The sequence below is a fragment of the Nostoc sp. genome (assembly GCF_036917975.1).
Taxonomy (GTDB): domain Bacteria; phylum Cyanobacteriota; class Cyanobacteriia; order Cyanobacteriales; family Nostocaceae; genus Nostoc.
This window is the reverse complement of the sequence record NZ_JBALEJ010000039.1, coordinates 1-57,671: the sequence shown is the minus strand read 5'-3', so window position 1 is coordinate 57,671 and position 57,671 is coordinate 1. Positions and strand designations below refer to the sequence as shown.

Genomic DNA, 57,671 nt, shown 5'->3' with positions numbered 1-57,671 from the left:
CATTACTATTGCGCTGTCGTGCTGCCTTCACCTCTGGGTTCTCCTCAGCACTAATTACCTTTTCCCCATCTAACCAAATCTCGTAATAAGCGCCTGTTTGTGGTGACAGCAAGTCGGCAATATTCTGAGCATACTCCCAAGCATACTGATACTCTGGGCGATTCTTAAAAGGGGCTGGTGGTGCCATCACGTTGCGGTTGATGTCGCCGCAAGCTCCTAAAGTTGAACCCAGATTATTTACAATTGTAGCGATCGCTGTCTTCAGATTCTTCTTTAAAATACCGTGCAGTTGGAAACCTTGACGGGTAGTTGCTCGTAAGGTGTGGTTGCCATACTCATCAGCTAGTTTATCTAAAGCCAGATATAGTTCTGGCGGTACTAAACCACCCGGATTTTTTGTCCGCAGCATAAACTGGTAATCTTTTTCCTGTCCCTTGGTGCGGTTGTCGCGGTTATCCTGCTGATAAGAGCCGTGAAACTTCAAAAGCTGCACCGCATTTTCGGTAAAATGAGTAGTGTCTTGAAGGATCTCAGTTGCTACAGGTTCACGTAAAAAATTACTATTTTCCTTGATTCCTTCGACTTTAGAAGGCTTACGGCTAGCGATTGGGGAAGGAGCAGATTTAACCATTAGACTTGTATAGTATTCTCAATAAAATTAGTAGAGGCCGAATCAGCACCCTTCGGCTACTCGATCCCCGGTAATCCGGCCGGAATAATGAGGAATATTTTAATTTTACCACGGCGAAAACCGACTTTATCAGTGATTTAACAGTTAACAAAACCGTTTGCAAGTCCTAAGATTAAATTGTGTCGTAGATAGCATCATCTTCGCTGTAGCTTTTTAGTAATTGCTCGGCTGCAATCCGCTGCCAGTATCAGTAGTTTGACACTATAGTAAAAGCTTAATTTCGGCAGATTCTCCTAATGCTTCATTGACTACGATTAATTTACCCTGTTCATCAGCGCCTAATTGCTGGTTAGCATTGAGCAATTCAATTCCATAAATTGTGCCATCAGGAGCAATATCTACATTCATTTCTTCACTGACTTGAATTATTTCTACTTGTGCTGTTTTTTCTTGGAGACAGATATAAGCTATGTTGTACCTTGGATCGTAAGTAATTTTCATTGTCAGGCTGTTGTTTTTTCAACATTTGTCATGTTTTCACTAGTAACTGACAAACCTATTCCTTCAATAATTACTTGGCGGAGAGTTTCTTGTCCGCCAAATCGTTTGACAGCATCTAATATCTCGATACCAGCTAATTGTCCTTCTGCATCATAATTGGCGGCGATTCCTTCAGCTAAATGTTGCGTTGTTACAGTGGTTTCGCGGAAAGTGATACTGAGAGCATCAACTTCGGCATCATAGCTAATTTTCATAGAAATATCTCTGTTTAGAAGTAATTTGACTGCTGATTAATGAATTCTTCAAACAGAGTCATCTTCGAGCATTTCTTTGCCAAATATTTCAATGTAGCAGCGAATAGCTGACTTGATATCGGCTAAGGCTTCTTCATAGGTGTCACCTTGACCAACGATCGCCCCTTTTATACCCAGAGGATAGGCAACATAACCGTCAGAATGTTTTTCTACAATAATTTTGATTTGTTTCATCACTAGGGCTTTGGCAAGGGAGATTTTAGGCGATTCTGATGGAGCCTACAATAAGGAGTATATTCAATCGTAATCAATTTATGGCGATCGCAGTAGTTAAACCTTCATCTTGGCTAACGAATGGTATCCGAGTCGAAAAAGTCAATAATCTTAATTTGTTTAAATTTACAGACGAATTGGGTTTGCGGATGCAAGAACTGCTAGATAGAAAAAAAGCTGATTCTTTGACACCAGAAGAAGCTGCTGAACTGGAGGCGATTGGGGAATTAGATGAGATTTTCAGCTATATAAACGCAATGATTGCATCTCAGGTATGACAATTCCTAATCATATCCAAGAGTTGGTTCGTAAACGTTCTGGTTTTCGATGTGAATACTGCCATTATCCTGAATCATTAAGCACGTCTCCTCTGACAATTGATCATATTTACCTACAATCTTTAGGTGGCTCTGATGATGTGGATAATTTAGCTCTAGCTTGTCGTCGATGTAACGAGCGTCATTATAATTTTACGGTGGGAATTGACCCAGAAACTAAGCAAGAAGTAGCCTTATTTAATGCCCGTCAGCAACAGTGGTCTGAACACTTTGTTTGGTCAGCAGATGCTACAAAAATTATTGATATCACACCCACAGGTCGGGCAACTTGTAATAGATTAGATTTAAACGATCAACGCCGTAGCGATCGCTTCATTCAAAAATCCCGGCAACTTTGGATAAAAGGAGGTTTTCATCCTCCCTTTGAAGATCCACGACAGGAAAAGTAGAGACTTGGCGGTATCCAGAACCCCGACTTTTAACAAAAGTCGGGGTTCTAAGTTAGATAGGGGTTATTGCATTAAAATTTGACGGCTTAAAATACTCATTACTTCACCTGGGTTGGCGGTTGGTAACAGGGGACTCCAATCTCCTACACTGGCATAGCCAATTACCTGCAAGTAGTGAATTGTACTGCTAACGGCTTTGGGAGAACCAATCAGTAGATGCTTAATCGGTTCTCTGTTGGGAAATGGCTGTGCAGTTGATTCCTTGCGGGTGGGTGTATCTTTTTCACCCAGGTATTGCTTTAACTCTGATTGGGCAGACTTTTGTAATTGTGCCATCATTGTATTTATCTCCTGATAAGGGGGACAGATAACGGCGATCGCATTCTTCTTCGCGGGATTAGGCGATCGCCTTTATCATGTCTTTATATTAAGGTATAAAATTATACTTATCAACTATAAAACTTGAAAATTATTAATAATAATTTTCAAGTTTTAACGGGAATAAATTAGCATTAGCTTTGGTAGTATTAGGAAGCCATAATTAACAAAAATACTCTCAATTTTTGGCTTTAATTAGTATTATTTAAAATTTCATCTTTCTAAAAAAAAATGCTAGATTTAGCAAATTTTTCGCTAATCTAGCAAACCTAAATTATTTACAGGAAGTCTAATCTTCTGGCTCAATTCCCGCCGCCCGCAATTGTGCTGCTAGTCGTTCAGCACGTTGGCGTTCTTGTTCAGCGCGTTGGCGTTCTTGTTCAGTGCGTTGGCGTTCTTGTTCAGCTAATTCTGTTCCCCAAGGTAGAAGGTTTCCTTGTTCATCCCACCACCGTAACCACTTTCCTGTGCGGTTTTCACGAGTACCTTGGGACACTCCAAGGTAAAGATTTATTTCGGCTATCCAGTAGCGTTGATTTTCATCAGGCTCTTGCAAAATGTACTGTTCTGTGGTTAAGCGATACATCTCTAAACTGCCGCTATCTGGCTCAAAGATAATGTAGTTTGGTACTTTTAAAATACGCTCGTAAAAAAACCATTTTCCTGGGGGATATGTTGCTTTGATAGAATACTCTGTCTCCTGTGTATCAGAAACAAATTCCATCACAATTACGGGAATGTCACCCTGTAGTTGAGGGGTGTAACTGCGTGTTACTTCTTCTCTACTAACATTAATTTTGGCAATGAAAGCCCAATCAGGGGCTTTAATGACCATTTTGTTGTTTAAAGTGGCACAGATGCCGTAATTAGTTGTTGTTAGAGCGTTAGCTGAAATTTTTCCGGCTAATTGTAGGCTTTCTGTGAGTGCAGCAGCTAAAGCTGGTTGGTTGATGTTGTCCACTGGATCATCTGGAAGTTTGTAATCATCGGGTAGTTTTTCCCAAGTGATTTGGTAGTCTTGGGTGAGGGTTGTCATGGTGGGTTTTCCTTTAGGATTGGGCATTGGGGATTGGGGATTGGGGATTGGGCATTAATTATTCTTTCCTCACTCCCTCACTCCCTCCCCAGTAGTTACTCATCTTCATCGGGTTCTAAATCGTCGGCTGTCAGTTCTTGATGGGGAATGGCGGCGATAATTGCATCTATGACTTTAGAGACTGGTAATATCTCAATATTCAAGTCGGGAAACTTTGTGCCTTTTGGGACGATCGCTCTTTTAAATCCCAACTTAGCAGCTTCTTTTAACCGCAGTTCCATTTGGGAAACCGATCGCACTTGTCCACCTAACCCAACTTCACCGATTAATACTGTACCGGGATCGACGATGCGATCGCGGAAACTGGCAACAATTGCGATCGCTATTCCCAAATCTACTGCTGGTTCTTCCACATTCAACCCACCCGCAGAAGCAACATAAGAATCCAATTTCGACATCGGAATTCCCACCCGTTTTTCTAAGACGGCGAGAATTTGCACTAGGCGGTTGTAGTCTACACCAGTTCCAGCCCGACGAGGTGAAGGGTAACTGGTGGGACTCACTAAAGCTTGCAATTCCACAACAATCGGGCGAGTACCTTCGCAAGCCACCACAATGGCCGTACCAGGTGCGGGATCGTCACGGTTGCCTAAAAATAGCTCTGAGGGATTGGAGACTTCTCGCAATCCATCTGTCACCATTTCAAAGATGCCGATTTCGTGGGTTGCGCCGAAGCGATTTTTTACTGTCCGTAATAACCGATGAGAGGCAAAGCGATCGCCTTCAAAATACAATACTGTATCGACCAAATGTTCTAAAACTTTTGGCCCGGCGATCGCTCCTTCTTTGGTGACATGTCCCACAATCAGCATGGTGACATCTTCGTGCTTCGCCACCTTCATCAATGCTGCTGTACATTCCCGTACCTGGGCTACTGAACCTGGTGCAGAAGTCAGCGCCGGAAAAAACACCGTTTGGATACTATCAATCACCGCCACGTTTGGCTTGAGAGAGTCTATTTCCCGTAAAATTTCTTCTAAATCTGTTTCTGGCAGTACGTATAAATCTGCACCAATACTGTCAGGGTCTATGGGAAGTGCCGGATCTACTACTACCTTAACATCCTCTTCATTAACCACACTTAGGGGTTTTGATACTCCCAAGCGGGAAGCTCGTAACTTTACCTGCTGTCCCGATTCTTCACCAGTTACGTAAAGGATGCGATATTTCTGTGCTAATTGATTTGATACTTGCAACAATAAAGTTGATTTACCAATACCTGGATCGCCACCAATCAGCACCATAGAACCAGGGACAACCCCACCTCCAAGCACTCGATCTAATTCTCCATAACCAGATTCCCATCGGGCAATTTGGCGATCGGTAATTTGATCGAATGTTAAAGAGGCTCGCGCTTTAGCTGGTTTAGCATGAGATTTGCCATTGCCTTGAGCCGATTGCCAACTGCTTACTCCCCCCCGACTGGGTACATCTACTGAGGATTGGATAGAAATTTGTTCTTCTAGGGAGTTGTAAGTGCCGCAAGCTGGACACTTACCAAACCACTGGGGCGATTCTGCTCCACATTCGTTACAAGTGAAAAAGGTTTTTGGCTTTGCCATTCTTAAATCTTATTAAATAATCTTAATATTTACTTAATTCTTGAAAAAAACTAAAAACTAATAATAGTAGTAGTATTTAGAGCTTTTTCCAAATCAATTCATGGAATGATATCTTAATATTATGGTATTAAAAATTAATCATGTAAATTTTTAGTTAAGGAGCCTAGAGAAACTTGGAAAGCCATAAAGAAAAAATCTTGGTGGTAGACGACGAAGCCAGCATTCGCCGGATTTTGGAAACGCGCCTTTCCATGATTGGCTACGATGTAGTGACAGCTGGCGACGGGGAAGAAGCTTTGGAAACTTTTCGCAAAACTGAGCCTGACCTGGTAGTTTTAGATGTAATGATGCCAAAGCTAGACGGCTATGGTGTATGTCAAGAATTACGAAAAGAATCAGATGTCCCCATTATTATGCTAACAGCCTTGGGTGATGTCGCCGATCGCATCACCGGCTTAGAATTGGGTGCTGATGACTATGTAGTTAAACCATTTTCCCCCAAGGAGCTAGAAGCCCGGATTCGCTCGGTGCTACGGCGGGTAGATAAAAACGGTGCTTCTGGTATTCCCAGTTCTGGGGTAATCCATGTCGCTAATATTAAAATCGATACGAATAAGCGACAAGTCTACAAAGGCGATGAGCGGATTCGATTGACGGGTATGGAGTTCAGCTTGTTAGAGTTGCTAGTCAGTCGCTCTGGAGAAGCCTTTTCTCGTTCGGAAATTTTGCAGGAAGTATGGGGTTATACACCAGAACGTCATGTGGATACCCGCGTAGTAGATGTGCATATATCCCGTTTGCGGGCAAAGTTAGAAGATGATCCTAGCAACCCAGAATTGATTCTCACCGCGCGGGGTACTGGTTATCTTTTCCAGCGAATTATTGAACCAGGGGAGGAGTGAGGAGATGAGGGAGTGGGGGAAAGAGAGCAGGGGAAGCAGGGGAGGTAGGGGGAGCAGAGGGAGAAGAACTATTAATTATTGCCCAATGCCCAATGACTAAACCTGATCCTAATCGAGTTTTGCGGCGTCTACCTATTGTCGTGGGTGGGCTAGGCGCTGTACTTTTATTGATTAACCGTTTATTGACACCGGAACTAACCCAGTCTCAATCGCGTGGTGATGTGGTAGGCGTGATTTTGAGTGCGGTGTTAATTTTGACGGGTTTAATTTGGCAGCAAGTTCAGCCGCGATCGCCTGATATTGTAGAACTAACTGGAGAAGAAGGTTTTGTACTCGCAGCAGATTTGCCCGAAGCTGTAAAAACAGAGCTAGCCTGGGCATCTCATTTATTGTTGACTAATACAGTAACGCGATCGCTTGTGGTTTTTTATCAAGGTAAAGTTTTGTTGCGTCGTGGCATTCTGGGTACGAAATCTGAGGTTGTACCAGGGGTAATCTTAAAACAAGTACTCGAAAAACAAAAACCGATTTATCTAGTTGCTCTCAAAATATATCCAGGTAGGCTTGAATTTGATTATTTACCAGAGAATACTCAAGGTGTAATTTGTCAACCTATTGGTAATCAAGGTGCGTTAATTTTGGCAGCAAACGCCCCTCGCAGTTATACCAAACAAGATGAAAACTGGATTGCGGGAATTGCTGATAAATTAGCCGTTACTCTTAGTACTTAGGTTGTTCGATAGTTTAAAAAGAATGAAAAATCAAGGATTTTTAACCCACGGAGGTGGGTTTTGTCTGTGTAGCCGCGATTTCTAATCGCCAAGGCTATTTAATCTAAAATCGGGCAATCCAAAATCCAAAATCCAAAATCCAAAATTCCATCACCAAGAAGTCAAAAAATTCCACCCTTCTTTTTCCTCTGGTGTCTTTTCTTCTTTTGCTTCCGGTTCTTCTGGTGTCTTTAAATTTATCTGTTGAATTAAATTATCATATTCTCCTGAATCAACCCATTTCAATAACTCACCCGCCCGCATAACCACCCAGGAAAGCTCTGATTCTGTATAGCTTAATATTTTTGTTACCTTATCCACACTATCTAAGTTATTAGATGCAAACTCACGGGCTTGGACGAGAAAATCTTCGATTACAGCAGTAGTCAAGTACTCATCTGGTAAACCCGCAAGTTTCATTAGTGTAGTAGTTGCTACATCAATATCCTGACAAGCAAGCATTGCAGCCCGATCGGCGGTGAACCTAGCCATCATCCGCCAATTATACAAACCTAATTCCATGCCACCAGCTACTAAGCCACCGACTCCCAGTGTGGTACTACTCAACAAATTTTTCAAAGTTGGCATAACAATTGCCATTTGGTGATAAATCATGTGCTGACTCTTAATGCGAGCGATTTCATGTCCGAAAACGTAAAGCAACTCATTTGCATTAAGCCACTCCATTGCATCTAAATTGATACCAACAAGGGGTTTTTCTACCCCAACAATATAGGTTTTAATGTGACCAGTGCCTCGAAACAGATACAATTCAGGAAGTGGAGCAACATCAAGAATTTGGCAAGTTTCCACAAATGTTTGATGTACTTCGGGAAAATTACGGGGCGAAATTCTGATTTCACTACCAAGGCTTTGCAATCTAAGTAAGCGATCAATGCCGTATTCGTTAACTTTTTTGAGTAGTAAAGAGACACCAGGCATCTTTTGCAAAGAAGCCAAGGCTTTGCGATCAAAAGGGTGTTCGTAAGTTTCAGAACTTAGTCCAGCTAATATTTTTCTCGTCATAGGTTTTGAGCTTTTAAATATAGCGGTTCTCAGTTGAGTGAAATACAAAATGTGGGAGGATAAAGAAAATTAACCGCAAAGTGCATCTTCCATGAAAGCATACTCCATTGACCTACGCAAAAAAATAATTGATGCGTACAATAATCGAGAAGACTCCCAACGAAAAACTGGCAAAAAGATTTAGCGTGAGTTTAACTTTTATCCAGAAGCTACTAAAGCGATATCGAAACAACGGAACAGTCGAACCAAAGGCGCATGGTGGGGGTAATACAGGTAAGCTAAGTAGTGAACAGATGGCAATAGTTGTCACCTTAGTGGAGGAAGACAACGATGCAATTTTGGTTGAGTTGTGTTCTCGATTAGAGGAACGAACGGGGGTTCTAGTCAGCAAAGCGACAATGGGAAGAATCACTCAAAAACTGAACCTAACGCGCAAAAAAAACATTACACGCGAGCAAAAAATACATAGAACGAGTTCAAAAACTAAGAGCAGAGTATTGGACAACCATTGGCTCAGTCAGGCTAAAGGACTTGATATTTATCGATGAGGCTGGAGTTAACATCGCCATGACTAGACGCTTTGCCCGTTCGCCTCAAGGTAGTCGCGCTTATGGTGATCGTCCTGACTGACGGACGGGGAAAAAATGTCACGATGATTAGGGCTATGTCCTTAGAAGGAATCATTGCCTCTATGACTTTTACTGGTGCTACTAATGCATCAGCGTTTGAAACTTACGTCACTCAAGTTTTAGTTCCAAATCTTTGGCCAGGTGCAACTATTGTCATGGACAACTTTAGCTCTCATAAGGTTACTGGTATCCGTGAAGCTGTTGGGGCCAAATTAATTTATTTGTCTCCTTATTCTCCTGATTTTTCGCCAATTGAAAATTGTTGGTCGAAAGGTAAAAGAATTTTTGCGTAGGCGTAGCCCGCCGCAGGCATCGCAAGCTGCCAGAACTTATGAAGAATTAGATCAAGCGATCACAAATGCTCTAAATGCAGTGACTAAAAAAGACATTATTGGATGGTTCACTCACTGTTGTTACTATTTTGCACCCAACTGAGAACCGCTATAGTAGTTTAGAAGTATTAGGCAAACTTCCACCACAGTGTAGTAGGCATTTGTCATCATCCATAGGTGTCAACTTAACGTGAAAGCAAGTCTAGAACTAGCTTTTAGATTGCCTCGTTCCTAGTCTCCGACTGGGAATGCTTGTCTTTGGGGCTGCCGCCTCTCTTTACTGGCGGCAGAGCCACTTTTGAGTTGCATTTCCAACCTCCGGCTGGAAACGAGGTTTTAAAGGAGTTTCAAGCCTTAGAAAAAAAGCTGGTGCGGGGCTGTATCTGTGAAATTGAACTACCTCCTGGGGGAACTTTAGTAACGGGTAAACCCCGTGAAGAGTTAGGTCAATTAGAGGGACGAGCTTACAAGCCTTCAACTCCCATTAGACGGCACAGCGATCCTACCAAGGATCGGGCGAAGGTGGAATGGGTGGTGCGTGTGCCTCAAGGTAGCACAGTTAAACTGCTAGCCCGTCATGAACGTGCTGGAGTTGTTCGCACTGAATTGACATTGCCATGATTTTGACATTTGTAGGACTTACGCAATAACTCTCTAAAACTCAATACGGTTCAGTTAAGGCTAGCACTCTTTGTCAAAGTCATTTTTTATTTTAACGAACCACAGAGGCGCAGAGGACACAGAGAGAGGAAAAAATTGCTTAACTCAACTGTATTGCTCTAAAACTCTTATTCCTTTGCGTACTTTGCGTACTTTGCGGTTCGTTTTTTATTATTTTGCATAAGGGAACTCCAAGAAATAAATTATCCAATATTGTGGGGTGGGCAACATGAGCGCCCAGTTCATAGGGCGGGCGAGACGCCCACCCCACAAGAAGTAATTGGATATTTTTTTATTTGGAAGTCCCTAAGTCCTGATTTGAAATTTTCAAACATACTTCCTGGCGTAATTACCTTAATACAGTTTTGTCTAAACCTATAATTACCGTTCGCCTGATTACGCGTGACGAACTTCCTCAACTTCTGGCGTTGTATCACCACCTAAACCCCATCGATGCCCCTCTACCTGCTGATGATATTTTACAATCCATTTGGGATGCGATTTTACACGATCCCCGTTTGTATTACATTGTGGCTGATGTTGATAATCAGTTAGTCGCAACGTGTAACTTAACTATTGTTCCCAACTTGACCCGTGGCGCACGTTCATACGGGATTATTGAAAATGTAGTCACTCACCCCGATTATCGACGACAGGGATTAGGTACGCAAGTACTACATTATGCCTTAACTTTGGCATGGCAGAAACAGTGTTATAAAGTGATGCTTCTGAGTGGCTCAAAACGCGAGGAGACTTTGCACTTCTATGAAAAAGCAGGGTTCAAGCGTGGAGTCAAAACCGGATTTGTTGCCCTAGCTCCAGAGGAGTTGTGAGCCAGATTGATACAGACAAGACATCTTTTCCAAATCCTAGTTTATCTTTGGATTCCTTTTCATAAAATCGTCTTTTGCAAACAACTTAATTCTTAGCCAAAGAATTTAGCACGATCAGGCTCGAAATTTTTGATTGCGATCGCTAATTTCTAGTCTAGATTTGGCAAATTTTTCGTCAGCGACAACTATCTAAAGAGTGAAAGTTTTTCCTCAAAGTCTAGTCTTGAGTTAGTTGTATACTATCGAACAAAGACTAATAATAAATTATATTACCAAGACACATTTTATTTCTTAAATCTTGCTAAAGATCATGATGCATTGAGCTTGCGAAACGGGTTTCATATCGAGGCAAACCAAATAATCATCTGGATATTTGTATTTACTTAACCCTGAATCCAGTATTTTCCAATAGTCAACCGAAGAAATTAAAAAGAGGGTATTTCCATGTCTAGTTTGTTTCGTTGGTCATCAACAAAAGTTGCTTTCCTACTTCTGGGAATGACAGCTGCGACAGTAACTCCCATTGTAATTTCTACTCCAGCTTTATCTCAAACTACTGTTCCATCTACACCATCAGGTACACCAGCACCAACTTCAACAGTTAATTTGTCTGATGTTTCCTCAGATTATTGGGCGCGTCCCTTCATTCAAGCCCTAGCCGACAATAACGTAATTGCTGGCTTTCCTGATGGTACTTTTAGACCGAATCAACCTGTGACTCGTGCTGAATTTGCCGCCTTGATTCAAAAAGCTTTCAGTAACCAAAATCGAGTTCGGCAATTAAGTTCTGGTGGATTTAGTGATGTTCCTGCTAACTACTGGGCGGCTTCTGCAATTCAAAACGCCTACGAAACTGGATTTTTGGCAGGCTATCCTGGCAACGTGTTTAAACCAAATCAAGAAATTCCTAGAGTGCAGGGGATTGTTTCTTTAAGTAGTGGCTTGGGTTTGTCTGGTGGCGATGCTAATACTCTCAGTAGTTACTACAACGACGCTTCAGCTATCCCCAACTATGCTGTTAATAGTGTGGCAGCAGCGACACTAGGTAATATTGTTGTGAATTACCCGGATGTGAAACAACTCAATCCGCAACAGTCTTTAACTCGTGCTGAAGCTGCGGCATTATTATATCAAGCTTTAGTTAAGCAAGGAAAGCTGCAACCCATTGCTAGCAATCTTCCAGCTAGTCAGTATGTTGTCGCTGGGACTCCAACCAGTACCGATATTGTTACTCTTGCTGCATCCAGTAGTTCTTTTACAACTCTGACTTCTTTATTAAAGACATCAGGTTTAGCAGATGTTCTTCAACAGGCTGGGCCTTATACAGTTTTCGCTCCCACCGATCAAGCATTTGCGGCTTTGCCTACTGCTACTTTACAAGAGTTACAGCAGCCAGAGAACAGAGAAGCATTAATTAAGATTTTGAGATATCATGTGGTTCCCGGTGCGGTAACTGCGAGTCAACTCTCGCCTGGGAAACTGGAAACCGTTGAAGAAAGACCTGTAAATATTCAAATCGATCGCGCTAACAATCAAGTCGAGGTGAATAATGCCAGAGTTATCCAGGCAGATGTTAAAGCTAGCAATGGTATTATCCATGCAATTAACCAAGTCCTGATCCCGCCTGATGTTAACATCAGTAAGTTAAATCAACCGCCAACAGGAAATAATGGTACGCCTGACGTGACAGTAGGTAGAGCTACTCGTGGTGGCAGAAGCTATATCGGGGTTGCTGGTAACATTGGTTTGACCGGAGACAGTACAGCTCTAGGCGAGGGTAACTTTGCAGTGATTAGCAAACTTGGTCTGACACGCAATATATCAGTGCGACCATCGGTAATATTTGGGGATAATACACTGTATCTGGTTCCCGTTACTTTGGATTGGTCTCCTAGCACAGCAGGTTCAGTGGGTAAGGAAACGTTCTCTATATCTCCTTACATCGGTGCTGGTGTAGCTATTGCCGCTAATAATAATACTGATTTTGGATTACTGCTAACTGGTGGTGTAGATATTCCTCTCGGTTCTAAATTTACGCTAACGGGTAGTGCAAATGCTGCTTTTGTCGATAATACTGATGTAGGAATACTATTAGGAATTGGCTACAACTTCTAAATAGAACCACAACAATACAGTAGTATAGCGGTTCTCGTTTGGATACAGGGCACAGCAATGCTGTGCCCTTACAAATTAGCTTATCTGTTGGCTTCCATGCCCGCCAGGGAATAAATTCCTGGGCTTTTAGCTTAAGTCTACTGAAGTAGACTGGAGATTTTTGGCGATATTTTAGTCATCTTCAGATGACTTTAGCTATGAGGCGGGAATTGAAATTCTCGGCGGACGAGCGGTTTCGCGTTAAGTTGACACCAATAAACATGTTGTGCGCCTACGGGTCTACCTCACGCTTGTCAATAAACCCTATAATTAACCACCATTCATCACTTCTAGTAGTTCACTAGGCCGCTCAATTAAATAATCTGGATTTTGCTTGGCGAGTACTTCTGCTGAGTTAAAGCCCCAAGTTACTGCAATCACTTGGATATTTGCTTTCTTTGATGCTTCTATATCTCTGGTTTCATCTCCAACATAAATAACTTCTTGTGGTTTGAGTTGCTTTTGCCGCAATACATTATTAATAATCGTTGTTTTGCCAAAAATTGTAATTCCTGAGTAGATAAAATCAAATAGATGATTTAAATCATTGATTGTGAGGAATTGCGTAACATTTTCTTTAGAATTAGAAGTTATAATACCTAGTTTATATCCTTGATTTTGGAGTTCTATTAATGCTTCTTTAATTCCTGGAATTGGCTTTAATTCGGGGATTTTGTTTTTTAATTCCCCTTTAACTTTTTTAACTAGAAAAGGTATTTTAAATAGAGAAACTCCAGAGTACTTAATAATTTCCCTAGATGTTAAGTTCTTGAGAAAGGCTAATTGTTCTGGATGTATATGTCTATAACCAAAGTCTAAAGCTAGACGATTAGCAATACTTACAAGGGCATCTACTGTATCAGCAATAGTGCCATCAAAATCAAAAATAATTACTTTCGGGGTCATTCTTTGTCTGGATGCGTCAAGATTAGCTAGGGCGTTGCGTCGTAACATTTCTGGCTTAATCCGCCGCAAGGCAGATGCTGGAAATTGTTTATCCCACTCCTGATCTGAGATTTGGGCTAATTCTAGCAGCTTGGGAGCAATATTCCCAGGATAGGGCTGAAACTCTGCAATATCAGTTGTTTGGGCAAAACGTTGATTCCAAGGACAAACATCTTGGCAAATATCACAGCCAGCAACCCAGCCTTGCAAATGAGGTGTGATTGTCTCTGGTAATTCCTCGGCGCGATTTTCAATGGTATGATAGGCAATGCAGCGATTAGCATCTACAACAAAAGGCTGAGTAATTGCACCTGTAGGACAAGCCTGAAGACAACGAGTACAGCTACCACAGTGTTCTGTATGCGGGCGATCGCTCTCTAATTCCAAGTTGGTCAATACTTCTCCCAAAAATACCCAAGAGCCATATTGCCGTGTAATCACATTACCATTCTTGGCAATCCAACCAATTCCAGCAAGTTGAGCCAATACTTTATCTTGCACTGGGCCGGTATCTGCATAATAAATAGCTCTTATGCCGCCATCAAGAGATTCTAGCCACATAGATAACTGCTTGAGTTTTTTATGCATCACCTTATGGTAATCTCTTCCCCAACCATAACGAGAAATTTTGCCGTATTCCTCACTTTCAGGACGTTGATGTGGTGTATAGTAATTCAGCGCTACACATACTAGCGATCGCACTTCTGGCATCACTAAGCGAATATCCTGACGCTTTGGGTTAGCCATCCATTTCATATCGGCGTGATAACCCAGTTCAATCCATGCTTGTAACCTCTGCGCTTCTGTGGCATCTACCCTACCTACAGCAGTAATTCCAACTTTATGAAAGCCCAACTCGCTGGCTTTTTCTTTCACCAGACTGCTGCTTGTTACGGAATCGTGATTCATTTTTTTATTTGGATTTTGCCTAACCAAAGGCGACTTTAGTCTACATTATGTAGTCAATACTTTTGATTAAGATTTATTACTCACTTTACATATAGCCACTCTTAAGACTTCCATCGTGGGGAAGATTTACCAATATATAGCAATCTATCTCAATGGCGGCTTTCTTTTGACATATTTTTGTACTGAAATTAATATTCAGCTAACATAATACAGGTAATTTTATGACTTCTGCTGAATTTATATCCCCAGCGCAGCTGAAAGCTGAATTCCAGATTGAGGGAATTACAGAAGCAACTGTACTGCGTTATTTTGAAACCTTAAATGCAGGCGAATTTGAAGCAACTGCTGCCTTATTTGCCGTAGATGGTGTGATGCGTCCACCATTTGAATCTGATATTGTGGGGGCAGATGCGATCGCAGCCTACTTAAAACAAGAAGGTCAAGGCATTAAAGCTTACCCCAACTCAGGAATAGCCGAGACTTTAGAAAATGGTGACATCCAAATCCAGATCAGAGGTAAAGCACAAACTTCGTGGTGTAGTGTGAATGTCTTGTGGCTATTTATCCTCAACCAACAACGCCAAATTTCATATACTAGAATCAAACTTTTAGCTTCCCCCAAAGAGTTGCTTTCTTTACGTCGTGAAAAATAGCAAATAAGCTGGGCGGGCAAGATGCCATTGGTGTTAACTTAGGGAACTCCAAGAGATAAATTATCCAATTCTGTGGGGTGGGCAACATGAGCGCCCAGTTCATAGGGCAGGCGAGACGCCCACCCCACAAGAGTTAATTGGATATTTTTTATTTGGAAGTCCCTTATTCAGACTCCTGAATTCTGAATTCTGAATTCAGGAGTCTGAATTCAGAAATAACATGACTTGAAAAATAGTAACTTTCGTTTATTGGACTAATTCAGGTAAAGTAGCTTCTAATTTGAGACAGTTAGCACCATTAATCTGCAACTTGTAATCGACTTTATCCATAAGACGATTCATAATCAGCCAACCATAACCACCTTCTTGTTTTTCTATCGGATTTGGAGCGTAGTAGTTAGACATATCAAAACCTTCGCCGTAGTCCCAAATTTCTAGGGCAAGATCCCGATCTTGCACTTCCAAACGTAGTAAAATCGGTAAATTTGGTTTATCCCTGTGAGCATGACGGACTGCATTTGAATAGGCTTCCACTAAAGCCAGTCTCAAACGACTTGATTGCCGCGACCAATCTACAGATTCTCCTAGCTGAATTTTCAAGCATCCCAGCAACCAGTTTTCGACAATATTCAGAAAATTCAAGTCACTTGGGACATGAAGCTCACTTTTCATGACTTACAAAATCTCCAGCGAAAGTATAGTTTGATCATCTTCTTGAACGTGATTATCTGCCTGGATGCGAGCTAGTAAATGGTTAAGAGAAAGTGGTTGTTGCTCTTCTTGTAGGAGTTGCCAAAGACCATCTTGATTCAGCATCGAACGGTTCTCTGGTTCAACCCCAGGCACAGTTTTTACTGATGAATCAGGACTACTTGATACCATTGCTTCTGTAATTCCATCGCTTGCTAGTAACAATATGTCTCCAGTAGCGAGAACCAAGCGACCAGATTGTGCCTGCCACTTCGGCAAGATCCCTAAAGGAACGCTACGGACTTTGAGGTAATTGGGATTGTCAGCTAAAGTCGAACCGCGTGACCATAATAGTGGATAGATATGACCGGCATTAGTGTAGACGAGTTCCTTAGTGCTAGGGGTATAACAAGCTAACACAAGAGTGATAAAATAATTGTTGCTAATTAAATCTTCACTGAGAGCGTGGTTGAGGTTCTGCATAACCACATTCGGCTCTGCTGGCGTTTCTTGAGATAATTCTCGGCGCAAAACTGAAATAATACTAGCCATAAATAAAGCAGCTGGGACGCCCTTGCCAGAAACGTCACCCACCGCCAACCACAAATCGCCTTTGGGATGGACAAACACTTCAAAAAAATCGCCTCCTACTTCCCGCGCCGGATAGCAACAGGCTTGCACCTTCACCCCTTTGATGTCAGGTAAAGTTTGGCGTAGCAAATTGTATTGAATTTGGCGAGCCACTTCTAACTCAGTGTGAATCTGCTGTTGTTTTTCTTGGAGGCGCTGGTAGAGTTTTGCTTGAGAAAGGGCCAAGGCTGCTTGTTCAGCAACACCTGCAATCAGTTGGATGTCTTCATCTTCCCAAGGGCGATCGCGTCCCCATTGGTGCAGGGCCAGCACAGCTAATAGATGCTGCTGATAGCTAAGTGGTACAACTAGATGGTGACAAGGATTACCATCATAGACATCTTGAGAAAGTTGATAATGACGAGTTTCCAGGACTTTTTCGATTAAAATACTGGGGTCAAACAAACAATCAGATACAGGAGATTTAGGATCGTGGTAGAAGAACTTGTCTTGTATCAGGCGATCGCCCTCGACTGGTCTGAGTAAGCAACTGGTAGCCTCAAATGTTTCTCCAATAGTTGCGACAATTTTTTGTAGCATACTGTCGTAGTCTAAAGACTCCCGAATTGCCGTTGTCACCGCATTAACCAAAGATTCTCGCCGTAGGGCCCGACGCAACTCTTGGGTACGCTTCTTAACTAAGCGATATGTATCAGTAGCTTGCTCAACTAAGCCTCGAAGCCGTTCAGGATTCCAGGGTTTGGTAATGTACTTGAATACCTGACCAGAGTTAATCGCATCGACCAAATCTTCGACATCAGTAAAACCAGTTAACAAAATCCGAATCGTGTCTGGAAAGCGTTCTACGGTGCGACTAAAAAATTCAGTCCCATTCATTTCTGGCATTCTTTGGTCAGAAATAATCACCGCCATTTCGCCAAACTGATCTAAGATTTCCATAGCGCCAAAGGCATGATTGGCTTTATATACTTGAAAATCTCGCCTAAAAGTGCGGTAGAGTAGATCTAAGTTATCCGGCTCATCATCTACCACCATGAGCTTAAGTTTTTCCGCCCCATTCTCAGCCATATTTGACTTTTTTTTCACATATTTGAATGGCGAGATAGTATGATGTTTATCTCACCTGATAAATAACAGAAAATCAGAGAAGCCATTCACTTTGAAAATATAACTTTCTCAAAGTTTTAAGTTTCTCTCGATCGTCCTCAATTGTTCCACACCAAAATTAAATTTATCCAACTAACCCAGAACGCAAGGCGCGGACTGCTGCTTGGGTACGGTCATCGGCACATAGCTTATTCAAAATATTGCGAACGTGAGTTTTAACAGTGCCAACTGTGATGTAAAGTCTTTCCGCAATTACTGCATTACTACAACCTTCGACAATCAACTGTAACACTTCCAATTCCCTTTCTGTCAGGGTGTAAGGTTGAATTCCTTCCAGATTCTCAAGAGAATCTGGGTTAGGGGCAATAGTTTTAGTACCGACAAAAGCCGATTCCAACTTTTGGGGATTTTGTTGCGCTTGTTGTAATACAATCCGAGCGATCGCTGGATCGATCCAGGCGTTGCCATTGTAAGTTACTCGCACTGCTTCCAGCAAATTATCAAATTTGATATCCTTCATACAGTAAGAGTCTGCACCAGCAGCAAAAGCTGCTAACACCGCTTCTTTGTTATCCCGCAGCGTCAAAATTAACACTTTTGTAAGTAGCTGCTGCCCATTAGTACTAGATTTCACCTCCCGTGTTAACTCAATGCCATCCTTATCTGGTAAACCAATATCTACAATGGCAATATCTGGTCGTACCATTTTTAACATCTTTAGCCCCTCAACAGCATTGGCAGCTTCACCTACAACTTCAATTTCATCCTTTTGCTGTAGTGCTGTCCGAATACCTACACGAGTTAGGTCATGATCTTCAATTAAAGCGATACGAATTTTACTCATAGCCAACTTCAGCCCGTTACACTACCTTAACCATAAAGTCGAGTTTCGTGACATACTCCCACACTAACCGCAAGTAGTATAGTGGGGGCTTCTGTTCCCGGAACCAGAGTTGTGAGTTGAGCGTTTTATACTGAGTGAATATTAAACTTTAACAATAAAAGTTGGACTGGTTCAGCCCAAGTACAAGCGCCCAATACTAATTAGTTTAATTATGCTTTCTATTCTTGCAGGACAATGGGGAGTCTTTCCTGTCAAAGTTCTAATATAAAAAATTTGATAAACTTAACATTCATGCAAAACCTGGTGTGAGGATTACTCAAGAATAGGCTATGTCTAACGGCAATCAAGCATTTTCAGTGTTGGGGATACCAGTTCATGTGATGGCTAACTATCCAGGCTGGTTGTTAGAATGCCTGCACGCAGGCAAAGGAACTCATGTAGTAACGCTCAATGCAGAAATGACTATGCAGGCAGAGCGAAATCAATTATTAGCTCAGGTTATTAAAAATGCTGAACTCGTGATTCCAGATGGAGCCGGGGTTGTTCTGTATTTACGCTGGCTGTTATGGCAAAAAGTGCAGCGTTTTCCAGGGATTGAATTAGCAGAAAAACTTTTGCAAGAACTTGGGCAACAGAAGACAGGAACAAAGATATTTTTCTATGGAGGAGCGCCTGGAGTCGCTGCAAAAACGGCAGATTTTTGGCAGCAGCAAATTCCAGATATAAGTATAGTAGGCACTCACTCAGGCTACCATTCCCCAGAAGAAGAAGTGCAATTACGACAAACTCTTGCTCAATTGCAGCCACAAGTGATTTTTGTCGGTTTGGGAGTGCCACGTCAAGAGTTATGGATTGCCGAAAACCGCCATTTGTGTCCTCAAGCAATTTGGATTGGTGTTGGTGGCAGTTTTGATATTTGGTCGGGAACTAAAACTCGCGCTCCCGCCTGGTTAGGAAATAATAATTTGGAATGGTTATATCGGCTTTATCAAGAACCTTGGCGCTGGCGGCGGATGTTGGCTTTGCCAGCCTTTGCGGTGAAAGCGTTTGTTTATCGTTTGACAGCAAGGGGTGCAATTAGTTAAGAGTGCTGAGTGCTGAGTTCTGAGTGCTGAGTTCTGAATTCTGGGTTCTGAATTCTGAGTTCTGAGTTCTGAGTGTTATTACTTAGTTAGTATTAAAGCCTTCAAAAAGTTTTAAATTTTCTTTGTTGAATTTAAATTCCCAGGCGAAACCTGGGAATCCTTATTTTTGAGGGGAACGTCACATCTGAGACACCAAGCTGTTCGGTTGTGGGTATGAGGAAAATTTAACAATGCCAGTATTAACAACTCAAGTTAAGACAGATAAATCTGTTCATAGAAAGGATAGTGAAACTCAACAGCGCGGTAGCAATACTACTGCAAAGGTGCTATTGCAATCTGTAACCAAGACTTATGCTAACGGCTGTCATGCCTTGTTGAATGCGAATCTTGAGGTGAAAAAGGGAGAATTTCTGTTTATCACAGGGCCAAGTGGTTCTGGTAAATCAACGCTCTTGAAACTGCTCTATGGCCAGGAGTTGCCTACACAGGGAGAAGTAATTGTTGATGAATGTAATGTAGCGGATTTGCAGGGCGATCGCTTGTCATTATTGCGGCGACGGATTGGTATTGTGTTTCAAGACTACAAACTCATTAGCCAGCGAACAGTAGCAGAAAATGTCACTTTTGTGCTGCAAGCTCAAGGATATACCCGTAAAGAAATTCAACGGCGCTTGGAACCAACCTTAAAGCTAGTAGGTTTACTGAGTAAAGCTGACTGCTTTCCAGATCAGTTGTCTGGGGGAGAGCAACAACGGGTAAGTATTGCCCGTGCGATCGTTGGTACACCACCCTTGCTGTTAGCGGATGAGCCTACTGGAAATCTCGATCCAGATAATTCCTGGCAAGTGATCCAGATTCTCCAAAAGTTAAATTCCTTTGGGGCTACAGTAATCGTCACCACCCACGATGAACAATTAGTACGGCGGTGCAATCATCCGATAGTGCAAGTCCGCAATGGAAGGCTATCTCGAAAATAAGGACTGGGGACTGGGGATTGGGTACTGGGGATTGGGGGCTGGGGATTGGGGATTGGGTATTAATTAGGACTTATCATTTAACTAATGACCAATGACCAATGACTAATGAAACCAATTCGCAATTCGCAATTGAATCAAGACAGACACTTCGGGGTGGGGTTTCAACAACCCTTGGGATACAAGGACTGTTTCGCCCACAAGGGGCGAGGTTTTAAACCTTCACTTTTTTCATAAACTTTGACCGAAAACGACTCATGATACAAGCCCCTAAAATTTATTTATGGGGATCATTAAAACAATTCGCAATTCGCAATGACGCTCGTTCGCCCTTGGCGTCTCCCCTTGGGAGAAGACTCGCTAACGCTGCGCTAACGCAATTCGCAATTACGTTTTGGGTCGGGGATTTAGACCCCGACCCAAAACGGGCTGCCTGTAGAGGTAGGGGACTTAAACCCCCAAAGTTGGTTAATTTTGAATTTTGAATTTTGAATTTTTAATTCGGAGCGATACAGGTGTGAAAGTTGTTGCTGTTTTGGGGGATAAAACTTGTAGGCGATGGTCTCCGACCGACCGGAGGTCATCGCAAGCTTGTAAACTCTTAAAAGCTGCATCTCGAACTACAACTTCTTCCTCTCGACTCAGTAGGAGTTGCAAGCATTCGACAATATCTTGTTGCACTGAAGAATCAACTCGCTTACGGCTGATCAATTTAGTTAGTTGACGTAGGGCAATCAACCGCTTCAATGGATCTTTTTCTGTTAAATTGACCAATAACTGATCTAGGTGGTCTTCTTCGCGATTTTCATAGAAGTTGACAATTTGCCATACCAATAAAACTAAAGTTAACAGGGTTCCTACACCTTGCGCGATCGCACCAGCAGCAATCCAGTGACTATGAGAGTCAACCCATATTGCCGCTGCCATGTAAGTGCTGACAGTAGCAATACCACCACTGATGACTGCTAAGGCCAAGCGACGATTTGAACTGTTTAAGAAATTACGTATTTTAGACCAGCGTAACTGCCAATCCCACTCCTGCATTGAGTAAACCAATACCATTACCCCAATGCCGATTAAGAGAGCCAATAGGAGTTTCCAGTTCCACAACAACATGGCGATGACGATTGTCAAGAACCCAAGAAAGCCCCCAGGCCCAGAGAAGCGCCTAAATGTTTGCTGCTTTATGGCTCCCTTTGTCTTGAATTTTGTCAGCGACCAGTTCCAGTCGGGGATCTGGTTGATCAATTGCTGCCAAGAAGACGAAGCCTGTGCCACAGTGTTTACCTAATTGATTACGAAATTACTTATTGTATAAGTTTTACTATGGATGAAGAAAGAATGAAGGTTCAAACCGCAAAATGTCTGGTTTGATAGACGGATAGTAGACTAGTACAGCACAGCGCAAATTAAGATACCATTTTCAACGGCTCAGAGCAAGGGCATCTTGTACGTAAGTCTTAATTAAAGACAAAAACGAAAATTATCAAGGGTGAATTGTCCATCAAAAGCACAGAAGGTAACGCTGTAGATGTTATTCACATTGATAGATAATAAGGTATTAGGGGAAATTACTGAGTCTGAGTTGGCAAGATTAGAGGCTGGTAGTACAGTTTGACCAAGCAGTTGCCGATCGCGATCGTAGGCGGAAAGCACTAGCCGTTGCGAACTAGTGACAAAGGCGCTAACCGAATTAACCGGACGCAAAAAAGTAGCTTCTAAAAATCCGCTTTTGGGCGCTCCCATTAAAACTGTTAGCCCTGAATAGGTTGGAAACGCTGGATTTGATGGCTGTATTGCTAGAGAATTATGAAAAATGACTCCCCAACGTTCATATTGCCGCTCTACTGCTTCAAAACACTTCAAGTCTTCTAAGTCTAAAGAAATACAAGTAGGTACAGTAAATCTGGCAGCATCAATAGCTGGCTCGACCTGACCCCGCCAAACTGAAGCTTTAATCTCGTTTTGTATACTAAAGTTGTCAAGTGCAAATTTAGCGTCTTCAATCGTTAGTAGTTTATTTGATTGAAGAGTAGCCTGCTTTACCATGACATCCCGCCTTACCATTACTTAGATAATAATCAGATTACTTATACATTAAATACTATTTTTCCACATCATATAGAAGTAGGATTAATAGCTTACTAAAACAAGCGTTTTCACTATATGTTAACGCTCAAAATTATTTATCGGTTTTTTGATAGATTACCATAAAAACTTATGCTGAATTCAGGCTTGAGTGATACTCGCTACCATGAAAAATCCTTATAAAACAGTATTTTCAACGTTAATTTACTTTTCATCATGAAAAAAAATCACCAAATCTTTACAAGTAATCTAGTAATTTTATATCTACTTAATCTGACTGTGGCAAGAAGTCTTAGGTGATTGGTTCGTGGATAATAACAATGACCACGAAGTTTGAACTAAACACGTAAACATCTAAAGTGACTAAAGAAGAGACGGAGGAGGAAAGATGCGTAGACGTGGAGAAATAATCAAATACTTTCTTTGTATCCCTGCATCCCAAGTTTCTTTTTTCACTCATGCCAACTAATCACTACAGTTAACAAAAAATACTTATGTTTCAACCACTGGGATTTGAACAACGCTCCATAAATACCTCACTAGGTAGGATTGTATATTATACTGCTGCTGGAGCGCCTTGGGAGGGCGATGTGACTGCCAAAGACGATCGAGAAACTTTGGTATTTCTGCACGGCTTTGGTGGTGGATCTTCTGCTTATGAGTGGTCGAAAGTTTATCCAGCTTTTGCTGCTGAATATCGGGTGATTGCGCCGGATTTGCTCGGTTGGGGTAGGTCTGAGCATCCGCCACGGAGTTATAAAATTGAAGATTATTTGACGACGATTCGGGAATTTTTCGAGCAGACTTGTACAGGGCCAGTAACAGCGATCGCTTCTTCTTTGACCGCAGCATTTACAATTCGAGTAGCAGCAGATCATCCTGATTTATTCAAGTCTTTAATTCTTACCACCCCCGCCGGACTTTCGGACTTTGGTGAAGACTACTCCCGGAGCTTTTTTGCCCAGTTAGTTAGCGTTCCCGTTGTTGATCGTTTACTTTACAGCACTGGAATTGCTACTAGTGGTGGTATTCGCGGTTTCTTAGAGCAACGGCAATTTGCTAAATCTAATCGAGTCTACCAGGAAATTGTAGATGCTTATCTACAATCTGCCCAACAGCCTAATGCTGAGTATGCAGCACTATCCTTTGTACGTGGCGATTTATGCTTTGACTTATCCCTTTACATTCAACAGTTGACGACTCCCACTGCCATTATTTGGGGAAAACAGTCAGAGTTTACAGGGCCTTCAATTGGTCGCCGCCTTGCCGAAATCAATCCCCAAGCAATCCGATTTTTTCAACAGTTGGAAGATGTCGGATTAACACCACAGTTAGAATTACCAGCAGTGACAATCGGTTTAATTCGCAAATTTTTGCCTCTGCTTAATTAGGGACTTCCAAATAAAAAAATATCCAACTATTTATTGTGGGGTGGGCGTCTCGCCCGCCCAGCAACCAAAGGCGGGCAAGATGCCCACCCCACAAGATTGGATAATTTATTTCTTGGAAGTCCCTTAACAGGATCAAAACTCCCCTCGTGGTTTCAGGCTATATATAGCAATCCTGAATTATTGGTGATAAATCAGATCCCCGACTTCTTAAAGAAGTCGGGGATCTGCTGGTTTTAATTCTCACGAATCAAATAGGATTACTAGAGAAAATAGTATGAACAAAAGTGAGAATACTATTTGTCTTTCAATCTAATATCAATGACAGTTGCATTGAAGTTGTAATTAAAGCCTTCTAACTCAAATGGCATTCCAATTTTTACTTTACTGTTACCCAAAACTGGCCCACTTTCAGTAACTTGGGCTTTGCCGTCTAAAGTCAAAAGAAAATCTGTACTATAATTGTTAGTCTTGGGATCTGGAAGTTCTTTGACAGTGCCATCAGGTTGGAAAACATTGACTGTTCTAGGTAGCTGTTGAATAGATTTGATCTCAATTTGTCCGTAGGGTTGATTGCGGATAATTACATTAGTTTTTTCGCCTTTTTTTAACCCGTTATCGATTAATTTTTCCGGGTCACGTACATTCAAACCACGAACTACTAAGTCTACTTCGATGGGTACTGTTTTCGCACCGACTTGGGCAACAGAACCAGAAGTTCCAGGAAAGACAAAGATGCCAAATATAACTAGCATAATTACCAGTGCAGCACCTAAATCTAGGAGATTTATTTTTCCAAACAAGCGACCTTTTGAATCTAAAATAGCCATAAAAACTTTTCCGAGGTAATAGCGAAGTAATTGATTGTAGCAAGAAGGTTTTCGATGGGAACGGCAATTTTCCCTATTTGGTAATAACTCAAAGCATCCGGGGATTGCGGTTATGCGACAGTTTATCACGAGTTTGTAAGTTCAATAAGCAGCAGCTAACCCTAAAACTTTTACTTGTTAAGACTGACGCAGCTAGAAAGTAAAATCTAGTGTTTAAACTTATCTCTAGAGAGAATCCCTAGTTTCCCGCATCTCGGTAGATTTGCCTAAGAATTATCTATATAACAACTCCTTTGGGCTGAAGTTAAGAATGCAACTTAGAATACTTTAAATCCGTCTCATAATTTGTCCCATTATTTTATGTTCTCCCGAAATAATCTTCAGAGCGTATTATGTTCAACTGGAAAGGTTTTGTTACAAATTACCATAAGTGGCGGCGTAGCTGGTTTTATCCCCTAATTTCGGTGGTAGTTGCTCTGAGTCTGTGCCTAAGTACACCCTTGCCTGGAAGAACTTTAGATTTCTTGCCTCTTCTACTCCAAGGATTTCAGGCATTTCAGCTTTCTAATATATCTCCTAATCAAGAAGTTGATCTTGGTAAGCAGATTAATCAGGAATTAGTCAGCAGTCAAGTCCGGCTTTACCGCAATCCCGAAGTTAATCGTTATGTAGAACAAGTTGGTCGGCGTTTAGCAGCGAATAGCGATCGCCCCGATCTCCCCTATACTTTCCAGATAGTTCAGGATGACTCTATTAACGCCTTTGCGACCTTGGGCGGCTATGTATATGTCCACACAGGTTTGCTGAAAACCGCAGACAATGAAGCGGAACTAGCAAGCGTACTCGCCCATGAAATTGGTCACATTGGCGGAAAACACGTAGTCAAGCAGATGCAGCAAAAAGCCCTTGAAAGTGGTCTATTAACAGCCGCCGGCTTAGATCGGAATTCAGCAGTGCAAATTGGCGTACAGTTAGCGCGAGACTTGCCACGCAGTCGTCAAAATGAATTTGAGGCTGATCAAAGAGGACTGCGAACTTTGACACGTACTGGTTATTCCCAGTCTGCAATGGTTTCTTTTATGCAAAAGCTGCTGAAAAAAGGTGGTTCTGCGCCGACATTTTTGAGTACACACCCTGGAACTAGCGATCGCATTGATGCCCTCAGACGTGCAATTAACTCTCAACCTAGTAATGAAAAATATGGCTTGGATAATGCTAGTTATAAAGCTAATGTTCGAGCATTAGTGAGGTCTTGACAAGATTGGGCATTGGGCATAAAAGTAAAAAGAACCAAGTGAAAAGTAAAAAGAAAGATAAAACAGGAGTCAGAATTCAGAATTCAGAATTCAGAATTGGTGAATACTCTACCCATAAAGGGATAGAGTTTTAAGGCGAGAATATTTTAATTTGTTTCGCCCACCATTCCACTCGCTTTTAACCAATATTCATTACCGACTCGTACAGAATTCATACGCTCATTCTGACCGGAGCAACGGAAACGTCTCCGGCTCCGCTCCTGAGTTCTGAATTCTTCTTATAAATTCAATATTTCTTTTAACTTTTAACTTTTAACTTTTAACTTGTTTCTTTTCCCCTGCTCCCTGATCTCCCCACTCTCAATTCTGATTGCGGCGAGCAACTTTGATTTTAGCTGGATCAACGGTAATTACAACCTCTTCTAAAGGCAGGGTACGAACATAGTTTTTAAAGATATTAACTTGATAAACCAAGTGATTTGTGACATCCAGTCCAGTCAACCAACCACTCCGGGGATGATAAGCGCCAGTATCTATGTCTAGCCATCCCCTCCCTTGTGCTAGTTTCCCAGGGGAAACACCAGGTAGGGTAAAGGTAATAGTGTGACCGATAATAATTTGCTTATCTGGGAAGTAGGGTTTTTCAATGCTGTGAAATTCCTCTCGTATCCAGCACAGTTCATCGGCTGTTTGTTCTGTCACCGACTTGGAAGGGTCAACACCAGCATGAGTTAACCAAATATCCCCCAAGTCAAGGTATGTAGGCAAAGCTTTTAACCAATCCAGATGGTCGTCAGGAATTGGAGCTTCTTTATAACTGGCTACAGTAGCTTGCCCTCCACCATACAGCCATGCCTGCATCGTTGAAGAAGAAGTTTTTTCATTGGTCAGAATGTTTAATAACATCTGCTCGTGATTTCCCAGTAAACATGGGTAGTTATTTCGTTTGACAAAATTAACTACTTGTGCGCTATGAGGCCCGCGATCGATTAAGTCTCCCAGAAAATAGACTTGATCCTCTGACGTGGGGGCGATCGCCTCCAACAATGTCATTAAACCTTCATAGTGTCCATGCACATCCCCAATTACAATTCGTCTGGGGCTAATTTCGCTCATTGTCTCTTAGCTGCAATAGTTTGGCTAATACTTCTGCTACAGTTTACGCTGTCTGCTTTCCGCAATAGAAGGTAAAAATACTGGATAATGTTTATTTTATTTTAATTCTTGTACCAGTAATAAACTTAACTTATCAAATATATACAAGGGCAGTTGTTTTTCAGATATCACTTATAATGACGATGGCTGAAGACTAGCTTTTTCTGCTAATTTGAACTACTGAGCCGAGAATTTAGGCTCTTGCCATATTCATCACTTTCAACTTCACAATGTCTAAGGATTTCTCTACTGAAATTAGTTCGCGCATCTGCAAGCACATGAATGACGATCATGCTGATGCTGTAATTATTTATGCTAAAGCTTTTGGTGGTGTTACAGATGCAAGTGCAGCCGAAATGCTGTCAATTGATGCACATGGTATGGATTTAACAGCGCAAGTAAATGAGGAAGCTGTACAAGTTCGCATCCAGTTTGATCATGTTTTAACAGATGCGGAAGATGCCCATCAAACTCTGATTGCGATGGTGAAGCAGGCGCGGGTGAAGGCTAAATAGAAATCGCTTCAGCTTAGAGCCAATCTTGTTTTGCTTATTGATTTCTCAAACTTGCGGTACTAGTCTGTCAAATTATTTTGACGGTTAGAGAGACGCGATAAATCCGCGTCTCTACAAAGAATTTATCCATCAATCATTTATTGACAGACTATTACGGTTCAATCAAATGAAAAATGTTGTATATTACTGCCCATTAGTAGTTGTTGATTGAGGAAATGGTAGAGATTCAGACTGAGGCTGAGGTTTCGGCTGAGGATTGAGAAAATCCTGCCAAGCCTTAATTTGCTCTTGTGCTGCACTGTAAGCAGCACTACCGCGTGGAATCGATTTAGCAATGTCAATGCCTCTAGCAATATCAGACTGACCTTGAGAGCGTGCTATTTCTAACAATTGCTGACTCCATTGGTCAATAGCCTGATTCGCATCCATACGTAAGATGCTATTGTTGGAAACGCTATCTGCTAGTCGTATTGCCTCAACCAAGGCTTCTGGAGTGCCAGCCGCCCCCACTTCCTGGGCTTTTTTCCAGTTTTCTCTAGTGCGGATTTGCCCTTCCCAGTCATTGATTGCAGCTTGTGCGTCCCCAGAAAGCGCCCTTCCTGATGAAGCAATTTGCTGAGCTGCGTTAATGGCGGCGGTGAGATTTCCACTCTGAGCCAGTTCTTGTGCTTGATCTAAGTAGGGTTGGTCTTGAATTCGTTGAATCTTTCCGACCCAAGTACGAATTTTTTTCCGTGCTTCTGGATATAATGCACGACCTCTCCGAATTTCGCTAGCCTGGGCGATCGCAGCTTGCAAGGAGTTAATATCGTCGAATATTGCTATCTGTTCGGCGCGGTCTAAGTAAGGTTGGTCTTCAATTGTTTCTATTTGGGCAGTCCAGCGATCCATCTCTTGCCTAGCTTCTGTACCCCTGGGATTGCTAGCAGGAATTAGCTGTATTTGGGCGATCGCTGCTGTTAAATTAGGCACTGTTCCCTGGCTAGCCAATATTCTCGCTTTTTCTATATTGGCAACATCTTCAATTTCCAGCTGCCAACGAGCAATTAGTTGCTGCGCCTCGTTATATACTGGTCTGGAAGGAGAAATCTGTTGTGCTTGAGCGATCGCTGCCTGTAAACCAGAAACGTTACCGATCCAAGCACTCCTTTTCGCGTCAGCTATGGCAATAAAGTCATCGGTTTCACCTTGTAGTTTGGTACTTTCCGGTATTTGCCTAGCAATATTCAGCGCTTCATCGGCATCTTTATTATCTAGTTTTGCCTGTGCTAATTCCAGCATTTTCCGTCCAAATGCGGGAATCGCTTGTTGAGCTTTTTGGTAAAGGTAACTTTCTTGGCCAATGGACTCGGCTAACTTGATTGCCTCTAATAAATTATCGACTACTTTGCTATTTGCTAAACTTTCGGCTTTGCCTAACTTATCCCCATCTTCGCGCGCTGTGGCAATTAGACGATTCAATTGGTCGTATTTCGTACCCGCCCAATATTGATTGTCTACGCGCAGCATTTTGGCAGATAACATAAAGGCCGATTGCCAGCGCCGTTCCTTTACTTCGGCGATCGCACTGTTGTATGTGGTTTCTGCCTTTGACCAAATTAACTGCCATTTCCCAATTTGTTCATCGACTAACTTATAAGCTGCCACATCTTTGGGTATTTTCTTAGCAGTAGCGATCGCTTCTTCTAAATTCCCTGTTTGGAAACTTTCATCAGCTAGCTTCAAAATATCCCGCGACCATTCTTCGATGAAACGATCGATTTCTCCATGCAACGGGTGATTTTGTGGTAGTTGCTTCACCAGAGCGATCGCTTGCAATAGGTCGTTAACTGTTTGCTTAGAAGCCGCCAACTGAGCGCAGTGTAACCGCACAGAAGCACTAGCTAGAGGCCAGAAAATTGAGGGGCAATTAGGAGCAGCTGGCAACTTGAACAGCATTGCCATTGCCAAGAATCCTACACTGCCGGGAATCAACATTAATAGTACTAGCCACAATGTCCAGCTTTTCATCCAGCGTGGCCATTTATCAGAATTATTACTGATTGGGGCTGTTTTTTTTGAATTACTATTTATAGGTAATCCTTTCTTATGGTTTTTTTTTCGCCGCTTCACTGACTTGGAGTTAGAACCAGTAGCTGGGGCATCAAATGGCTGAGTTTCACCGAATTGCTCTGTTCGGGATAATCTTTTGTTTTGATCTGGCTCTCTTCCACTGGCTCTTGACCAACTGTCTGGAATATCCCGCTCTGTCATCTCTCACACCAAAATAATTGAATAGCGCTCTGTTTTAGATCGATAATTCCATTGTTGACATAGTAACTTTCTCATGATTAAAAAGCTACTTTTTTGATTATCTCTCTCCACAGAGTACCATTATCAATCTAAAAAATCAGTGCTATTTTATACTTTATCCTGAAATAGCAGATTCAGCTTGCAAATCGGCAATTAGTTGAGCTAACTGATCGTTGCTTGCCTGGTAGACATTACCGCAAAAGTCGCAAGTTGCTTCAGCACCATTATCTTTAATAATCATATCTTGCAGTTCAGCTTCTCCCAAAATCTTCAATGCCCCCAAAACGCGATCGAAAGAGCAACCACAGTGGAAGCGCAGCATTTGCCGTTCGGAAAAGATTTCCAGCCCCATATCTCCCAACAAGTCGCCAAAGATTTCCGGTAAAGTCTTCCCAGCTTGCAACAATGGCGTAAATCCTGCTAGACTGGCAACCCGTGATTCCAAAATTTCTACTAGAGCTTCGTCTCTGGCGGCTTTGGGTAATATTTGTATCAGTAATCCTCCAGCCGCAGTTACTCCCGTTGCTCCCACAAACACACCTAAAACTAAAGCTGAAGGTGTTTGTTCGGAATTCACCAGATAATGAGCTACATCATCACCAATTTCGCCAGAAACTAGTTCTACAGTACTAGAGTAAGGATAACCATAACCGATATCCCGCACAACGTAGAGATAGCCGCCACCTACTGCACCACCAACATCTAGCTTACCTTTAGCATTGGGAGGCAATTCTATAGATGGATTACCGACATATCCGCGTACTGTGCCATCTAAGCCGGCATCTACCAATATGCCGCCCAAAGGCCCATCGCCCTTTACCCGAACATTAACCCTCGATCCAGTTCGCTTCATACTAGAAGCCATTAACAAGCCCGCCGCCATAGTCCGGCCCAGTGCTGCCGTTGCCACATAAGAAAGCTTGTGGCGCTGCCGTACTTCTTCTGTTAAACGTGTGGTGATCACACCTACGGCACGAATTCCACCTTCGGCTGCTATTGCACGAATTAACTGATCCGCCATGAATAACCTTACATTTCTTAACAAGTTCACTTTTTCTATTCTAAGTTCTCTGCTGCGAGAAAAGTAACTTAGTAGGATGCTACGCAAATAAACGGCTGTTATTGGTCATTGGTCATTGGTTATTAGGCAATACAATTCAGTTAAGACTAAATTTGTCAAAGTCAATTTTTTTTAACGTAGACGCGGAGCGGCTTGCCGCAGGCTACCACAGAGACGCAGAGGGCACTGAGAGAAGAGAAATAAGCTGTCGCGCATTTAAATTTGATAATTTAGCGCCTGAAACCGTTTCCTGTCTTAGATTGCCTTGTAAAACTACATGACGAACAGCTTAGAGAGGATTTTTGCGTCAGTTTTGGGATATTTTTTTATTTGCAAGTCCCTTAGTGATTTACAAAGGACTAATGACTAATGACTAAAACTATTTGCAATATTAGAAATAGCGATGTCTCATCTTTAGGTAATCCGAGAAAAATGCTGGGTAATTTTCAACAAAGCCAACTGCGGATCGAAATCGAAGCATCAACAGATGCAATTCGTGACAGTCTGCTGCATCCGGTACAACTAGAAAAATGGCTGTTAGGACAACGCTTTGCGCCAGGAATGCCAGAAGAACTGCTTCCCGGATTCCAGTTTACAACCTGGACTGGGCCAGTTGCGATTCATCATCAAGTAAACGTTGTCAAATCCAACTGTCTCCGCTTGATACTCAGCGGAGGTATTGATGGGTTCCACGAATGGTATTGGGGAGAAGGTTGGGTACAGTCCCGCTTGGAAGGAGTTTCAATTTTGCCCTTAAATTTGGGTCAAACCCTGAGTTTGTTAAGCTTGCGTCAGTTTTTGGCAACTCAAGAACGTTAAATCGACTGAACGTAGAGACAAGGGGATTTTCTTTGTCTCTATAGGGCATCGAGTTGAGCTGCTTGCTGCTGGTTTTGTTGAATATTCCCGATGAGTTGGCTTTTTTTGGTTTCGAGTTGAGAGGAGTCAATGTAGGCGATCGCATCTCCTTTTTTCACTACTTGATTCTCTTTCACCAAGATATTTTGAACAGTTCCCTCCATCTTTGCTTGCACTATCCGTATTTCCCCGTAGGGTCTGACAGTTGCAGTTGCTTTAACTGTGACGTTGTACTTGGTGATAGCTGCAAGGGTAACTGCTATACCAAAAGTGCTGACTAAAAACAGCCCACCCAGAGTTGTCCAAAGACTAATAAGGGGCAGAAATTCATCACTTTTAACTGGGCGGAGAAAGTCTGAATTAGGGTCGCTAATCATGAGTGCTTAATATTACTTGTCTCCGCCAACAAGTTATTTTGGTTCCCCAAGAAGCACACTTTTGGAGTCGGTCAATTCTAGAAAACTTCCGTTTAGGTTCGCCTCACGTTACTTTCGAGGAAATTGTTACCGCTTGTCAAATTGCGGGGGCTGATGATTTTATCAGCAAGCTACCCGACAAATACCAAACCATTTTAGGTGAATTTGGTGCAAATATTTCTGGCGGACAAAGGCAACGACTGGCGATCGCACGCGCTATAGTAAACAAACCACCAGTTTTGATTTTAGATGAATCAACTGCGGGACTCGACCCTGTGAGTGAAGCAGAGGTTTTAGATAAGCTGCTGTTTTACCGTCAAGGCAAAACCACAATCCTGATCAGTCACCGTCCTAAAGTAATCAATCGCGCTGATTGGATTGTACTGCTTGACCAAGGTAAATTGAAAATCCAAGCGTCTCTAAAGAAGTTACGCCACGAACCAGGTGAGCATTTAGATTTTTTAAATCCTTAAATTATTTTTAAACGTGTTTATGAACCAGAAATAATACCTACAATAATTTTTACCAGCGTAGATAAATCTTCTGGAACTTGATAGCGTTTCTGGTCTTGAGTCACCTGACGATTCCCACGATGGTAAACCCCAAAACGCCAGTCTTCACCAGTGGTAACTGCACCATATAGAAGTTCAGATGTAGATTTAGTCCATTGATCGAGTGCCACTAATTCAATAGCGAGTTGAGTAAATCCTCTAACTAAATCTGATTGTTTGGCTTCGATAACTAATAAATTTTGAGGTGCTGCAATATAGTAGTCGAGAGTCCCTTTCAGATAGTCGTTGACAGCAATAGAATACTCGATATTGAGTCTCTGATTAGTTAAATGGCATACTTCAAACAAAATTGGGCCAATTAAAGCTTCGCGTCTAGTAGTTTCATTAACTAAATCAATATGAGAGAAATTACGCCGAAGTTGCTGCTGTAAAAATTGGATATCTAAAGTTTCTGATGATTCAGGTAATGTGAGATTTTTCCTTTCAATAGTGCAATTTAATTCGGCTAAAATATCATCAATAGTGAAAGGCAATTCAAAATATCGGCTGAAAGTATAAGATTCACCAACTTGAAGAATGCGGCGGGAACTCATAAAAAACCTCAGCCAGATTTATCCTGTTAATTTTATACAAACTTAGTCAACTAACTGCCAATTTAAACAATGATTGCGTCTGTTACCGCGCCATGTTGCCCACTTCCCAAACTCATGGGAATTAGTTCTCCATTAACCAATTCATAGCGCGTATCAGTGCCATCATCATATTTCAGGTATTCCTCAAAGGTTAGTTTTGGGGTGGTTGTAGTCATTGCTTCCCCTTGTAAATTTTTACCTTGGTTTTACGACCAATACTGAACAATTAGCCTCTTCTACAACTTGACTGCTAACAGAACCCTGAACAATTCGCTTCATCCCCATCAACCCTCGACTGCCAATTATAATCAACTCAGTTTTATAAATATTGGCAAGACGAATAATTTCTTCAGCAGGATCACCAGTTACTAGTTCTAACTCACTTGTGATTGATAACTTTTCCTGATAGGATTGCAGCTGTTTTTCAACCTGAAAATAAGAAAATGTTGGTGACTCTGGCTGAGGACGATCGGCGGGTAGTTCCATTTCTGACTCTGGTGTGGGAAACACATGACAAAGAATAACCTTGGCATCTTTTGACAAAGCCAAATTATCTAAAGTTTGAATTACTCGTTCTGAAATTTCCGAACCGTCCAGAGCTACCAAAATACTATTTAGCACCGCTCTCGCCTCCTAAAGAGTAGACCTCTTACATCAGTATCTAGCAAAATCCGTCGGCGGCGACACTAAACCAATTTTTATTTGTTAATTATATGTATTTGAGAATAGTTGAGGCTGTACTATAGGTCAGTTTCACGCCACTTTTATACGTATTACCTTGTAGTGACTGGGCTAGAGAAGTTTTTCACGAGTTTCTGGGAAAGGAAAATTCTCTCCCAGAAACTACCGTCGGTAATGCCCGACTTGTGGACGCTTAAAGAGAAGCTGAAGGTAGGATAGCAAATGGCGTGCGTTAGTGTAGCTTACCGTAGGTATCACTATCCAAACTTTTAGTAACAAAAAAATTCAGCATTCCAAATCACTCTTCTTGCTGAACTCGGCGTCGTACTGAATCGGCATGAGAAGGTAAACCTTCTGCTGTTGCTAGCACATCAATAGCACCAGCCACATTTTGCAGTGCGGTTTGGGAGTATTGAATAATACTGGAGTGCTTGAGGAAAGTTTCAACCCCCAATGCCGAAGCATAGCGGGCAGCGCCAGAAGTTGGCAAGGTGTGGTTAGGGCCTGCCAAATAGTCTCCTACGGCTTCTGGTGTTGAGTAACCTAAAAAGATTGCCCCAGCGTGGCGAATCTGTGGTAGGAGTGCCCACGGGTCTTTGATTTCTAATTCTAGATGTTCGGGGGCAAATTCATTTGAGAGTTCTGCTGCTGCTTCGAGCGATTCCACAACGATAATCAAGCCGTAGTGAGCGATCGCTTTTTCTGTGTCTATTCGCCGTGGATGATCTACTAGCTGTCTTTCCAAGGCTAATTGCACGTTTTTCGCCAAAGCAGCATCCGTCGTCAACAAAATTGCTGCCGCCATTGGATCGTGTTCGGCTTGGGCTAGCAAGTCAGCAGCTACATGCACCGGATTTGCGGTTTCATCGGCAATCACCAGCACTTCGCTGGGGCCTGCCAAAGAATCAATGCCGACGGTGCCGTAGACAAGTTTTTTCGCTAGGGTGACATAAATGTTACCAGGGCCAGTAATCACATTCACTTTCGGAATCGTTTGTGTACCATAGGCTAAAGCGGCGATCGCTTGTGCGCCCCCAATGCGATAAATTTCTTGCACCCCTGCTTCTTGGGCAGCTACCAAGACTGCGGGATTAATTGCACCACCAGGGCCTGGTGGTGTCACCATTACCACGTGGGGTACAGCAGCAACATGAGCCGGAATTGCATTCATTAGCACTGTACTGGGATAGGCGGCACGGCCACCAGGCACATACAACCCGGCTCGATCTACGGGGGTGTAGCGTTTGCCCAGCACTACTTCATCGTCGCCAAAATGTACCCAGCTTTTCGGTACACGCTGACGATGAAACGCTTCAATTTTGCGGCAAGCTAGCCGAATTGCATCAAGCAATTCCTTTGACACCTGTTGATAGGCTGCATCTAATTCCGAGCCTGTAACTCGGAGTTCTTCTGCTTTCAAGGTTTGTTTGTCAAATTCGGCTGTGTAATGCAATACAGCTTTGTCGCCTTGGCGCTTCACTGCTTGCAAAACTTCCCGCACCGTTGCTTCTTTGTGAAGCACCTGTTCGTCATGGGTGCGATCGCAGATCCGTTGTAGTTCTGCTCTAACGTCTGCCTGCTGAGTAATGATTCGCAGCATGGAGTAAGGACAATGCCAAAATTATAATATTGCCATCTGAGATTTAGTATTGCTCTTGACCCACTGGGGTGTGCAAGCTGACTCTAATTCTCTTCTCTAGCTTAACCTGAATTTTTTTGATACTCTCAAGACTACCAGCATATAGTTTGCTTGATGAGGCAACTTAATTGCTCAGTTCCACAAGCCTCGGTAGGCTAGTAGCAAAAAGCAAGTATGCCATTCCCGCTACCCTTATGCCTTTATTTTCACTACTTGCAGAGTGCAAGTGGTGTATTCACCTAATTTCCCGGATTACAGAGAGTATGATCTGAGTAGAATTTTTACTTGTTTTCCTAACTTTCAGTACTTGTTAATCTGTGTATAGAGACGGTATATCGGTTCTATAGTTAAAAATCCCTGAAATTTAGCTCTTTACAGTTCTTTGCCTCTGACAATACATCCGCTTTACAGGTATAAGATTGTATTTTTTGGCAATCACATTGCTTAATCAGGCTGTGGTGAGTTAGGGTAGCAGTCTTAGATGTATCTGAATATTTTAACGCATTTCCTGAATTGACGAAATACGGAATCGGGGAGTAAGGGACTTCCAACTAAAAAAATATCCCGTCGTTTCGGTGAACAGGGGAAGCAGAGGAGGAAAAATCTAACGATCATCTTCTCTCCCAAAATTGAATAATTTAATTTCTGGAAGTCCCTAAGGAAGAGAGAGGAAAGGGTGGAACAATAACTATTGATTATTCATCCATACCCAATACTCAATCCCAGAATTTTTTTAGGAAATTATAACATTGGCAATTTGGATGCTATATTAGTAAGTCTAGTAGTGTGTGTACATAATTAATAGTATTTTTGGAATTGACTGTGGCGAATACAAAGTCTGCTCTCAAGCGTGCCGAAATCGCAGAACGTAACCGACTGCGTAACAAAGCTTACAAATCAGCAGTCAAGACGCTGATCAAGAAATACATTAATGCTGTAGCTGCCTATACAGCTAATCCTAGCCCAGAATTAAAACAAGAAGTACAAACCAGGTTATCTGAGGCTTACGGCAAAATCGACAAAGCGATTAAACGGGGTGTCCTTCACCCCAACAATGGGGCAAGGAAAAAGTCAAGATTGGCTCACAGACTAAAACCCCTCACCCAAACAGCTGAGTAGTCATTGGTCATCTGTCCTTTGTCATTTTTGACTAAGGACAAACAACATAGACGCGCCAGCGGCTTCCCGCAGGGTAGGACAAAAGATGCAACTGATAGACACGCACGTACATCTCAATTTTGATAGTTTCCAGCCGGATTTAGCAACAGTGCGATCGCGGTGGCAAAAAGCAGGTGTAGTGCGTTTAGTACATTCCTGTGTTCATCCAGAGGAGTTTGCCAGTATTCAATCCCTAGCCCAAGAGTTTCCCGAAATCAGCTTCGCTGTGGGTTTACACCCTTTAGATGCTGAAAAATGGAATAACGACACAGCCGAGAAAATCAAAAATTTAGCAAGTTCTGACTCGAATGTGGTAGCAATTGGGGAAATGGGGCTGGATTTTTACAAAGCTGATAACTACGAGCATCAGCTGATGGTGTTCGAGTCACAGTTAGCGATCGCCTCTGAACTCAACTTACCAGTGATTATCCACTGTCGGGATGCTGCCGTGGCAACCAGAGAAGTGTTGCAAAAATGGCGAGAACTCAAAGGGGAAAGAGTACGGGGTGTCATGCATTGCTGGGGAGGAACGCCAGAAGAAACCCAATGGTTTCTCGATTTAGGCTTTTACATCAGCTTTAGCGGAACGGTAACGTTCAAAAACGCCAAAGCCATACAATCTTCAGCAGCGATGGTAAGTAGCGATCGCCTACTGATTGAAACAGACTGTCCATTTCTGGCTCCAGTTCCGAAACGGGGCGAGAGGCGCAACGAGCCGGCTTACGTCCTTTATGTAGCCGAACAAGTAGCTAAATTGCGTCAGGAAACTGTAGAGGCGATCGCCCATCAAACCACCCAAAATGCCTGCAAATTATTTGGGTTGTAAGTATAGAATATGTCCTAATATCTTTTGTTAAGTTGTGCTAAAAAAAATAAACCTATAGGGGGACAAAAATATGCTAATATTATTCCCTCAAAAACATTTTGCTTGCGTCATAATGATAAAGGAAGGAGCCTAAAACTTCTCATCTGAATTTTCCGTGCTATTATGGCTTGGCCATCCACCCAATCTCTACAAGCGGATGCACTCCACACATGACTAACCGTGCCAACCCAAATTGAGCTAGACTTTTGCACAACATCAGCTGAGTGTCTATTAAATCTATTGAAAATCGTTAAACAAAATTGCCTTGTGAGTACAATCCAGCAAAATGAAGTGATTCTGATTCAAAATCGGCGAAGTGCGGATCATTCCCTCAGTCTTAGGATATCTAAGATATCACTGAGAGTATAAACAACGGAGTGGATTTAAGACACACTGGGTGGAGCTGCGTCAGTAGATTAACGCGCTTTTTGGAGGGAAAGTGAGGAAACTTAGATCAAATTCAGGAATATCTCAACTGTATATTCTGATTGAAATGGGCATGGGGCATTGGGTGCGGACTGTAAATGCTTTCAGCAAATTATTCCTTGCTTGTACGCTTCTACACTCCTCATTAAGAGCGATCGTCCCCTTGTCAAGATTGCTCATTCTAGCTAGATTTAATCGCTGTGTTTGCCCATACGTGTAAATAGCAAGTGTGTAAGAAAAAGTTCCCAAGCAGCTAAGGACACTGGCTAGCAGTGGGAAGCGTCAAACAGCAGTGTCCAAGGGAAAATTTAACCAGGTTGACAAAGGTAGAGGCATGACTAAAGAAACATATATGGAACCCGCCTTTCTATTGCCCGACTTGATTGAAATCCAGCGATCAAGCTTTCGCTGGTTTTTAGAAGAAGGGCTGATAGAAGAACTTAACTCCTTTAGTCCTATCACAGATTATACGGGTAAATTAGAACTGCACTTTTTAGGTCATAACTACAAACTCAAAGAGCCAAAGTACAGCGTCGAAGAAGCTAAACGGCGGGATAGCACTTATGCCGTCCAAATGTATGTTCCCACACGGTTGATTAATAAAGAAACCGGGGAAATCAAAGAGCAAGAGGTATTCATTGGTGATTTGCCTTTGATGACCGATCGCGGCACGTTTATTATTAACGGTGCCGAGCGAGTAATTGTCAACCAAATAGTGCGATCGCCAGGAGTTTACTACAAATCAGAAATAGACAAAAACGGGCGGCGTACTTATTCAGCTAGCTTAATTCCCAACCGGGGAGCATGGCTGAAATTTGAAACAGACCGTAACGATTTGGTGTGGGTACGCATCGACAAAACCCGCAAACTCTCAGCGCAGGTACTATTAAAGGCTTTAGGGTTATCAGACAACGAAATCTTTGACGCCTTACGCCACCCCGAATATTTCCAAAAAACCATCGAAAAAGAAGGGCAATTCTCCGAAGAAGAAGCCCTGATGGAGTTATATCGCAAACTACGTCCTGGTGAACCACCCACAGTATTAGGTGGACAACAACTCCTCGACTCTCGTTTCTTTGACCCGAAACGTTATGACCTTGGTCGCGTCGGACGTTACAAGCTCAATAAGAAATTGCGCCTTTCTGTCCCAGACACCATGCGGGTGTTGACTGCTGGGGATATTTTGGCAGCCGTCGATTACCTCATCAACCTAGAATATGACATTGGTAATATCGATGATATCGACCACTTAGGCAATCGGCGGGTGAGAAGCGTCGGTGAGTTGCTGCAAAACCAAGTGCGGGTTGGCTTAAACCGCCTAGAGAGAATAATTCGGGAACGGATGACCGTATCCGATGCCGAAGTGTTAACTCCCGCTTCCTTGGTAAACCCCAAACCATTGGTAGCAGCAATTAAAGAATTCTTTGGTTCCAGCCAGTTAAGTCAGTTTATGGATCAAACCAATCCCTTAGCAGAACTGACCCACAAACGCCGTCTGAGTGCCCTTGGTCCCGGTGGTTTAACCCGCGAACGTGCCGGATTTGCCGTGCGAGATATTCATCCTAGCCACTATGGACGTATTTGCCCCATTGAGACACCAGAAGGCCCCAACGCCGGATTGATTGGCTCCTTAGCAACCCATGCGCGGGTGAACCTGTACGGCTTCCTAGAAACACCATTTCGACCTGTGGAAAATGGGCGGGTACGATTTGACCTACAACCAGTGTACATGACAGCAGACGAAGAAGACGACCTACGTACTGCTACTGGGGATGTGCCATTAGATGAAAATGGCTATATTAAAGGGCCGCAAGTGCCAGTGCGCTATCGCCAAGATTGGGCTACCACAACACCAGAACAAGTGGACTACGTAGCGGTGTCTCCCGTACAGATTGTATCGGTAGCAACCAGCATGATTCCCTTCTTGGAGCATGATGACGCTAACCGAGCGCTGATGGGATCGAACATGCAACGGCAAGCAGTACCCCTGCTGAAGCCAGAGCGTCCATTGGTGGGTACTGGTTTGGAAGCCCAAGGAGCAAGAGACTCCGGGATGGTGATTGTATCGCGTACCGATGGCGATGTCACTTATGTGGATGCTACAGAAATTCGCGTCCGTCCGAAACCGAATACTCCAGAAATTAAGTACACCCTTTCCAAATATCAACGTTCCAACCAAGACACCTGTTTAAATCAGAAACCTCTCGTCCGCATTGGGGAACGGGTTGTTGCTGGTCAGGTATTGGCTGATGGCTCCTCCACCGAAGGCGGTGAATTGGCGCTAGGACAAAATATCGTTGTTGCCTATATGCCTTGGGAAGGCTACAACTACGAAGACGCAATTTTAATTTCGGAAAGACTGGTGCAGGATGATGTCTACACCTCAATTCACATTGAAAAATATGAAATTGAAGCCAGACAAACCAAACTGGGGCCAGAAGAAATCACTAGAGAAATTCCCAACGTCGGGGAAGATGCCTTGCGCCAGTTGGATGAACAGGGAATCATTCGCATTGGGGCATGGGTAGAAGCTGGTGATATCTTGGTAGGAAAAGTCACACCCAAGGGTGAATCAGACCAACCACCAGAAGAAAAACTATTGCGGGCGATATTCGGTGAAAAAGCGCGGGATGTGCGGGATAATTCCCTGCGAGTACCCAATGGTGAAAAAGGGCGCGTAGTTGACGTGCGCTTGTTTACTCGTGAACAAGGTGATGAACTACCACCAGGAGCCAATATGGTAGTCCGGGTGTATGTTGCCCAAAAACGCAAAATCCAAGTTGGGGACAAAATGGCAGGTCGCCACGGTAATAAAGGGATTATTTCTCGGATCTTACCGGCGGAAGATATGCCTTATTTGCCCGATGGTTCACCAGTAGACATTGTACTTAACCCCTTGGGTGTACCCAGTCGGATGAACGTCGGACAAGTATTTGAGTGCTTATTAGGTTGGGCTGGTCAAACCTTGGGAGTCCGATTTAAGATTACTCCCTTTGACGAAATGTACGGTGAAGAGACATCCCGGAGAATCGTACATGGCAAATTGCAAGAAGCCCGGGACGAAACAGGGAAAGACTGGGTATATAACCCAGATAACCCAGGCAAAATCATGGTGTATGACGGTCGGACAGGTGAACCCTTTGACCGAGCAATTACCATCGGTGTAGCTTATATGCTGAAACTGGTGCATTTGGTGGATGATAAGATCCACGCTCGTTCCACTGGACCTTACTCACTGGTGACTCAACAACCCTTGGGTGGTAAAGCCCAACAAGGTGGTCAACGGTTTGGAGAAATGGAAGTGTGGGCATTGGAAGCCTTTGGTGCGGCTTACACCTTACAGGAATTGCTGACAGTTAAATCTGACGATATGCAAGGGCGGAATGAAGCCTTAAATGCGATCGTTAAAGGTAAGGCAATTCCTCGACCAGGAACACCAGAATCCTTCAAGGTGTTAATGCGCGAGTTGCAATCATTGGGGTTAGACATTGCCGTACATAAGGTAGAAACCCAAGCAGACGGCAGTTCCCTAGATGTGGAAGTCGATTTGATGGCAGACCAATCAGCCCGTCGCACACCTCCTCGACCCACTTACGAATCTCTTTCCCGCGAATCGCTGGATGATGACGAATAAATAAATTTTGGATTTTAGATTTTAGATTTTGGATTAACAATCTAAAATCTACGATCCAATTTTCCGAATCTTGCTGGCAATGTTTCAATTCCATTTTCCAAAATCCAAAATCCAAAATCGATGAGACCTGCCCAAACTAATCAGTTTGACTACGTAAAAATCGGCTTGGCTTCCCCCGAACGCATTCGGCAGTGGGGCGAGAGAACATTGCCCAACGGTCAAGTAGTCGGTGAAGTTACCAAGCCAGAGACGATTAACTACAGAACTCTCAAGCCAGAGATGGACGGCTTATTTTGTGAGCGCATTTTTGGCCCCGCAAAAGATTGGGAATGCCATTGTGGCAAGTATAAAAGAGTCCGTCACAGAGGTATTGTTTGTGAGCGCTGTGGGGTAGAAGTCACCGAGTCACGGGTGCGTCGCCACCGCATGGGCTATATTAAACTCGCTGCACCAGTAGCTCACGTCTGGTATCTCAAAGGCATTCCTAGCTATATTTCCATCCTGTTGGATATGCCCTTGCGGGATGTCGAGCAGATTGTCTATTTCAACTCTTATGTTGTCCTGAGTCCAGGAAATGCCGAAACTTTAACTTACAAACAACTACTGAGTGAAGACCAGTGGTTGGAAATAGAAGACCAAATTTATAGCGAAGATTCTGTGCTGCAAGGCGTAGAGGTAGGTATTGGGGCGGAAGCGCTGTTGCGTTTGCTTGCCGATATTAATTTGGAACAAGAAGCCGAAAGCCTACGGGAAGAAATTGGCAACGCCAAGGGGCAAAAGAGAGCCAAGTTAATTAAGCGATTGCGGGTGATTGACAACTTTATCGCCACCGGTTCCAAACCAGAGTGGATGGTAATGGCAGTTATTCCCGTGATTCCTCCCGACTTGCGCCCAATGGTGCAACTAGATGGCGGACGCTTTGCTACCAGCGATTTAAATGATTTGTATCGGCGGGTAATTAACCGCAACAATCGTTTGGCACGCTTGCAAGAAATTTTAGCACCGGAGATTATCGTGCGGAACGAAAAGCGGATGCTGCAAGAAGCAGTGGATGCTTTAATTGACAATGGTCGTCGGGGACGCACTGTGGTAGGGGCAAATAACCGACCCCTAAAATCTTTGTCTGACATTATTGAGGGTAAGCAAGGACGTTTTAGACAAAACTTGTTAGGTAAACGGGTTGATTACTCTGGACGTTCGGTTATTGTGGTTGGGCCAAAGCTGAAAATTCACCAGTGTGGTTTGCCTAGAGAAATGGCAATTGAGCTATTTCAACCATTTGTAATTAACCGCTTGATTCGTAGCGGCATGGTGAATAACATCAAAGCTGCGAAAAAGCTGATATCGCGTAATGATCCCAGTGTTTGGGATGTGCTGGAAGAGGTGATTGAAGGACACCCTGTAATGCTAAATCGGGCACCAACATTGCACCGTTTGGGTATTCAGTCTTTTGAACCGATTTTAGTAGAAGGTAGAGCAATTCAACTGCATCCTCTGGTGTGTCCAGCGTTTAACGCCGACTTTGATGGCGACCAAATGGCAGTACACGTCCCTCTGTCGTTAGAAAGTCAGGCAGAAGCGCGGTTGTTGATGTTGGCTTCTAACAATATTTTGTCACCAGCCACAGGTAAACCCATCATCACGCCTAGCCAAGATATGGTGTTGGGAGCTTATTATTTAACAGCAGAAAATCCTGGTGCGACAAAAGGGGCAGGAAATTACTTTTCTTCACTAGAGGATGTAATTATGGCTTTCCAGCAAGATCAAATTGACTTGCACGCCTATATTTACGTGCGGTTTGACGGTGAAATAGAATCAGACCAACCGGATACGGAACCCGTGAAAGTGACGGAAAACGAGGATGGTACTCGCACATTACTCTATAAGTTCCGTCGAGTCAGACTTGATGCTAAAGGCAATGTACTTTCGCAGTATATATACACAACCCCTGGCCGCGTTATTTACAACAATGCCATTCAGGAAGCACTAGCAAGTTAGCAAATTTTAGATTTTAAATTTTGGATTTTGGATTACAAATCTAAAATATTTTAGATTTTAAATTTTGGATTTTGGATTACAAATCTAAAATCCAAAATCCAATAATTGCCAAATCCAAAATTGCTAAATCTAAAATCCAAAATCTAAAATCCAAAATCCATAAGATTAATGACTAACGAAAAAATGATTTTTCGCAATCGCGTGGTTGACAAAGGTCAACTGAGAAATTTAATTTCTTGGGCCTTTACGAATTATGGTACAGCGCGAACCGCAGTGATGGCGGACAAATTGAAAGATTTGGGGTTTCGCTACGCTACCAAAGCAGGGGTTTCCATCAGTGTAGATGACTTGATGATACCACCAACTAAGCGATTGCTCTTAGAAGCAGCCGAGGAAGAAATTCGCGCTACTGAAACCCGTTATCAACGGGGAGAAATCACTGAAGTAGAACGCTTCCAAAAGGTAATCGATACTTGGAATGGTACTAGTGAAGCCTTGAAAGATGAAGTAGTCGTCCACTTCAAGAAGACTAATCCCCTGAACTCTGTATACATGATGGCATTCTCCGGGGCACGGGGGAACATCTCTCAAGTGCGGCAGTTGGTGGGGATGCGGGGACTGATGGCAGATCCTCAAGGGGAAATTATCGATTTACCCATCAAAACCAATTTCCGTGAAGGATTAACTGTGACGGAATACATTATTTCGTCTTACGGTGCCAGAAAAGGATTGGTGGATACTGCCTTGCGGACGGCTGACTCTGGTTATCTCACCCGTCGGTTGGTGGATGTATCCCAGGATGTAATTATTCGGGAATTTGACTGCGGCACCACCAGAGGTCTGGCGATTCGGCCAATGACAGAAGGTGCTAAAACCTTGATTCCTCTAGCCACCCGTTTGATGGGACGGGTAATTGGCGAAGATGTGGTGCATCCGGTAACAAAAGAATTGATTGCCGCCCGCAATTCCCCAATTTCTGAGGATTTGGCGAAGAAAATTGAAAAATCTGGGGTGGGTGAAGTTGTGGTGCGATCGCCACTAACTTGTGAAGCCGCACGTTCTGTCTGTCAACACTGCTACGGCTGGAGTTTGGCCCACGCTAAGATGGTAGACTTGGGCGAAGCTGTGGGGATTATTGCTGCCCAAAGTATCGGTGAACCTGGTACTCAGCTAACCATGCGGACATTCCACACTGGTGGGGTGTTTACTGGAGAAGTGGCGCAACAAGTTCGTTCTAAAATCGATGGAACTGTCAAGCTTCCCCGCAAATTGAAGACTAGAACGTATCGTACCCGCCACGGGGAAGATGCCCTCTATGTTGAAGCTAATGGCATCATGCTTTTGGAGCCGAAAAAAGAAGGTGATGTTACCCCAGAGAACCAAGAGGTTCATCTGACTCAAGGTTCAACACTATATGTATTTGATGGAAATAAGGTAAAACAAGGTCAGTTGTTGGCAGAGGTTGCCCTTGGTGGACGGACAACTCGGACTAATACAGAAAAAGCAGTTAAAGATGTCGCCTCTGACTTGGCAGGGGAAGTGCAATTTGCCGAAGTCGTTCCAGAACAAAAAACTGACCGTCAGGGTAACACCACAACCACAGCCGCACGGGGGGGGTTGATTTGGATTTTATCTGGGGAAGTTTACAACTTGCCGCCAGGGGCTGAATTGATTGTCAAAAATGGTGATGCGATCGCTGCTAATGGAGTTTTAGCTGAAACTAAGTTAGCCAGTTTGCACGGCGGTGTGGTGCGCTTGCCCGAAGCCACCCCAGGTAAGAGTACCAGAGAAATTGAGATTATCACTGCTTCTGTGGTCTTAGACCAGGCAACCGTGACAGTCCAAAGTTCTCAAGGTCGCAATAACTACTTAGTCTCCACTGGCAACAATCAGGTATTTAACCTCCGGGCTACACCAGGCACAAAAGTGCAAAATGGTCAAGTAGTAGCTGAGTTAATTGATGACCGCTATCGCACAACCACTGGTGGATTCCTGAAATTCGCGGGTGTCGAAGTCCAGAAAAAGGGTAAAGCCAAGCTGGGTTATGAAGTTGTGCAGGGCGGTACCCTGTTGTGGATTCCTGAAGAAAGCCACGAAGTTAACAAAGATATCTCCTTGCTGTTAGTAGAAGACGGTCAGTTTGTCGAAGCTGGCACTGAAGTGGTGAAGGATATCTTCTGCCAAAACAGTGGTGTGATCGAAGTGACCCAGAAAAACGACATCCTGCGGGAAGTTGTGGTGAAGCCAGGGGAACTGCTGATGGTGGACGATCCAGAATCAGTTATCGGGCGAGATAACACCTTCATCCAACCAGGTGAGGAATTCCAAGGCAATGTCGCCACGGAATTGCGTTATATCCAGTATGTGGAGACTCCTGAAGGTCCTGCCCTGTTGAGTCGTCCAGTAGTTGAGTTTGCCGTACCGGATAATCCAGATGTGCCATCAACAACATCGGTAAGTCAACAAACTGGGCGATCGATTCAGTTGCGGGCTGTGCAGCGACTACCTTACAAAGATTCAGAACGCGTCAAATCTGTTGAAGGTGTGGAACTACTGCGAACCCAGTTAGTGCTAGAAATTGAGCAAGAAGGGGAACAAGACCATAATGCTTCACCCCTGGCAGCAGATATTGAATTGGTGCAGGATACTGAAGACCCAGAAGTTCAACGCTTGCAACTGGTGATTTTAGAATCCTTGGTAATTCGTCGAGACATTACCGCTGATGCCACCCAAGGTAGCACCCAAACGACACTTGAGGTACACGATGGGCTAACCATCGCCCCTGGTTCTGTAGTCGCACGTACCCAAATCTTGTGTAAAGAAGGTGGGGAAGTGCGGGGTGTCAAAAAAGGAACTGAAAACGTGCGCCGTTGCTTGGTGTTACGCGACGTTGACAGGCTCACTATTAATACTAGTACTCAGCCCAAGGTGAAAGTGGGTGACTTGCTAGTAGAAGGTGCAGAAGTTGCTCCTGGAGTTTTTGCCCCAGAATCAGGGCAAGTAGTGGACGTTAAAAAGTTAGGAGTTAAGAGTGAGGAGTTAGGAGTTAATTCCGAAACTCCTAACTCCTCACTTCAAACTCAGAACTATGTTATTACTACCCGTATTGGTCGCCCTTACCGAGTCAGCCCTGGTGCTGTGTTGCAGATAGAAGACGGCGATTTGGTACAACGGGGTGATAACTTGGTGTTGCTGGTGTTTGAACGCGCCAAAACTGGAGATATCATTCAAGGTTTGCCCCGGATTGAAGAACTGCTGGAAGCTCGTAAGCCGAAAGAAGCGTGCATTTTATGTCGTCGGGCGGGTGAAGTTAAGGTAGTTTACGCTGAGGGTGGTGATGAAGCGATCGCTATTAAGGTCGTAGAATCAAATGGCGTGGTGACAGATTATCCTCTGGGGCCAGGACAAAATTTGATTGTGCCAGATGGCTCACTGGTATTAGCGGGACAACCGTTGACTGATGGCCCATCAAATCCTCATGAAATTTTGGAAATCTTCTTTAGCCTGGGTTCTGAAGACGGAATCTATGCTTGTGCTAGCCTTGCCTTGCAGAAGGTACAAACCTTCTTGGTGAATGAAGTGCAAATGGTTTATCAGTCTCAAGGGATTGATATTTCCGATAAACACATTGAAGTGATTGTTCGCCAGATGACCAACAAAGTCAGGATTGATGATGGTGGTGACACCACCATGCTTCCCGGCGAATTGGTGGAACTGCGCCAAGTTGAGCAGGTGAACGAAGCTATGGCAATTACAGGCGGTGCTAGGGCACAGTATACCCCAGTGTTGTTGGGGATCACCAAAGCATCCTTGAACACCGACAGCTTTATTTCCGCCGCATCCTTCCAAGAGACAACACGGGTACTTACCGAAGCAGCTATCGAAGGTAAATCTGACTGGCTGCGCGGATTAAAAGAAAACGTGATTATCGGGCGATTGATTCCGGCTGGTACTGGGTACAATACCTATGATGAACCTGGTGCGATCGAAGATTATGCTGCTGAGATTAGCAGTAGTGTCTTAGATGAAGTTGACGATCCTCTAGATATGGTCTTAGATGACCGCACAGCTCGCACCTATAATTTAGATTCTCCTACTCTTGGGGAATCTGGCTTTGGCAGCAGACGTGCAGAAAGGTCAGTTCTAGATGACGAAGATGAATTAATCGCCGATGAAGTCGCAGACGACGACGATTATGAGGAAGAAGAGGAAGACGACGAAGATGATTTTGATGATGAATAGAGACTAGAAATTTCACGTCTCTATTAAAAAGCAAAAAGGCAAAAGAAGATTTTCTTTTGCCTTTTTATTTTGTTCTCTAAAAACACATTTTTAAATCCTCAAGATTCTGGTTTCTGGCTTTCGATCTGGTCAATCAATTAGGGCGATTCAAAAGTAACATCCTCATATAAATCTGCAACAGCACACTGAAAATCTAAACTTGCCAAATGAATGATATCTTCTTGTCCATAAGGATAAAGTACCCATTGTCTCTCTGAGTTACGACGGAAACACTCAACATTTAATCGAGTTTGACTCACAAGTACATATTCCTGAAGTGAATCTATCTGTCGGTAGTCAGCAAATTTATCACCTCGGTCAAAGGCTTCTGTTGTCGGAGATAGCACTTCTACAATTAAGCAAGGATAACGCAGAAAGTTGTTAAAAGCTCTATCTCGTTGGTCACAACTTACTATCACATCGGGGTAGTAATAGATGTTAATTGACTCAATATGTGCTTTGGTATCTGAAATATAAGCCTGACAACCACTCCCGCGCAAATGATTTCTCAGCATTGAAGCAATATTAAGAGAAATAATGACATGAGCATTACTTGCCCCTGCCATTGCATAAACCTGTCCCTGTCTATATTCATGCTTGATAGGACTAGTTTCTTCTTCTCTGAGATAGTCTTCTGGGGAAATATAGCTAGAATTTGGAATTGCGACCATCTGTAATGACCTTGTGTGATGCCTTATATCTAGTTTAAGAGAAGCTTGAAGGCTAAATTAGCTAAGTACACGTCACCATAAATCTAGCTATTGCTAGATGTTGTAATTCTCTCAAACGCTATAATCTACATCTATTGCACCGAGAGATTAACTTGTGGATGTCATATTAGAACGATCGCACCAATTAAAACAAGCCTTAGTTGATTTTGTCCTTGATGCTGAAGGGGAACTAGCAAAAGCACTGGAAACTTATGCAGCAGCACAGTCGCGCCGTGGAAGTGGAGATAGTACACAGCAAGACTTAATCATTGATAGTTTTCTGACAGATGGGAAAGTCGGTGATCAGTCTCCGTTAGACTTGTTTATCGAAAGCCATCCAGATTTAGAAGAAAGCGATCGCAGTCTGATCAACAGTTGGCATCATAGTTTTATTGGCTTATTTGCCATAACCAATATTTTACCTGATGGCTTTGAATTGACCAACTGGTTGACAGATAAACACTACATCGTCAAGCCAAACAATACTCAAACATTACAGGCAATATCTCGGTTGAAAGTCGGAGAAATATTGCTAACTCGCATTTCTCCTGTCACCGATAGCTACTGGATGTTTTCTGGCCCCTACACAATCATGGGTAAATTAGGTAAACCAAAACTTGCTGTAGCAATTGGCAATTTCAAAGAGAATTATAAAAGTAATCTTTACAGCGATGCTCCAGATTTGCTAGAAGAAGCTTGGCAGTCAGTAGCACAATATCATCAGCAGTTTGTGGACTTTTTTGGCACTGACGAAATCACACTATCTGGATACCATCTTAATAAGAAAATAGCGGAATTTCAAGAAGTAATTACTGAAAAAACTTTTGCCGCCGCAGGAATTGATACTTCTAAATCTCTGGCTGAGGTGGCAGAAGCAGCGGGCATTGGAGACGATGAAATCAAAGCAGCAGCAGAAGAATTTGGTGCTGATTCTAACGTAGTCTCTCAAATGTTTAACAGCAAAAGCGGTAATAGCAAAATGGTGATGCCAAAGGTTGATTTACCTGCTGAACTCAAGAAAGCAGAACAGGTAACGGCTATTTCTCATCCCCGTTGGGGACAAATGTTTTTACCAACATATAGTAAGGTACAAGCAATTTTAGCGGTAGAGGATTGGCAAAGTGTTCAAGGGGCGGAAAAACTAGTTCGTTACTACCTTGAAGATAAAAGTATTAATGCTTTTATCTGGCATCGATTAGCGCAACAGTATCCAACTCAATTAGAAAATGTGTTACAAGCATTTTTGCAACGTCCAGAGTTTAGGCTTGCAAGTGACTTGGATACACTTTTGCAAGAATTCCACAAACCTATTGAGCCAGAGTTACCAGATATTGCCAGTGTACCCATACATTTGCACAACTTATTTCAGGAAGCCTTAGGAGAAGTTAACAAATCTAAGCCAAAGGCTAAGGGGCAACAAAAGCCAGCAAAGGGTTTTCAACGAGGTTAATAAATAGACATTTCCGAAAAAGAATTTAGAGACGTAGTATTGCTACGTCTCTAAAATGTATAATTAAGAACAATATTGCTTGTCATAGTTAAATTCAGGTAATGTATTTGGAGATACACTCTTTATAATCCATATCAAGAAAACAATCTATCCATGAAATCAAACCTTGGACTACTACCTTAGTAGTCATAGTATCTATTATTACAACTTCAATAGGCGTTTACAATTTGGAATGGTTCTTAAATAGTATTTGTGTTGTAAATACAATGCCTACTATCAATAAGCATTGTAAGTCTCTGCCATAACTAACTGTTTAATATCAGACGAGCCTCTGGCTTGACCGTACAAAGTTGATCAGCAGTAGAGCTTTATTTGCTGAGTTTTTGCCTACCTAATTACCCATCATTCATTACCGAGGTTCAGCCTGAGTTGAAACTGTTAATACTTGTGGTGGTGTAGCATCCGGCGGATAGAGAAAGTCTACTTCTACTAAAGAGCGATCGCCTGCTTTCATATTTAATAAAACTAATGGTTCCCCTGGTTGACCTCTCTTTTGGACTAAATGCACAAACTGAGTTTGTGGCTGATTTTGCTCATCTTTATAACGTACCCGCACCGTTCCCCGGAAGAATACTTGAGGGGCTGGTGTACTTAGAAAGCGTAGCCCTGGTTTTCCCAACTGATCCTCCTTGAGTGGTGTTTGTATCGACACACTAACAGTTTGAGGACTTTGAGTATTGTTGTATAGCGGCAACTTGAGATTATATTGAATTCCATAGTTGCCATGAGCGCGATATGCGGTGTCAGGATAGCGCACCAGCATAGTAGCACTTTGAATTTGACCAGTTCCTAATGTACCCCCATGCAGGGTACTCAGAGCGTAGGAAAACGCTTGACCAGGCTGGGGAATAGTTAGATACCTAGCTTTAGGATTATCTACTAATAAGGCTCTCCATCGTGAACCAGCAGCCACTCCGGCTACACGCCCATAAATTCTTGGCTTGTCAGTTCCCTCTAAGGAAGTGGGCGCTTTATCTCGTGGCCCTGCTAAATCGCCATTATCTAGTAAATTTTGCCACTCTTCTAAGGTAGGCGATTGCTCACTGCCATCAGGATTCACTCGTGCAAACATAGCGAGGCTAGCTGCATAGACAGTGCCATTACTTTGCAGTCGGATCAATGTAGACCGACCATTGAGGGGCGGTGTCAATCCCTGCACAGGAATTGGCAAATTGAGTAACATCCGACTTTGCTTTGCTGGAATCTCAATTTGAGCAGGAAAAATCTCTTGTCGCACTCCCCGAAGCACATCAGACATGACGCGATCGCCAGGACCTGCAAAAACTGTACCTAAAAGATTTTGGCTAAAAGATGGTAACTGAATAAATGGTGCATCCGGTTGACTTAAATAACTCGCCGCCTGCCAAATATTCACCTTCACCGATTCCGAACTAGGGTTATGCAAAATTATCCCTAAATAAAGAGATCGCAAATTATCTGCTGGTTCAGCTTTCGTAATGTGGTGAGCAAAAATATCAAATCGTCCTCGAAAGGGAAAATTCAGATGCGCCGTTGGCACTTTTTTCCCATCTGGTGGAAAGGTGGAAAGTAAAATTCCTTCTTTCAAAACCAATTCTGGACTATTGCTGTTAAACGTTGGCACTGTATCCAATTGACCTGGTAAAGGTCGTACTTCTTGTGGTTGTACAACTAACTTCTTCAGGTGGTGGCGTAGCAGGAGTTAATTGAGCGATGGGAAAAATTAGTAACAATGGCAACATATACTTAGATATTTCTTTCACCATACAGACATTAACAACTTGATGAAAGTGCCAGTTTGTTAATAATTAATACGAAATCGGCAAGAATACCCATCAAATTTTCTTGATTAAGAATCGGAACGTGGACAAAAATACAACGTGCCGTGAGTTTATTTTGGCTTAAGTAGTCCAACACTGAATAGTAAAGACCCTCGCAAACAAATTTACCGCAGTCGTGGCTAATCTCAATTGCCACGGCTCCCGCCACTAATTTTTCCAAATCAACTTCTGTCTGTAAAACAATTTCTCCATAGCTAGCAACGGCTTCCACACTTAATTGTGTACGGCTTGCAGCCATGCCACAACAGATGATGTAATCAGGTTGGATTGCATTGATTTTTTCCATTACCTGGACACTGGCAAGTTGCACATCTACGGGTAACTGGCGTAAAAAAGTTAAGTCATGCGGTATCAGATCGAGTTTGGTAACTTCAAGTAATAAATCATCAGATGAATTTGACTGTTGATCCTTTAGCCAAATATCAAAAGAAGTTAATAGAATTCTTTTCTTCATAACAAATATTATTTAGAATAGAAAAACCCTCCATAATAATTTTACAAGGAGCAGGTAAATGCCAGTGATTGCGGTCGTAGATTACGAGATGGGAAATTTGCACTCAGTCTGTAAAGGTTTGGAAAAAGCTGGGGCAACTCCTAATGTTACTTATTCTCCAAAGGAATTAGAGCAGGCAGATGCTATAGTCCTACCAGGAGTGGGAGCATTTGATCCAGCAGTGCAACACCTGCGATCGCGTGGTTTAGAACAACCCATTAAAGAAGCGATCGCATCTGGTAAACCTTTTTTGGGAATTTGTTTAGGATTGCAAATTCTCTTTGAATCAAGTGCAGAAGGTACGCAACCAGGACTAGGAATTATCAAAGGAAAAGTGCGGCGGTTTCGCTCAGAACCCGACATTACTATTCCTCACATGGGTTGGAATCAGCTGGAAGTGACTCAACCAAAAAGTATTTTGTGGGAGCATTTACCGTCCGATCCTTGGGTGTATTTTGTCCATTCCTACTATGTTGACCCAATAGACCCCCTAATCCGTGCAGCAACCGTCACTCACGGGACTCAAACCGTCACAGCTGCAATCGCCCATGAAAACCTGATGGCAGTCCAATTTCACCCCGAAAAATCCTCTAATATCGGCTTGCAAATCCTGTCTAATTTCGTTGCTCAAGTCCGCGAAAAAATTCCTGCCTAATATTCTTTTTGTCATTTGTTCTTTGTCTTTTGTCTACAATTGATGACCAATGACTAATGACTAATGACTAATGACTAATGACTAATAACCAATGAGTTTGAGAATTTACGGCAATCGCCAGCTAAAAACTTTACCAGGAAAAGAAACTAGACCCACTAGTGCGCGGGTAAGAGAGGCAGTATTTAATATTTGGCAGGGAGAAATTACAGGTTGTCGCTGGCTAGATTTATGCGCTGGTACTGGCTCAATGGGCGCAGAGGCTTTGTGTAGAGGAGCCAGCCTGGTAGTGGGAATAGAACAATCGAGCCGAGCCTGTGCCACCATCCAAGAAAATTGGCAACAGGTAGCTAATGCCGACCAGGAATTTCGGGTATTACGGGGAGATATTACTCAGCAGTTAAAGACTTTATCGGGCAAGCAATTCGATAGAATTTACTTTGACCCACCTTATGCCAGTGGATTGTACCAACCAGTATTAGAAGCGATCGCTCACCATCAACTTTTAGATCCTAGCGGCGAAATCGCAGTTGAACACGCCTCACAAGGTTGGACACCACCAGAGATTCCCGCTTGGGAAATTTGCCGCCAGAAAGTTTACGGCAACACATCACTTACTTTCTACAGAATTCGGAGTGAGGGATTAGGGGCGGATAAAGGAGATGAGGAACAATATAACTCCTAACCCCTAACTCCTAACTTAGCACTCCCTTATCCTCCTAACTGATTGGGGCGCTTGTATTGCCTATAGGCAGCGTAAAACAGTCCAGCAAGGGTGACGAAAACTAGACCAAGGACAATACCTGATAGCAGGGGTTCAACCACTGGAAATCTCCTCTTTGTAATGATTAAATATTCGTTGCTTGCTTTTGATTTTACCAAATTTCGGATGAATCCTGCGCTCTACAGCCTTTTTAAAGCGCAACTGCCCAATTGCTTACAAAAAAATAGTCTTCTGTGCTTGCAGACACAATCAAGAACTTTTAAGCTATGTGTAGGAAATGAAAACTTTTTAGCACACCTAGACTTTCACAGCAAACCTTTTGGATAACCAGATTACCAAACCTGAAATATTGATTCAGCGGATCGTTTTATTGATGCTGGCCACACTGCTAGCAGTCCCTTTAGGCTTTTTTGGTGTTCAGTTAGTTCAAGCCTCCGATCCATACGTCAAGAGTGTTCTATCCTTAACAGGAAACCCAATTCAAGGACACGCGATCTTTCAAATTAACTGCGCTGGTTGTCATGGCTTGGAAGCAGACGGGCGAGTGGGCCCCAGCTTGCAAGGTGTTTCCAAGCACAAGTCTCGGTATGGACTGATTCATCAAGTGATCAGTGGCGAAACACCGCCAATGCCAAAATTCCAACCTAGTGCCCAAGAAATGGCGGATCTTCTGAACTATTTAGAGTCGTTGTAGATTTGAGAATTTTTGGTTGCTGGATACACAAATGGAAAAAGCAGCATAGGTTGTGCTGTCTTTTTCTATCTCTAACAACTTTTAATAGACCCAGGACTTAAGGCTTGTCATTAGACACATTTTTTTTCAACTGGCGATCGCTTTCAAAGCAGATTACATGACCCTGATTCTTGCGTGAATATTCTCAATAAAAATTTATAAATGAGAATCATCCTTAAACTTTAAAACCCAAATTTCATCAGCCTTCTAAGAAATGCAGGTAATCACAAGAGGTTTAAGCAGTATATTTGCGTAGAATCTTTGATAAAAACTCACATAAACTGTATATTTTTAAGTATGTTAGCAAGTAACTATTTAATTATTGTGAAAGTGAGGTTAGCATAATCTAACTCGTTAAGATTAAGGTGAAAGCTCTTAATAAATGGGCTATGGTACAATACAGTTCGGTTAAGCATTTGTCTCTTTTCTCAGTGCCCTCTGCGTCTCTGTGGTTCGTTAAAAAAATTGCCTTTGACAAAGGATTTTAGTCTTAACTGAACCGTATTGGGCTATGGTATAGCTTCTTTAACAAACTAGATATTCTTAAGATGCCTGAAAGCTAATGACTGAAGCGATCCAAATCGGTAATCGTACAATCGCAGCTAGTGAATTGATTTCCTTGCTGGCAAGTTACCAAATGCTGCCACAGTTGCAGCGTGAATTGATCATCGATGAGGCAATAGAGCAAAACTCACACCTTGCGAAAGTAGCAATAGAGTGTACACCTGAGGAAATAGCCCAAGCTAAACAGCAGTTTTACGCTGAAAAACAATTCAAAAATGAAGAAGACATCCACGCTTGGATGGCACATCAAGGGCTGACTTCCGATCAACTAGAAGTCATTACCACTCGTAAGCTGAAAATTGAAAAATTCAAGCAAGCTACTTGGGGTAACAAACTAGAATCTTACTTTTTTCAGTCCAAGACAAAACTGGACAAAGTAATTTATTCCCTACTGCGAACCCAAGATGTGGGAATTGCCCAAGAACTCTACTTCAGGATTCAGGCAAAAGAAAACTCTTTTGCTGACTTGGCGCGGGAATATTCACTCGGGCCAGAAGCCCAAACTGGCGGTTTAGTTGGCCCGATTGAACTGAATGCACTACATCCTGTAATGGTACAAATGCTCTCTAGCAGTCAACCAGGTCAGATATTGCCCCCTACACGCATCGCTGAATGGTTTGTGATTTTGCGGCTGGAAAAATTTATTCCCGCACAACTGGATGAATTTATGAAAGTGCGTCTTCTGAATGAACTTTTTGAAACCTGGCTACAAGAACAGCAAAAGCAAATCATGTCTGCACCACAACAGGGGGTAGATAGGGGACGACAGGGAAAAAGGGATAAACCTTTAATTTAGTTAGGTATGGAAGTCACCTTCTATGCTGTTTGCCTTCAAAATCAAAAGTAGCGATCGCTCTGTTAGTTTTTTAGGCTGGACGTGTGATCGCTTTTGATGTTGATATTGTAGGTTGAGTCCCACCTGATTAATTATCAAAAGCTGGAATCTCGCCTTTGTCAATATAAAAATAGGGCTAGTTAGACTAAAGATTAGAGAACTTGGAGCACAAAGAAGTTGGACAATCAAAGAGGTGGCTGAACGTGCCAATGTAAACTACAACACAGGGAAAAGTTATGCTCGACACCTTGGGATGAATATGGTTGAGCTCACTGCTGTTCAAAAAATAAATAGTCCGCGCTTTTGGTGTCATCAATTAAAGATTTGATTTAAGTAGTAGAAGAGTAGGCCATTTATTTATATTATTGAGTAATTTTATATACCGATATTCATGATGAGTAACTTCAGTCCCTTAGTCAATTAAACTAGATCAGTGCGGTAGTTATATTAAATGAGATCCTCTTTATATATTGACAAAACATGAAAGAATATTTAAGCTTTATAAAAGTTTATTTCCAGTTATGTTTGACAGTTTTGTATGGGAATTCAAAAAGAACATCATCAGCTACTTACTCAGTTGACGACAGAATATGATCTGCAACCAATTGCAACCCATTTATCAACTATTATCAAAGAATCTTTGGCGAGTGTTTCATCAAGTAAATATCGTCAAGGAACGATTCTAATACCAACGTTTGTCATTTGGTTTGTAATTCTCTCCACTATCCGTCGTGATTTAAGTTATTTAGGAATTATGGATTGGATGATATCAGGATTTAGGTGGTTATACTCTAAACGGCTAAAACATGGACTTTTTTAAATGTCTGAAAATTGAGAGTCAATAAGCTATTTAGCTTTTTTTGCTTGTCAGTGTTTGCAGTGACAATACAGTTAGAGATTGCTGTTTTAAAATCAGTAAAATTAGCATAGTATTTAGAGTATAAACATTCATTTCTGATCAACTTCCAAAACCGCTCAATTAAATTTAATTGTGGTGAATAAGAAGGTAAATAACATAATTGTATATTTAATTGTTTTGCATAGTCTTGTACCAGGTAACATTTCTGGTATTTAGCATTATCTAATACTAGAACAATCGGAATATCTAGACCAAGATTTGCTAATTTAAATAGCAATTGGCAAATGCTTTCTGAATTAATATAAGTTTCATTTGTTATCGTAATTATTTCCTTAGTGACTGCATTAATTGCTCCTAAAACATTATACTAAAGACGGGTTGCAGCTTTAGTTTTAAAATCGCCAGAAGTATTGATATACAAAGATTTTTGCCTGGGCAAAAGTCTAGCAATCATCCGTTTTTAGTATAAATCGTTTTCGTCCAGATGGTGAACAAATAAATGTTCTTGTAAAACACCATAAAAATCCTAAGTATGCTCGATGCACAAAATGTGCAGCATCC

Annotated in this window: 54 protein-coding genes and 4 pseudogenes (1 of these 58 running past the window's edge); 28 read left to right on the top strand and 30 right to left on the bottom strand. The window is 42.6% G+C overall.

What is annotated here, in order from left to right; genetic code table 11:
- The 4 genes from sir to V7K76_RS17705 form a co-directional block, all read right to left on the bottom strand.
- Positions 1–631, bottom strand: the 5' portion of a protein-coding gene (sir, locus tag V7K76_RS17720; RefSeq protein WP_334779596.1) for a sulfite reductase, ferredoxin dependent. It extends 1,286 nt beyond the left edge of the window; the window shows 631 of its 1,917 coding nt (coding positions 1–631); its start codon is at positions 629–631; its stop codon lies off the left edge, out of view.
- Positions 632–892: 261 nt separating this feature from the next.
- On the bottom strand, positions 893–1,132 hold the full coding sequence (locus V7K76_RS17715) for a DUF2283 domain-containing protein (RefSeq protein WP_334779595.1): 240 nt from the start codon (positions 1,130–1,132) through the stop codon (positions 893–895).
- A gap of 2 nt (positions 1,133–1,134) precedes the next feature.
- Positions 1,135–1,386, bottom strand: a complete 252-nt coding sequence (locus V7K76_RS17710; RefSeq protein WP_334779593.1) for a DUF2283 domain-containing protein — start codon at positions 1,384–1,386, stop codon at positions 1,135–1,137.
- A gap of 48 nt (positions 1,387–1,434) precedes the next feature.
- Positions 1,435–1,620, bottom strand: a complete 186-nt coding sequence (locus V7K76_RS17705; protein ID WP_334779592.1) for a type II toxin-antitoxin system HicB family antitoxin — start codon at positions 1,618–1,620, stop codon at positions 1,435–1,437.
- A gap of 80 nt (positions 1,621–1,700) precedes the next feature.
- On the opposite strand from V7K76_RS17705, the gene V7K76_RS17700 reads away from it, so the two are divergent.
- Together V7K76_RS17700 and V7K76_RS17695 are read left to right on the top strand one after the other, a co-directional pair.
- Positions 1,701–1,937, top strand: a complete 237-nt coding sequence (locus V7K76_RS17700; protein WP_334779633.1) for a hypothetical protein — start codon at positions 1,701–1,703, stop codon at positions 1,935–1,937.
- Positions 1,934–2,386 (top strand): HNH endonuclease, encoded by a 453-nt coding sequence (locus V7K76_RS17695; RefSeq protein WP_334779591.1) that lies wholly within the window; start codon positions 1,934–1,936, stop codon positions 2,384–2,386. Before V7K76_RS17700 ends, V7K76_RS17695 begins: the two co-directional genes overlap by 4 nt.
- A gap of 63 nt (positions 2,387–2,449) precedes the next feature.
- Here the strand turns inward: V7K76_RS17695 and V7K76_RS17690 are convergent, their stop codons facing one another.
- From V7K76_RS17690 to radA, 3 genes are all read right to left on the bottom strand, one after another.
- Positions 2,450–2,725, bottom strand: coding sequence for a hypothetical protein (locus tag V7K76_RS17690; RefSeq protein ID WP_334779590.1), 276 nt, complete (start codon positions 2,723–2,725; stop codon positions 2,450–2,452).
- A gap of 328 nt (positions 2,726–3,053) precedes the next feature.
- The gene (locus tag V7K76_RS17685; RefSeq protein WP_334779632.1) at positions 3,054–3,800 is read right to left on the bottom strand and encodes a Uma2 family endonuclease; all 747 of its coding nucleotides are present in this window, start codon (positions 3,798–3,800) and stop codon (positions 3,054–3,056) included.
- Between the two features lie 95 nt (positions 3,801–3,895).
- Positions 3,896–5,422 (bottom strand): DNA repair protein RadA, encoded by a 1,527-nt coding sequence (gene radA, locus V7K76_RS17680; protein WP_334779589.1) that lies wholly within the window; start codon positions 5,420–5,422, stop codon positions 3,896–3,898.
- Between the two features lie 173 nt (positions 5,423–5,595).
- Here radA and rpaB point away from each other — a divergent pair, with 173 nt between their 5' ends.
- Both rpaB and V7K76_RS17670 read left to right on the top strand, forming a co-directional pair.
- Positions 5,596–6,324: a response regulator transcription factor RpaB gene (gene rpaB / locus V7K76_RS17675; RefSeq protein WP_012412029.1), complete on the top strand. Its 729-nt coding sequence runs from the start codon at positions 5,596–5,598 to the stop codon at positions 6,322–6,324.
- 92 nt (positions 6,325–6,416) lie between these two features.
- A complete protein-coding gene (locus V7K76_RS17670; RefSeq protein WP_335029906.1) occupies positions 6,417–7,055 on the top strand; it encodes a cofactor assembly of complex C subunit B in 639 nt (212 codons plus the stop codon).
- 150 nt (positions 7,056–7,205) lie between these two features.
- Here V7K76_RS17670 and V7K76_RS17665 read toward each other — a convergent pair whose 3' ends face one another.
- Complete coding sequence (locus V7K76_RS17665) at positions 7,206–8,120, bottom strand: M48 family metallopeptidase (RefSeq protein ID WP_335029904.1); 915 nt, start codon at positions 8,118–8,120, stop codon at positions 7,206–7,208.
- Between the two features lie 131 nt (positions 8,121–8,251).
- Here V7K76_RS17665 and V7K76_RS17660 point away from each other — a divergent pair, with 131 nt between their 5' ends.
- From V7K76_RS17660 to V7K76_RS17640, 5 genes are all read left to right on the top strand, one after another.
- Entirely contained in the window at positions 8,252–8,668 is a 417-nt protein-coding gene (locus V7K76_RS17660) for a helix-turn-helix domain-containing protein (RefSeq protein WP_334779586.1), read from the top strand.
- 62 nt (positions 8,669–8,730) lie between these two features.
- Positions 8,731–9,042 (top strand): transposase, encoded by a 312-nt coding sequence (locus tag V7K76_RS17655; RefSeq protein WP_442936225.1) that lies wholly within the window; start codon positions 8,731–8,733, stop codon positions 9,040–9,042.
- Between the two features lie 297 nt (positions 9,043–9,339).
- Positions 9,340–9,702, top strand: coding sequence for a hypothetical protein (locus V7K76_RS17650; protein WP_334779585.1), 363 nt, complete (start codon positions 9,340–9,342; stop codon positions 9,700–9,702).
- A 404-nt stretch (positions 9,703–10,106) separates the two neighbouring features.
- The gene (locus V7K76_RS17645) at positions 10,107–10,574 is read left to right on the top strand and encodes a GNAT family N-acetyltransferase (protein WP_334779584.1); all 468 of its coding nucleotides are present in this window, start codon (positions 10,107–10,109) and stop codon (positions 10,572–10,574) included.
- Positions 10,575–11,018: 444 nt separating this feature from the next.
- Entirely contained in the window at positions 11,019–12,689 is a 1,671-nt protein-coding gene (locus V7K76_RS17640) for a fasciclin domain-containing protein (RefSeq protein ID WP_334779583.1), read from the top strand.
- Positions 12,690–12,998: 309 nt separating this feature from the next.
- Here the strand turns inward: V7K76_RS17640 and V7K76_RS17635 are convergent, their stop codons facing one another.
- Together V7K76_RS17635 and queG are read right to left on the bottom strand one after the other, a co-directional pair.
- On the bottom strand, positions 12,999–13,634 hold the full coding sequence (locus V7K76_RS17635; protein ID WP_334711117.1) for an HAD-IA family hydrolase: 636 nt from the start codon (positions 13,632–13,634) through the stop codon (positions 12,999–13,001).
- Positions 13,609–14,582: pseudogene (gene queG / locus V7K76_RS17630) on the bottom strand (tRNA epoxyqueuosine(34) reductase QueG). Before queG ends, V7K76_RS17635 begins: the two are co-directional and overlap by 26 nt.
- A gap of 221 nt (positions 14,583–14,803) precedes the next feature.
- Here queG and V7K76_RS17625 point away from each other — a divergent pair.
- Positions 14,804–15,235, top strand: a complete 432-nt coding sequence (locus tag V7K76_RS17625) for a ketosteroid isomerase family protein (RefSeq protein ID WP_334779581.1) — start codon at positions 14,804–14,806, stop codon at positions 15,233–15,235.
- 246 nt (positions 15,236–15,481) lie between these two features.
- Here V7K76_RS17625 and V7K76_RS17620 read toward each other — a convergent pair whose 3' ends face one another.
- The 3 genes from V7K76_RS17620 to V7K76_RS17610 all read right to left on the bottom strand — a co-directional run bounded on the left by V7K76_RS17620 (position 15,482) and on the right by V7K76_RS17610 (position 18,467).
- Entirely contained in the window at positions 15,482–15,907 is a 426-nt protein-coding gene (locus V7K76_RS17620) for an ATP-binding protein (protein WP_334779580.1), read from the bottom strand.
- A 3-nt stretch (positions 15,908–15,910) separates the two neighbouring features.
- A complete protein-coding gene (locus V7K76_RS17615; RefSeq protein WP_334779579.1) occupies positions 15,911–17,584 on the bottom strand; it encodes a SpoIIE family protein phosphatase in 1,674 nt (557 codons plus the stop codon).
- A 163-nt stretch (positions 17,585–17,747) separates the two neighbouring features.
- The gene (locus V7K76_RS17610) at positions 17,748–18,467 is read right to left on the bottom strand and encodes a response regulator transcription factor (RefSeq protein ID WP_334779578.1); all 720 of its coding nucleotides are present in this window, start codon (positions 18,465–18,467) and stop codon (positions 17,748–17,750) included.
- Positions 18,468–18,796: 329 nt separating this feature from the next.
- Between V7K76_RS17610 and V7K76_RS17605 the strand changes: the two genes are divergently transcribed.
- The gene (locus V7K76_RS17605) at positions 18,797–19,552 is read left to right on the top strand and encodes a WecB/TagA/CpsF family glycosyltransferase (RefSeq protein ID WP_334779577.1); all 756 of its coding nucleotides are present in this window, start codon (positions 18,797–18,799) and stop codon (positions 19,550–19,552) included.
- 230 nt (positions 19,553–19,782) lie between these two features.
- Positions 19,783–20,529: a cell division ATP-binding protein FtsE gene (gene ftsE, locus V7K76_RS17600; protein WP_334779576.1), complete on the top strand. Its 747-nt coding sequence runs from the start codon at positions 19,783–19,785 to the stop codon at positions 20,527–20,529.
- 465 nt (positions 20,530–20,994) lie between these two features.
- Here ftsE and V7K76_RS17595 read toward each other — a convergent pair whose 3' ends face one another.
- Both V7K76_RS17595 and V7K76_RS17590 read right to left on the bottom strand, forming a co-directional pair.
- Positions 20,995–21,804, bottom strand: coding sequence for an armadillo-type fold-containing protein (locus V7K76_RS17595; protein ID WP_334779575.1), 810 nt, complete (start codon positions 21,802–21,804; stop codon positions 20,995–20,997).
- 186 nt (positions 21,805–21,990) lie between these two features.
- The gene (locus V7K76_RS17590; protein WP_334779574.1) at positions 21,991–22,575 is read right to left on the bottom strand and encodes a hypothetical protein; all 585 of its coding nucleotides are present in this window, start codon (positions 22,573–22,575) and stop codon (positions 21,991–21,993) included.
- A 533-nt stretch (positions 22,576–23,108) separates the two neighbouring features.
- Between V7K76_RS17590 and V7K76_RS17585 the strand changes: the two genes are divergently transcribed.
- Positions 23,109–24,005, top strand: coding sequence for an alpha/beta fold hydrolase (locus tag V7K76_RS17585; protein WP_334779573.1), 897 nt, complete (start codon positions 23,109–23,111; stop codon positions 24,003–24,005).
- 293 nt (positions 24,006–24,298) lie between these two features.
- Here the strand turns inward: V7K76_RS17585 and V7K76_RS17580 are convergent, their stop codons facing one another.
- Positions 24,299–24,832 (bottom strand): DUF4330 domain-containing protein, encoded by a 534-nt coding sequence (locus V7K76_RS17580; RefSeq protein WP_334779572.1) that lies wholly within the window; start codon positions 24,830–24,832, stop codon positions 24,299–24,301.
- A 392-nt stretch (positions 24,833–25,224) separates the two neighbouring features.
- Here V7K76_RS17580 and V7K76_RS17575 point away from each other — a divergent pair, with 392 nt between their 5' ends.
- Positions 25,225–26,088, top strand: coding sequence for a M48 family metallopeptidase (locus V7K76_RS17575; RefSeq protein ID WP_334779571.1), 864 nt, complete (start codon positions 25,225–25,227; stop codon positions 26,086–26,088).
- A gap of 360 nt (positions 26,089–26,448) precedes the next feature.
- Here V7K76_RS17575 and V7K76_RS17570 read toward each other — a convergent pair whose 3' ends face one another.
- Complete coding sequence (locus V7K76_RS17570; RefSeq protein WP_334779570.1) at positions 26,449–27,204, bottom strand: metallophosphoesterase family protein; 756 nt, start codon at positions 27,202–27,204, stop codon at positions 26,449–26,451.
- A 269-nt stretch (positions 27,205–27,473) separates the two neighbouring features.
- Between V7K76_RS17570 and V7K76_RS17565 the strand changes: the two genes are divergently transcribed.
- Complete coding sequence (locus V7K76_RS17565) at positions 27,474–27,758, top strand: DUF2470 domain-containing protein (protein WP_334779569.1); 285 nt, start codon at positions 27,474–27,476, stop codon at positions 27,756–27,758.
- Positions 27,759–27,941: 183 nt separating this feature from the next.
- On the opposite strand, the gene V7K76_RS17560 is transcribed toward V7K76_RS17565, so the two are convergent.
- Complete coding sequence (locus tag V7K76_RS17560) at positions 27,942–30,011, bottom strand: chromosome segregation ATPase (protein WP_334779568.1); 2,070 nt, start codon at positions 30,009–30,011, stop codon at positions 27,942–27,944.
- A gap of 154 nt (positions 30,012–30,165) precedes the next feature.
- Positions 30,166–31,071: an Hsp33 family molecular chaperone HslO gene (hslO, locus tag V7K76_RS17555; protein ID WP_334779567.1), complete on the bottom strand. Its 906-nt coding sequence runs from the start codon at positions 31,069–31,071 to the stop codon at positions 30,166–30,168.
- Positions 31,072–31,542: 471 nt separating this feature from the next.
- Here hslO and V7K76_RS17550 point away from each other — a divergent pair, with 471 nt between their 5' ends.
- Positions 31,543–31,929, top strand: coding sequence for a hypothetical protein (locus tag V7K76_RS17550; protein ID WP_334779631.1), 387 nt, complete (start codon positions 31,543–31,545; stop codon positions 31,927–31,929).
- A gap of 38 nt (positions 31,930–31,967) precedes the next feature.
- On the opposite strand, the gene V7K76_RS17545 is transcribed toward V7K76_RS17550, so the two are convergent.
- Positions 31,968–32,345: a biotin/lipoyl-binding protein gene (locus tag V7K76_RS17545; protein ID WP_334779566.1), complete on the bottom strand. Its 378-nt coding sequence runs from the start codon at positions 32,343–32,345 to the stop codon at positions 31,968–31,970.
- A gap of 5 nt (positions 32,346–32,350) precedes the next feature.
- Between V7K76_RS17545 and V7K76_RS17540 the strand changes: the two are divergent.
- Positions 32,351–32,857 (top strand): annotated as a pseudogene (locus V7K76_RS17540) (ATP-binding cassette domain-containing protein); the annotation flags it as partial.
- Between the two features lie 17 nt (positions 32,858–32,874).
- On the opposite strand, the gene V7K76_RS17535 reads toward V7K76_RS17540, so the two are convergent.
- The 4 genes from V7K76_RS17535 to hisD all read right to left on the bottom strand — a co-directional run bounded on the left by V7K76_RS17535 (position 32,875) and on the right by hisD (position 35,809).
- The gene (locus V7K76_RS17535; protein ID WP_334779565.1) at positions 32,875–33,489 is read right to left on the bottom strand and encodes a hypothetical protein; all 615 of its coding nucleotides are present in this window, start codon (positions 33,487–33,489) and stop codon (positions 32,875–32,877) included.
- Positions 33,490–33,551: 62 nt separating this feature from the next.
- Positions 33,552–33,704 (bottom strand): Uma2 family endonuclease, encoded by a 153-nt coding sequence (locus V7K76_RS17530; RefSeq protein ID WP_334779564.1) that lies wholly within the window; start codon positions 33,702–33,704, stop codon positions 33,552–33,554.
- Between the two features lie 19 nt (positions 33,705–33,723).
- Positions 33,724–34,149, bottom strand: coding sequence for a universal stress protein (locus tag V7K76_RS17525; RefSeq protein WP_334707442.1), 426 nt, complete (start codon positions 34,147–34,149; stop codon positions 33,724–33,726).
- Between the two features lie 358 nt (positions 34,150–34,507).
- Complete coding sequence (hisD, locus tag V7K76_RS17520; protein ID WP_334779563.1) at positions 34,508–35,809, bottom strand: histidinol dehydrogenase; 1,302 nt, start codon at positions 35,807–35,809, stop codon at positions 34,508–34,510.
- An 861-nt stretch (positions 35,810–36,670) separates the two neighbouring features.
- On the opposite strand from hisD, the gene rpsT reads away from it, so the two are divergent.
- The 5 genes from rpsT to V7K76_RS17495 all read left to right on the top strand — a co-directional run bounded on the left by rpsT (position 36,671) and on the right by V7K76_RS17495 (position 48,171).
- The gene (gene rpsT, locus V7K76_RS17515; protein ID WP_334695566.1) at positions 36,671–36,967 is read left to right on the top strand and encodes a 30S ribosomal protein S20; all 297 of its coding nucleotides are present in this window, start codon (positions 36,671–36,673) and stop codon (positions 36,965–36,967) included.
- A gap of 85 nt (positions 36,968–37,052) precedes the next feature.
- The gene (locus V7K76_RS17510) at positions 37,053–37,832 is read left to right on the top strand and encodes a TatD family hydrolase (RefSeq protein WP_335029903.1); all 780 of its coding nucleotides are present in this window, start codon (positions 37,053–37,055) and stop codon (positions 37,830–37,832) included.
- A 799-nt stretch (positions 37,833–38,631) separates the two neighbouring features.
- The gene (gene rpoB, locus V7K76_RS17505) at positions 38,632–41,931 is read left to right on the top strand and encodes a DNA-directed RNA polymerase subunit beta (protein ID WP_334779561.1); all 3,300 of its coding nucleotides are present in this window, start codon (positions 38,632–38,634) and stop codon (positions 41,929–41,931) included.
- 120 nt (positions 41,932–42,051) lie between these two features.
- Positions 42,052–43,929, top strand: a complete 1,878-nt coding sequence (locus tag V7K76_RS17500; RefSeq protein WP_334779560.1) for a DNA-directed RNA polymerase subunit gamma — start codon at positions 42,052–42,054, stop codon at positions 43,927–43,929.
- Positions 43,930–44,097: 168 nt separating this feature from the next.
- Positions 44,098–48,171 (top strand): DNA-directed RNA polymerase subunit beta'', encoded by a 4,074-nt coding sequence (locus tag V7K76_RS17495; RefSeq protein WP_334779558.1) that lies wholly within the window; start codon positions 44,098–44,100, stop codon positions 48,169–48,171.
- Between the two features lie 137 nt (positions 48,172–48,308).
- Here V7K76_RS17495 and V7K76_RS17490 read toward each other — a convergent pair whose 3' ends face one another.
- Positions 48,309–48,881, bottom strand: coding sequence for a Uma2 family endonuclease (locus tag V7K76_RS17490; protein ID WP_334779557.1), 573 nt, complete (start codon positions 48,879–48,881; stop codon positions 48,309–48,311).
- A 154-nt stretch (positions 48,882–49,035) separates the two neighbouring features.
- On the opposite strand from V7K76_RS17490, the gene V7K76_RS17485 reads away from it, so the two are divergent.
- On the top strand, positions 49,036–50,370 hold the full coding sequence (locus tag V7K76_RS17485) for a hypothetical protein (RefSeq protein WP_334779556.1): 1,335 nt from the start codon (positions 49,036–49,038) through the stop codon (positions 50,368–50,370).
- 409 nt (positions 50,371–50,779) lie between these two features.
- Here the strand turns inward: V7K76_RS17485 and V7K76_RS17480 are convergent.
- Positions 50,780–52,151, bottom strand: a pseudogene (locus tag V7K76_RS17480) (DUF3370 domain-containing protein).
- Between the two features lie 31 nt (positions 52,152–52,182).
- Positions 52,183–52,704 carry a pyroglutamyl-peptidase I family protein gene (locus tag V7K76_RS17475; protein ID WP_334779555.1) on the bottom strand — a complete coding sequence of 174 codons (522 nt, stop codon included), beginning with the start codon at positions 52,702–52,704 and terminating at the stop codon, positions 52,183–52,185.
- Between the two features lie 58 nt (positions 52,705–52,762).
- Here V7K76_RS17475 and hisH point away from each other — a divergent pair, with 58 nt between their 5' ends.
- Both hisH and rsmD read left to right on the top strand, forming a co-directional pair.
- Positions 52,763–53,398 (top strand): imidazole glycerol phosphate synthase subunit HisH, encoded by a 636-nt coding sequence (hisH, locus tag V7K76_RS17470; RefSeq protein WP_109006740.1) that lies wholly within the window; start codon positions 52,763–52,765, stop codon positions 53,396–53,398.
- A gap of 91 nt (positions 53,399–53,489) precedes the next feature.
- Complete coding sequence (gene rsmD, locus V7K76_RS17465) at positions 53,490–54,080, top strand: 16S rRNA (guanine(966)-N(2))-methyltransferase RsmD (protein ID WP_334779554.1); 591 nt, start codon at positions 53,490–53,492, stop codon at positions 54,078–54,080.
- 26 nt (positions 54,081–54,106) lie between these two features.
- Here the strand turns inward: rsmD and petG are convergent, their stop codons facing one another.
- The gene (gene petG / locus V7K76_RS17460) at positions 54,107–54,220 is read right to left on the bottom strand and encodes a cytochrome b6-f complex subunit V (RefSeq protein ID WP_179067834.1); all 114 of its coding nucleotides are present in this window, start codon (positions 54,218–54,220) and stop codon (positions 54,107–54,109) included.
- Between the two features lie 218 nt (positions 54,221–54,438).
- On the opposite strand from petG, the gene V7K76_RS17455 reads away from it, so the two are divergent.
- Both V7K76_RS17455 and V7K76_RS17450 read left to right on the top strand, forming a co-directional pair.
- Positions 54,439–54,813: a cytochrome c gene (locus tag V7K76_RS17455; protein WP_334779552.1), complete on the top strand. Its 375-nt coding sequence runs from the start codon at positions 54,439–54,441 to the stop codon at positions 54,811–54,813.
- A gap of 601 nt (positions 54,814–55,414) precedes the next feature.
- On the top strand, positions 55,415–56,212 hold the full coding sequence (locus tag V7K76_RS17450; RefSeq protein ID WP_334779551.1) for a peptidylprolyl isomerase: 798 nt from the start codon (positions 55,415–55,417) through the stop codon (positions 56,210–56,212).
- Here V7K76_RS17450 and V7K76_RS17445 read toward each other — a convergent pair whose 3' ends face one another.
- Positions 56,213–56,350, bottom strand: a complete 138-nt coding sequence (locus V7K76_RS17445) for a hypothetical protein (RefSeq protein WP_334952331.1) — start codon at positions 56,348–56,350, stop codon at positions 56,213–56,215.
- Between the two features lie 439 nt (positions 56,351–56,789).
- Between V7K76_RS17445 and V7K76_RS17440 the strand changes: the two genes are divergently transcribed.
- Entirely contained in the window at positions 56,790–57,071 is a 282-nt protein-coding gene (locus V7K76_RS17440) for a hypothetical protein (protein ID WP_334779548.1), read from the top strand.
- Here V7K76_RS17440 and V7K76_RS17435 read toward each other — a convergent pair.
- A pseudogene (locus tag V7K76_RS17435) lies at positions 57,043–57,671 on the bottom strand (IS630 family transposase); the annotation flags it as partial. The gene V7K76_RS17440 and the pseudogene V7K76_RS17435 overlap by 29 nt on opposite strands.

Excerpts from the sequence above, each read along its gene's own strand:
- V7K76_RS17715 (WP_334779595.1), bottom strand. The coding sequence starts at position 1,132 with ATGAAAATTACTTACGATCCAAGGTACAACATAGCTTATATCTGTCTC.
- V7K76_RS17710 (WP_334779593.1), bottom strand. The coding sequence starts at position 1,386 with ATGAAAATTAGCTATGATGCCGAAGTTGATGCTCTCAGTATCACTTTC.
- V7K76_RS17705 (WP_334779592.1), bottom strand. The coding sequence starts at position 1,620 with ATGAAACAAATCAAAATTATTGTAGAAAAACATTCTGACGGTTATGTT.
- V7K76_RS17700 (WP_334779633.1), top strand. The coding sequence starts at position 1,701 with ATGGCGATCGCAGTAGTTAAACCTTCATCTTGGCTAACGAATGGTATC.
- V7K76_RS17695 (WP_334779591.1), top strand. The coding sequence starts at position 1,934 with ATGACAATTCCTAATCATATCCAAGAGTTGGTTCGTAAACGTTCTGGT.
- V7K76_RS17690 (WP_334779590.1), bottom strand. The coding sequence starts at position 2,725 with ATGATGGCACAATTACAAAAGTCTGCCCAATCAGAGTTAAAGCAATAC.
- V7K76_RS17685 (WP_334779632.1), bottom strand. The coding sequence starts at position 3,800 with ATGACAACCCTCACCCAAGACTACCAAATCACTTGGGAAAAACTACCC.
- radA (WP_334779589.1), bottom strand. The coding sequence starts at position 5,422 with ATGGCAAAGCCAAAAACCTTTTTCACTTGTAACGAATGTGGAGCAGAA.
- V7K76_RS17670 (WP_335029906.1), top strand. The coding sequence starts at position 6,417 with ATGACTAAACCTGATCCTAATCGAGTTTTGCGGCGTCTACCTATTGTC.
- V7K76_RS17665 (WP_335029904.1), bottom strand. The coding sequence starts at position 8,120 with ATGACGAGAAAAATATTAGCTGGACTAAGTTCTGAAACTTACGAACAC.
- V7K76_RS17660 (WP_334779586.1), top strand. The coding sequence starts at position 8,252 with ATGCGTACAATAATCGAGAAGACTCCCAACGAAAAACTGGCAAAAAGA.
- V7K76_RS17655 (WP_442936225.1), top strand. The coding sequence starts at position 8,731 with ATGGTGATCGTCCTGACTGACGGACGGGGAAAAAATGTCACGATGATT.
- V7K76_RS17640 (WP_334779583.1), top strand. The coding sequence starts at position 11,019 with ATGTCTAGTTTGTTTCGTTGGTCATCAACAAAAGTTGCTTTCCTACTT.
- V7K76_RS17635 (WP_334711117.1), bottom strand. The coding sequence starts at position 13,634 with ATGACCCCGAAAGTAATTATTTTTGATTTTGATGGCACTATTGCTGAT.
- V7K76_RS17625 (WP_334779581.1), top strand. The coding sequence starts at position 14,804 with ATGACTTCTGCTGAATTTATATCCCCAGCGCAGCTGAAAGCTGAATTC.
- V7K76_RS17620 (WP_334779580.1), bottom strand. The coding sequence starts at position 15,907 with ATGAAAAGTGAGCTTCATGTCCCAAGTGACTTGAATTTTCTGAATATT.
- V7K76_RS17615 (WP_334779579.1), bottom strand. The coding sequence starts at position 17,584 with ATGGCTGAGAATGGGGCGGAAAAACTTAAGCTCATGGTGGTAGATGAT.
- V7K76_RS17610 (WP_334779578.1), bottom strand. The coding sequence starts at position 18,467 with ATGAGTAAAATTCGTATCGCTTTAATTGAAGATCATGACCTAACTCGT.
- V7K76_RS17605 (WP_334779577.1), top strand. The coding sequence starts at position 18,797 with ATGTCTAACGGCAATCAAGCATTTTCAGTGTTGGGGATACCAGTTCAT.
- ftsE (WP_334779576.1), top strand. The coding sequence starts at position 19,783 with ATGCCAGTATTAACAACTCAAGTTAAGACAGATAAATCTGTTCATAGA.
- V7K76_RS17590 (WP_334779574.1), bottom strand. The coding sequence starts at position 22,575 with ATGGTAAAGCAGGCTACTCTTCAATCAAATAAACTACTAACGATTGAA.
- V7K76_RS17585 (WP_334779573.1), top strand. The coding sequence starts at position 23,109 with ATGTTTCAACCACTGGGATTTGAACAACGCTCCATAAATACCTCACTA.
- V7K76_RS17580 (WP_334779572.1), bottom strand. The coding sequence starts at position 24,832 with ATGGCTATTTTAGATTCAAAAGGTCGCTTGTTTGGAAAAATAAATCTC.
- V7K76_RS17575 (WP_334779571.1), top strand. The coding sequence starts at position 25,225 with ATGTTCAACTGGAAAGGTTTTGTTACAAATTACCATAAGTGGCGGCGT.
- V7K76_RS17570 (WP_334779570.1), bottom strand. The coding sequence starts at position 27,204 with ATGAGCGAAATTAGCCCCAGACGAATTGTAATTGGGGATGTGCATGGA.
- V7K76_RS17565 (WP_334779569.1), top strand. The coding sequence starts at position 27,474 with ATGTCTAAGGATTTCTCTACTGAAATTAGTTCGCGCATCTGCAAGCAC.
- V7K76_RS17560 (WP_334779568.1), bottom strand. The coding sequence starts at position 30,011 with ATGACAGAGCGGGATATTCCAGACAGTTGGTCAAGAGCCAGTGGAAGA.
- hslO (WP_334779567.1), bottom strand. The coding sequence starts at position 31,071 with ATGGCGGATCAGTTAATTCGTGCAATAGCAGCCGAAGGTGGAATTCGT.
- V7K76_RS17550 (WP_334779631.1), top strand. The coding sequence starts at position 31,543 with ATGCTGGGTAATTTTCAACAAAGCCAACTGCGGATCGAAATCGAAGCA.
- V7K76_RS17545 (WP_334779566.1), bottom strand. The coding sequence starts at position 32,345 with ATGATTAGCGACCCTAATTCAGACTTTCTCCGCCCAGTTAAAAGTGAT.
- V7K76_RS17535 (WP_334779565.1), bottom strand. The coding sequence starts at position 33,489 with ATGAGTTCCCGCCGCATTCTTCAAGTTGGTGAATCTTATACTTTCAGC.
- V7K76_RS17530 (WP_334779564.1), bottom strand. The coding sequence starts at position 33,704 with ATGACTACAACCACCCCAAAACTAACCTTTGAGGAATACCTGAAATAT.
- hisD (WP_334779563.1), bottom strand. The coding sequence starts at position 35,809 with ATGCTGCGAATCATTACTCAGCAGGCAGACGTTAGAGCAGAACTACAA.
- V7K76_RS17510 (WP_335029903.1), top strand. The coding sequence starts at position 37,053 with ATGCAACTGATAGACACGCACGTACATCTCAATTTTGATAGTTTCCAG.
- rpoB (WP_334779561.1), top strand. The coding sequence starts at position 38,632 with ATGACTAAAGAAACATATATGGAACCCGCCTTTCTATTGCCCGACTTG.
- V7K76_RS17500 (WP_334779560.1), top strand. The coding sequence starts at position 42,052 with ATGAGACCTGCCCAAACTAATCAGTTTGACTACGTAAAAATCGGCTTG.
- V7K76_RS17495 (WP_334779558.1), top strand. The coding sequence starts at position 44,098 with ATGACTAACGAAAAAATGATTTTTCGCAATCGCGTGGTTGACAAAGGT.
- V7K76_RS17490 (WP_334779557.1), bottom strand. The coding sequence starts at position 48,881 with ATGGTCGCAATTCCAAATTCTAGCTATATTTCCCCAGAAGACTATCTC.
- V7K76_RS17475 (WP_334779555.1), bottom strand. The coding sequence starts at position 52,704 with ATGAAGAAAAGAATTCTATTAACTTCTTTTGATATTTGGCTAAAGGAT.
- hisH (WP_109006740.1), top strand. The coding sequence starts at position 52,763 with ATGCCAGTGATTGCGGTCGTAGATTACGAGATGGGAAATTTGCACTCA.
- rsmD (WP_334779554.1), top strand. The coding sequence starts at position 53,490 with ATGAGTTTGAGAATTTACGGCAATCGCCAGCTAAAAACTTTACCAGGA.
- V7K76_RS17450 (WP_334779551.1), top strand. The coding sequence starts at position 55,415 with ATGACTGAAGCGATCCAAATCGGTAATCGTACAATCGCAGCTAGTGAA.
- V7K76_RS17440 (WP_334779548.1), top strand. The coding sequence starts at position 56,790 with ATGGGAATTCAAAAAGAACATCATCAGCTACTTACTCAGTTGACGACA.